General features: G+C 39.5%; 51 protein-coding genes (2 of these 51 cut by a window edge). 17 read left to right on the top strand and 34 right to left on the bottom strand.

Annotated features, from left to right (window positions below; translation table 11 throughout):
• On the top strand, positions 1 to 509 hold the 3' portion of the coding sequence (locus HJG58_RS01325) for a hypothetical protein (RefSeq protein ID WP_170247661.1). The gene continues 1 nt to the left of window position 1, outside the view; only the last 509 of its 510 coding nucleotides appear in the window; its start codon straddles the left edge of the window (only 2 of its three bases are visible, at positions 1 to 2); it ends in the stop codon at positions 507 to 509.
• A gap of 180 nt (positions 510 to 689) precedes the next feature.
• On the top strand, positions 690 to 1,085 hold the full coding sequence (locus HJG58_RS01320) for a hypothetical protein (protein WP_170247706.1): 396 nt from the start codon (positions 690 to 692) through the stop codon (positions 1,083 to 1,085).
• Between the two features lie 31 nt (positions 1,086 to 1,116).
• On the opposite strand, the gene HJG58_RS01315 is transcribed toward HJG58_RS01320, so the two are convergent.
• Positions 1,117 to 2,016, bottom strand: coding sequence for a LysR family transcriptional regulator (locus HJG58_RS01315; protein ID WP_170247660.1), 900 nt, complete (start codon positions 2,014 to 2,016; stop codon positions 1,117 to 1,119).
• 96 nt (positions 2,017 to 2,112) lie between these two features.
• Between HJG58_RS01315 and HJG58_RS01310 the strand changes: the two genes are divergently transcribed.
• Positions 2,113 to 2,235, top strand: a complete 123-nt coding sequence (locus HJG58_RS01310; RefSeq protein ID WP_086265015.1) for a hypothetical protein — start codon at positions 2,113 to 2,115, stop codon at positions 2,233 to 2,235.
• A gap of 65 nt (positions 2,236 to 2,300) precedes the next feature.
• Here HJG58_RS01310 and HJG58_RS01305 read toward each other — a convergent pair whose 3' ends face one another.
• The 7 genes from HJG58_RS01305 to HJG58_RS01275 all read right to left on the bottom strand — a co-directional run bounded on the left by HJG58_RS01305 (position 2,301) and on the right by HJG58_RS01275 (position 11,732).
• Positions 2,301 to 3,062: a tRNA threonylcarbamoyladenosine dehydratase gene (locus tag HJG58_RS01305; RefSeq protein WP_002117228.1), complete on the bottom strand. Its 762-nt coding sequence runs from the start codon at positions 3,060 to 3,062 to the stop codon at positions 2,301 to 2,303.
• A gap of 345 nt (positions 3,063 to 3,407) precedes the next feature.
• Positions 3,408 to 6,164 carry an aconitate hydratase AcnA gene (gene acnA / locus HJG58_RS01300; RefSeq protein WP_170247659.1) on the bottom strand — a complete coding sequence of 919 codons (2,757 nt, stop codon included), beginning with the start codon at positions 6,162 to 6,164 and terminating at the stop codon, positions 3,408 to 3,410.
• Positions 6,165 to 6,288: 124 nt separating this feature from the next.
• Positions 6,289 to 7,101, bottom strand: coding sequence for a TatD family hydrolase (locus tag HJG58_RS01295; protein WP_170247658.1), 813 nt, complete (start codon positions 7,099 to 7,101; stop codon positions 6,289 to 6,291).
• Complete coding sequence (locus HJG58_RS01290) at positions 7,101 to 8,042, bottom strand: RsiV family protein (protein ID WP_170247657.1); 942 nt, start codon at positions 8,040 to 8,042, stop codon at positions 7,101 to 7,103. The genes HJG58_RS01295 and HJG58_RS01290 overlap by 1 nt, the downstream gene beginning before the upstream one ends.
• Before the next feature lie 90 nt (positions 8,043 to 8,132).
• Positions 8,133 to 8,975, bottom strand: a complete 843-nt coding sequence (locus HJG58_RS01285; RefSeq protein WP_170247656.1) for a hypothetical protein — start codon at positions 8,973 to 8,975, stop codon at positions 8,133 to 8,135.
• Positions 8,976 to 9,044: 69 nt separating this feature from the next.
• Positions 9,045 to 10,637: a peptide chain release factor 3 gene (locus HJG58_RS01280; RefSeq protein ID WP_170247655.1), complete on the bottom strand. Its 1,593-nt coding sequence runs from the start codon at positions 10,635 to 10,637 to the stop codon at positions 9,045 to 9,047.
• Positions 10,638 to 10,868: 231 nt separating this feature from the next.
• Positions 10,869 to 11,732 (bottom strand): hypothetical protein, encoded by an 864-nt coding sequence (locus HJG58_RS01275; RefSeq protein ID WP_170247654.1) that lies wholly within the window; start codon positions 11,730 to 11,732, stop codon positions 10,869 to 10,871.
• 328 nt (positions 11,733 to 12,060) lie between these two features.
• Here HJG58_RS01275 and HJG58_RS01270 point away from each other — a divergent pair, with 328 nt between their 5' ends.
• Complete coding sequence (locus HJG58_RS01270; protein WP_170247653.1) at positions 12,061 to 12,633, top strand: TetR/AcrR family transcriptional regulator; 573 nt, start codon at positions 12,061 to 12,063, stop codon at positions 12,631 to 12,633.
• Positions 12,634 to 13,047: 414 nt separating this feature from the next.
• Here HJG58_RS01270 and HJG58_RS01265 read toward each other — a convergent pair whose 3' ends face one another.
• From HJG58_RS01265 to HJG58_RS01250, 4 genes are all read right to left on the bottom strand, one after another.
• Positions 13,048 to 15,102, bottom strand: a complete 2,055-nt coding sequence (locus HJG58_RS01265) for a bifunctional diguanylate cyclase/phosphodiesterase (RefSeq protein WP_170247652.1) — start codon at positions 15,100 to 15,102, stop codon at positions 13,048 to 13,050.
• Positions 15,103 to 15,597: 495 nt separating this feature from the next.
• The gene (gene ilvC / locus HJG58_RS01260) at positions 15,598 to 16,614 is read right to left on the bottom strand and encodes a ketol-acid reductoisomerase (RefSeq protein ID WP_170247651.1); all 1,017 of its coding nucleotides are present in this window, start codon (positions 16,612 to 16,614) and stop codon (positions 15,598 to 15,600) included.
• Between the two features lie 32 nt (positions 16,615 to 16,646).
• Complete coding sequence (ilvN, locus tag HJG58_RS01255; RefSeq protein ID WP_170247650.1) at positions 16,647 to 17,138, bottom strand: acetolactate synthase small subunit; 492 nt, start codon at positions 17,136 to 17,138, stop codon at positions 16,647 to 16,649.
• Positions 17,138 to 18,862 carry an acetolactate synthase 3 large subunit gene (locus HJG58_RS01250; RefSeq protein WP_005079103.1) on the bottom strand — a complete coding sequence of 575 codons (1,725 nt, stop codon included), beginning with the start codon at positions 18,860 to 18,862 and terminating at the stop codon, positions 17,138 to 17,140. The genes ilvN and HJG58_RS01250 overlap by 1 nt, the downstream gene beginning before the upstream one ends.
• A 534-nt stretch (positions 18,863 to 19,396) precedes the next feature.
• On the opposite strand from HJG58_RS01250, the gene leuS reads away from it, so the two are divergent.
• The 6 genes from leuS (at position 19,397) to HJG58_RS01220 (ending at position 28,428) form a co-directional block, all read left to right on the top strand.
• On the top strand, positions 19,397 to 22,021 hold the full coding sequence (gene leuS / locus HJG58_RS01245) for a leucine--tRNA ligase (RefSeq protein ID WP_170247649.1): 2,625 nt from the start codon (positions 19,397 to 19,399) through the stop codon (positions 22,019 to 22,021).
• Between the two features lie 27 nt (positions 22,022 to 22,048).
• Entirely contained in the window at positions 22,049 to 22,558 is a 510-nt protein-coding gene (locus HJG58_RS01240; protein ID WP_002115142.1) for an LPS-assembly lipoprotein LptE, read from the top strand.
• 18 nt (positions 22,559 to 22,576) lie between these two features.
• On the top strand, positions 22,577 to 23,566 hold the full coding sequence (gene holA / locus HJG58_RS01235; protein WP_017398822.1) for a DNA polymerase III subunit delta: 990 nt from the start codon (positions 22,577 to 22,579) through the stop codon (positions 23,564 to 23,566).
• A 107-nt stretch (positions 23,567 to 23,673) separates the two neighbouring features.
• Positions 23,674 to 25,014: a MacA family efflux pump subunit gene (locus HJG58_RS01230; protein ID WP_170247648.1), complete on the top strand. Its 1,341-nt coding sequence runs from the start codon at positions 23,674 to 23,676 to the stop codon at positions 25,012 to 25,014.
• A 2-nt stretch (positions 25,015 to 25,016) separates the two neighbouring features.
• Complete coding sequence (locus HJG58_RS01225) at positions 25,017 to 27,011, top strand: MacB family efflux pump subunit (protein WP_002114873.1); 1,995 nt, start codon at positions 25,017 to 25,019, stop codon at positions 27,009 to 27,011.
• 22 nt (positions 27,012 to 27,033) lie between these two features.
• Positions 27,034 to 28,428, top strand: coding sequence for an efflux transporter outer membrane subunit (locus HJG58_RS01220; protein WP_170247705.1), 1,395 nt, complete (start codon positions 27,034 to 27,036; stop codon positions 28,426 to 28,428).
• 68 nt (positions 28,429 to 28,496) lie between these two features.
• Here the strand turns inward: HJG58_RS01220 and HJG58_RS01215 are convergent, their stop codons facing one another.
• The 3 genes from HJG58_RS01215 to orn all read right to left on the bottom strand — a co-directional run bounded on the left by HJG58_RS01215 (position 28,497) and on the right by orn (position 30,889).
• A complete protein-coding gene (locus tag HJG58_RS01215; protein WP_031944198.1) occupies positions 28,497 to 29,300 on the bottom strand; it encodes an enoyl-ACP reductase FabI in 804 nt (267 codons plus the stop codon).
• A 137-nt stretch (positions 29,301 to 29,437) separates the two neighbouring features.
• Complete coding sequence (locus tag HJG58_RS01210; protein WP_170247647.1) at positions 29,438 to 30,169, bottom strand: Bax inhibitor-1/YccA family protein; 732 nt, start codon at positions 30,167 to 30,169, stop codon at positions 29,438 to 29,440.
• A gap of 153 nt (positions 30,170 to 30,322) precedes the next feature.
• Positions 30,323 to 30,889, bottom strand: coding sequence for an oligoribonuclease (gene orn / locus HJG58_RS01205; protein WP_000099436.1), 567 nt, complete (start codon positions 30,887 to 30,889; stop codon positions 30,323 to 30,325).
• 125 nt (positions 30,890 to 31,014) lie between these two features.
• Here orn and rsgA point away from each other — a divergent pair, with 125 nt between their 5' ends.
• From rsgA to secB, 4 genes are all read left to right on the top strand, one after another.
• A complete protein-coding gene (gene rsgA / locus HJG58_RS01200; RefSeq protein WP_033849397.1) occupies positions 31,015 to 32,076 on the top strand; it encodes a ribosome small subunit-dependent GTPase A in 1,062 nt (353 codons plus the stop codon).
• A gap of 98 nt (positions 32,077 to 32,174) precedes the next feature.
• Positions 32,175 to 32,591: a rhodanese-like domain-containing protein gene (locus HJG58_RS01195; RefSeq protein WP_000443006.1), complete on the top strand. Its 417-nt coding sequence runs from the start codon at positions 32,175 to 32,177 to the stop codon at positions 32,589 to 32,591.
• A gap of 11 nt (positions 32,592 to 32,602) precedes the next feature.
• Entirely contained in the window at positions 32,603 to 32,860 is a 258-nt protein-coding gene (grxC, locus tag HJG58_RS01190; protein ID WP_002114715.1) for a glutaredoxin 3, read from the top strand.
• Between the two features lie 27 nt (positions 32,861 to 32,887).
• Positions 32,888 to 33,346 (top strand): protein-export chaperone SecB, encoded by a 459-nt coding sequence (secB, locus tag HJG58_RS01185; RefSeq protein ID WP_002115005.1) that lies wholly within the window; start codon positions 32,888 to 32,890, stop codon positions 33,344 to 33,346.
• Positions 33,347 to 33,409: 63 nt separating this feature from the next.
• Here secB and HJG58_RS01180 read toward each other — a convergent pair whose 3' ends face one another.
• The 14 genes from HJG58_RS01180 to HJG58_RS01115 all read right to left on the bottom strand — a co-directional run bounded on the left by HJG58_RS01180 (position 33,410) and on the right by HJG58_RS01115 (position 48,064).
• Positions 33,410 to 34,063 carry a 4'-phosphopantetheinyl transferase family protein gene (locus HJG58_RS01180; RefSeq protein ID WP_170247646.1) on the bottom strand — a complete coding sequence of 218 codons (654 nt, stop codon included), beginning with the start codon at positions 34,061 to 34,063 and terminating at the stop codon, positions 33,410 to 33,412.
• Positions 34,064 to 34,179: 116 nt separating this feature from the next.
• Positions 34,180 to 35,589 carry a ribosome biogenesis GTPase Der gene (der, locus tag HJG58_RS01175; RefSeq protein WP_005066184.1) on the bottom strand — a complete coding sequence of 470 codons (1,410 nt, stop codon included), beginning with the start codon at positions 35,587 to 35,589 and terminating at the stop codon, positions 34,180 to 34,182.
• A gap of 188 nt (positions 35,590 to 35,777) precedes the next feature.
• Entirely contained in the window at positions 35,778 to 36,923 is a 1,146-nt protein-coding gene (gene bamB, locus HJG58_RS01170) for an outer membrane protein assembly factor BamB (protein ID WP_017385738.1), read from the bottom strand.
• On the bottom strand, positions 36,923 to 37,621 hold the full coding sequence (locus tag HJG58_RS01165; RefSeq protein ID WP_170247645.1) for a YfgM family protein: 699 nt from the start codon (positions 37,619 to 37,621) through the stop codon (positions 36,923 to 36,925). Before HJG58_RS01165 ends, bamB begins: the two co-directional genes overlap by 1 nt.
• 28 nt (positions 37,622 to 37,649) lie before the next feature.
• Entirely contained in the window at positions 37,650 to 38,942 is a 1,293-nt protein-coding gene (gene hisS, locus HJG58_RS01160) for a histidine--tRNA ligase (RefSeq protein ID WP_170247644.1), read from the bottom strand.
• Entirely contained in the window at positions 38,939 to 40,054 is a 1,116-nt protein-coding gene (gene ispG / locus HJG58_RS01155) for a flavodoxin-dependent (E)-4-hydroxy-3-methylbut-2-enyl-diphosphate synthase (RefSeq protein ID WP_002115078.1), read from the bottom strand. The genes hisS and ispG overlap by 4 nt, the downstream gene beginning before the upstream one ends.
• Before the next feature lie 21 nt (positions 40,055 to 40,075).
• Positions 40,076 to 40,867 (bottom strand): helix-turn-helix domain-containing protein, encoded by a 792-nt coding sequence (locus HJG58_RS01150; RefSeq protein ID WP_170247643.1) that lies wholly within the window; start codon positions 40,865 to 40,867, stop codon positions 40,076 to 40,078.
• Positions 40,858 to 41,658: a type IV pilus biogenesis/stability protein PilW gene (pilW, locus tag HJG58_RS01145; RefSeq protein ID WP_216076484.1), complete on the bottom strand. Its 801-nt coding sequence runs from the start codon at positions 41,656 to 41,658 to the stop codon at positions 40,858 to 40,860. Before pilW ends, HJG58_RS01150 begins: the two co-directional genes overlap by 10 nt.
• A 14-nt stretch (positions 41,659 to 41,672) precedes the next feature.
• Positions 41,673 to 42,908 (bottom strand): dual-specificity RNA methyltransferase RlmN, encoded by a 1,236-nt coding sequence (gene rlmN, locus HJG58_RS01140; RefSeq protein WP_002115097.1) that lies wholly within the window; start codon positions 42,906 to 42,908, stop codon positions 41,673 to 41,675.
• 123 nt (positions 42,909 to 43,031) lie between these two features.
• On the bottom strand, positions 43,032 to 43,463 hold the full coding sequence (gene ndk, locus HJG58_RS01135) for a nucleoside-diphosphate kinase (protein ID WP_000963851.1): 432 nt from the start codon (positions 43,461 to 43,463) through the stop codon (positions 43,032 to 43,034).
• A gap of 113 nt (positions 43,464 to 43,576) precedes the next feature.
• Entirely contained in the window at positions 43,577 to 43,777 is a 201-nt protein-coding gene (iscX, locus tag HJG58_RS01130) for a Fe-S cluster assembly protein IscX (protein WP_004698764.1), read from the bottom strand.
• 99 nt (positions 43,778 to 43,876) lie between these two features.
• Positions 43,877 to 44,428 carry a phosphatase PAP2 family protein gene (locus tag HJG58_RS01125; RefSeq protein ID WP_032054389.1) on the bottom strand — a complete coding sequence of 184 codons (552 nt, stop codon included), beginning with the start codon at positions 44,426 to 44,428 and terminating at the stop codon, positions 43,877 to 43,879.
• A 24-nt stretch (positions 44,429 to 44,452) separates the two neighbouring features.
• Positions 44,453 to 45,742, bottom strand: coding sequence for a glycosyltransferase family 4 protein (locus HJG58_RS01120; protein ID WP_130173286.1), 1,290 nt, complete (start codon positions 45,740 to 45,742; stop codon positions 44,453 to 44,455).
• A 138-nt stretch (positions 45,743 to 45,880) separates the two neighbouring features.
• Positions 45,881 to 48,064 (bottom strand): carboxy terminal-processing peptidase, encoded by a 2,184-nt coding sequence (locus HJG58_RS01115; protein ID WP_086265035.1) that lies wholly within the window; start codon positions 48,062 to 48,064, stop codon positions 45,881 to 45,883.
• Between the two features lie 192 nt (positions 48,065 to 48,256).
• On the opposite strand from HJG58_RS01115, the gene nagZ reads away from it, so the two are divergent.
• Positions 48,257 to 49,276, top strand: coding sequence for a beta-N-acetylhexosaminidase (nagZ, locus tag HJG58_RS01110; protein ID WP_170247642.1), 1,020 nt, complete (start codon positions 48,257 to 48,259; stop codon positions 49,274 to 49,276).
• Positions 49,277 to 49,551: 275 nt separating this feature from the next.
• Positions 49,552 to 50,394 (top strand): class I SAM-dependent methyltransferase, encoded by an 843-nt coding sequence (locus HJG58_RS01105; protein ID WP_170247641.1) that lies wholly within the window; start codon positions 49,552 to 49,554, stop codon positions 50,392 to 50,394.
• Positions 50,395 to 50,449: 55 nt separating this feature from the next.
• Here HJG58_RS01105 and HJG58_RS01100 read toward each other — a convergent pair whose 3' ends face one another.
• Complete coding sequence (locus tag HJG58_RS01100) at positions 50,450 to 51,763, bottom strand: alpha/beta fold hydrolase (protein WP_216076483.1); 1,314 nt, start codon at positions 51,761 to 51,763, stop codon at positions 50,450 to 50,452.
• Between the two features lie 299 nt (positions 51,764 to 52,062).
• On the opposite strand from HJG58_RS01100, the gene HJG58_RS01095 reads away from it, so the two are divergent.
• Complete coding sequence (locus tag HJG58_RS01095) at positions 52,063 to 53,328, top strand: glutamate-5-semialdehyde dehydrogenase (protein WP_170247640.1); 1,266 nt, start codon at positions 52,063 to 52,065, stop codon at positions 53,326 to 53,328.
• Positions 53,329 to 53,445: 117 nt separating this feature from the next.
• Here the strand turns inward: HJG58_RS01095 and HJG58_RS01090 are convergent, their stop codons facing one another.
• The 4 genes from HJG58_RS01090 to eda all read right to left on the bottom strand — a co-directional run.
• The gene (locus tag HJG58_RS01090) at positions 53,446 to 55,074 is read right to left on the bottom strand and encodes an NADP-dependent glyceraldehyde-3-phosphate dehydrogenase (protein WP_170247639.1); all 1,629 of its coding nucleotides are present in this window, start codon (positions 55,072 to 55,074) and stop codon (positions 53,446 to 53,448) included.
• 168 nt (positions 55,075 to 55,242) lie between these two features.
• Positions 55,243 to 55,755 carry a gluconokinase gene (locus tag HJG58_RS01085; RefSeq protein ID WP_170247638.1) on the bottom strand — a complete coding sequence of 171 codons (513 nt, stop codon included), beginning with the start codon at positions 55,753 to 55,755 and terminating at the stop codon, positions 55,243 to 55,245.
• A gap of 17 nt (positions 55,756 to 55,772) precedes the next feature.
• Positions 55,773 to 57,131 (bottom strand): GntT/GntP/DsdX family permease, encoded by a 1,359-nt coding sequence (locus HJG58_RS01080; RefSeq protein WP_002115035.1) that lies wholly within the window; start codon positions 57,129 to 57,131, stop codon positions 55,773 to 55,775.
• Positions 57,132 to 57,316: 185 nt separating this feature from the next.
• A protein-coding gene (gene eda / locus HJG58_RS01075) for a bifunctional 4-hydroxy-2-oxoglutarate aldolase/2-dehydro-3-deoxy-phosphogluconate aldolase (RefSeq protein ID WP_009390833.1) crosses the window boundary here: on the bottom strand, positions 57,317 to 57,671 show its 3' portion. 275 nt of this gene lie beyond the right edge of the window; only the last 355 of its 630 coding nucleotides appear in the window; its start codon lies off the right edge, out of view; its stop codon occupies positions 57,317 to 57,319.

Here is a 57,671-nt window from a genome sequence, read left to right as displayed (position 1 = left end):
TGATTATTTATGACGGACAAGTAGCTGATAATTATATGTATCAGGATTCAAATCAGGCAGCCATTGTTGTATCGCACAGCGCACCCAGCCTACCTTATCCTTTCACCATGAAACCTAATAATCATCAAACTCAAACTTCAACCAACCCACCGATCGATGTAGAAAAGTTTGTAGAAAAATTAGAAAGCGTTACTTCTAGACGCAGTAAAGCTAGATGCGCACGTAGTATCCGTCTTGCACTCGAATCTGCTGGTGCTAATGTTAAAAACCATCCAATCGCAGCTTCAGATTGGGGCGATACTCTCAAAAAGATTGGCTATAAACAAATTGATCCAGCCTTCGATGAACCTCAAGAAGGTGACATTTATATCATTCACAGAACCCGCAACCACATTTATGGACACATCGCAGGGTACACTGGAAGTGAATGGGTCTCTGACTTCAAACAAAATAGCTATGATGTCTATAAAGATGACAGCGTAACTTATACTTATTATCGACTAGGGTAATCTACCTAAAAACTAGAGATATTCAATTGCTTTAATTGTTTGAAACAACTGATCAAACGAGTATTTTAAATCCAGCTTGGCTTCTTTTTTGCTTTATTTTCATATTGTACTTATCAAAAATAATGATGGAACTTTATGAAAAGAATACTGCTGAGCTTTTACTTACTGACATCGTTTAGCATGACTTATGCCGCCTCCGATACAAACATTATAGAGGTTTTTAAAAAAGTACCCGGGAAACGGATTTATGAACCTCAATATTTATTAAAAGAAACCACACCTAAAGCTCGGATCCATGTGATACGAAAACAATATTTAAATGGACTACTAGATTGTCCTTCCGTGATTTATCACGACAAGAAGAAAATACTATCTCTTCGCTCATTTGAAGAAACAACTTTTTTTCTAGAGCCTGATCGTTACTATATTCGCTATGCGGTTAACAATAGTGGTTGTATCAATTTGGAATTTTACCAAGATAAGCGCCCCAAAATGGACATCCTATCTCAGGAACGTCAGTTAGAGGGTGATACTGAATATACATTTACTATTAGTGAACACACTGGACCACAATAATTGTTTCAGCATAGGTTAAACATATCTCCTCTCACACTTTTAGTAGATTGTAGATATGCTCAACATAAGGTTGAATCAGATCACTCTGGTTTGTTCTGTAAGCTAAAACCACTTCAGATAAAAGATTTTTATTTTCTAGAGGAATCAATTTTACTTTTTTAGGTAATATTTGTTCAAATTCTTGAGGAACAATGCTAATACCCAAATTTGCAGCGACTAACTGTAATTGGCTTAGCTTACGTGATTGGATCATCGCTGTTTTAGGCCAGAAGCCAGCTCCTATGCATAAGTTTGAAACTAAATAACTCAAACCTCCGCGCTTAGAATGTGGTGTAGAAACGAAATACTCATCTTTTAAGTCTTTGACTTGAATCTCTTGTTTATTTGCAAACTTAGCATGATCAACATGCACAGCCACCATTAAAGGTTCTTCATATAGCTTAACAATATTGATCTCATCTAAAGTGTGTCGAACTGGTGGTCTGATCAAACCAATATCAACTTCTCCACTCATTAAAGCTAGAATTTGATGCTCAGATGACAAAGTATTTATCTCAAAATTTATCTGCTTGGCTAAGCTAATTTCTTTTAATATCTGAATTTTCTTATCGTCCATAATAATGCTGCTCGAATGAGCGATTTTAATCTGGCGATTTTTTCCTTCTGCAATATTTTTAGAAAGACCAATAATTTCATTTAAATAGGCCATATTATCTTTTATCTTTTTATAAAAGACTTCACCAGCTGATGTGAGTTTTGCTCTTTTATCAACTCGATCAAATAACTGAAAATCAATTTCTTCTTCTAATAGTTTAATTTGCCGACTTAAAGCCGATTGGGCAATAAAGAGTTTCTCTGAAGCCGCGGTAAAGCTCCCTTCTTCAACAATTTTTATAAAATATTGGAATTGTTTTAATGTGAGCATAATCATCTCAAAATTAGATTATTAGGTCTATTTTATATATTAGATTAGATAGATAGCCTTCGCTAGAATTTTATCAAGACCATTCACTTGATTGAATTATTCATGAAGTATTTAAAAGGGCTCACCATCTTCACCGTTGTTGTTCTAATTTTATGGTGCTTTAAATTTTATGATCAGCAGCTACCCACACAACCCCAACAAGACAACATAGAGCTGTATGATTAGTTTCTCTCAAAAATAAAAGGCATGCACTCACATAAGCACATGCCTTTTCAATTTCAATATTTAAATTAGGCTTTCTTTAAATCAAGCTTTTTCAAAACTTCAGCCACAGCAATCATGGCAAAACTTGAAGTCACTACTACCGCTGAACCATAGCCACCACAACGTAGGCCAGCTGATGGGCAGACATCTGCACTGGAAAATGGATTATCGATTGAGTAAATACACGTAATACCAAATTTCTCTTTTGGCTTTTTACAGATGCCGCGAGCACGAAGTTGACTACGTAGCTTCGCTAACATTGGGTCTTGCTCTGTTTTTGATAGATCGGCCACGCGAATTTTAAGTGGATCGAGCTTACCACCTGCTCCACCTGAAACAATCAAAGGAATTTTATTAAAACGACAATGCAGCATTAAAGCCAGTTTAGCTTTAACGTCATCGATGCAATCCAAAACAATGTCTGGTACAGGGTTTAAAAGCTCTGTGACATTTTCAGGCGTTAAGAAGTCATCAATAATATTGACTTTAATATGTGGGTTAATTTGGCGACAACGCTCTGCCATAATCTCAACTTTTTCACAGCCTAATGTTGAGGTCATTGCAGGTAGCTGACGGTTTACATTTGATGCTGCAACCACGTCCATATCGACCAATGTAATTTCGCCAATACCCGTACGTGCTAAAGCTTCTACTGCCCAACTACCGACACCACCAATACCAATCACCATCACATGACTTTTTTCATAGTGCTGGAACGATGAATCACCATAAACTTTGGCTACACCTGCAAAACGGCGGTCATATTCATCTTGTTGGATATCGGTCATTGCTACTCTGAGGGGATATAAAACACGGGAGGTATTTTACTGCTTTTCAGAAGAAAGTGTATTTCATATCAAAGAAAACTTGGGATTGGGATATTTAAACTCACGGTAAGTCTGTCATTATAAATTACATTATTTAAGACTGAAGTCATCATTTACTAACGTGACAGGCGGCACGGATGCCGCCCAGTTGGGCTGTGGTATAAGGATATACCATCAGCCCGACAAAGGATTTTTGCCTTGCGCTGTTTTAGTCACAGCTCATTATCCTTAAAAAGTAAGGATACAGTTATATACCCAACATTAGCTTATTCACATTCATTATAAGGCTGTGCAAGCTTAGCCAATCTATGAAGCAATCAAATTTCGAAGTACATAATGCAAAATACCACCGGCCTTAAAGTATTCAACCTCATTTAACGTATCAATTCGACATAACACATTAAAATGGCTAGCGACCCCATTTGCTCCTTTTACATCAACTTCAAGAATTTGATGAGGCTCTATGCCATCCGACAAACCTCGAATTGATATTACCTCATGACCAGTTAAGTTAAGAGATTGTCGAGTTTGCCCATCAATAAACTGTAAGGGCAACACCCCCATACCTACCAAGTTTGAACGGTGAATACGCTCAAAACTTTCGGCAATGACAGCCTTCACGCCTAATAAGTTTGTTCCTTTGGCAGCCCAGTCACGCGAAGATCCTGTTCCATATTCTTTACCAGCAATTATCACAAGCGGTGTATGTTCTTGTTGATAACGCATTGCTGCATCATAAATAGCAAGCTTTTCACCACTTGGCACATGAATGGTATTACCACCCTCTTCACCACCTAGCATCTCGTTTTTAATACGAATATTGGCAAAAGTACCTCGCATCATGACTTCATGATTACCGCGTCGAGAACCATAAGAGTTAAAGTCTTTTGGTTCAACACCTTGCTCTTGCAAATATCGGCCAGCCGGACTGTCTTTTTTGATATTACCTGCCGGTGAAATATGGTCAGTTGTTACCGAATCACCAAGTACTGCCAAGATACGTGCCTGTTCAATATTCTTAATCGGTTTTGGAGGTTCGCCAATGCCCTCAAAGAATGGCGGGTGGCGGATATAAGTCGAATCATCAGCCCATTCATAGGTTTTACTTTTTGGAATCTGAATCGCTTGCCAGCTTTCATCACCATCAAAGACCGCCGCATATTCTTTATGGAACATATCTGTACTTACTTTCTGTAAGACAGCATCAATTTCAGCCTGACTTGGCCAGATATCTTTTAAGTAAACAGGTTGTCCATCTTTACCCTGCCCAATAGGTTGCGTAGTTAAATCAGTACGAATATTACCAACAAGACCATAAGCGACTACCAAAGGTGGCGAAGCAAGCCAGTTTGTCTTAACTAATGGGTGTACGCGTCCTTCAAAATTACGATTACCAGAAAGTACAGATGCAACATTTAAATCATGGCATTGGATTGCTTCTTCAACTGGTTCGGGTAGTGGACCTGAGTTACCAATACAGGTTGTACAACCATATCCCACCAAGTTATAGCCCAACTCATCTAAATACGGTGTAAGCCCAGCAGCCAGCAAATAATCCGTCACCACCTTCGAGCCTGGTGCAAGTGAACTTTTCACCCATGGTTTACGCTGCAAGCCTTTTTCAATCGCTTTTTTTGCAAGTAAACCTGCGGCTAGCATTACACTTGGGTTAGAAGTATTGGTACAAGAGGTAATCGCTGAAATAACAACATCACCATGAGTTAATGGATACTCTTTTCCTTCAATCACACATGACGGACTTTCATGCTGGATATTTGCTTTTTTTGCCTCTACGGCTGTGCCACCACCGCCTTCATTTTCTAAACGCTCTTTAGCTTCTTTAGCCGGTTTTAGCGTTAACTCCATTAAAGCATTAAAGGTTTTCGGCACATCAGATAAAAGAACTTTGTCCTGTGGACGTTTTGGACCAGCTAGACTTGCCTGAACCGTGCTCATATCTAAACTTAAAGTATCTGTAAAAACAGGTTCATCACCAGGGTTACGCCATAAGCCTTGTGCTTTGCTATACGCTTCAACCAGTTCAATACGATCACTTTGACGACCAGTTAATTTCAAATATCCCAATGTCACTTCATCAATCGGAAAGAAGCCACAAGTCGCACCATACTCTGGCGCCATGTTGGCAATGGTTGCACGGTCAGCAAGAGGTAGATCGGCTAAGCCATCTCCATAGAACTCTACAAATTTACCCACGACACCTTTTTGACGAAGCATTTGAGTAATAGTCAGCACTAAGTCAGTTGCAGTAATCCCTTCTGGTAATTTTCCTGTCAATTTAAAACCAATGACTTCAGGAATCAGCATAGAGATGGGTTGGCCCAACATAGCTGCTTCCGCCTCAATCCCGCCAACACCCCAACCTAATACACCTAAACCATTGATCATGGTGGTATGGGAGTCCGTACCAACTAAGGTGTCAGGGAAAGCAAAGGTTTGTCCATTATCTTCACCTAGCCACACCGCTTGAGCCAAATATTCTAAATTGACTTGATGACAAATCCCCGTACCCGGCGGTACAACACTAAAGTTATTAAAAGCAGATTGCCCCCAACGCAAAAATTGATATCGCTCGCCATTACGCTGCATTTCAATCTGAACGTTTTCTTCAAAAGCCTGATCATCAGCAAAATGATCCACCATCACCGAGTGATCAATCACTAAGTCTACAGGTGATAACGGATTAATTTTTTCAGGATCGCCACCCGCTTGTGCCATTGCAGCACGCATTGCAGCCAAGTCAACTACAGCGGGAACACCGGTAAAATCTTGCATTAGAACCCGTGCAGGTCGATATTGAATTTCTTGATCGGAACTACGGTTTTTTAGCCACTCAGCTAAAGCATGAATGTGTTCCGTTTTAACACTATGTTGATCTTCAAACCGTAATAAGTTTTCCAACAGTACTTTTAATGATTTCGGCAGTCTGGCAATGTCACCTAGCTTTTTCTCGGCTTGGGTTAAGCTAAAAATCTGATAATTGCTGGAACCTACTGTTAGCGTCTGTAAAGCATTAAAACTATTGATATTGCTATACTTAGCCATTGGGTTATCCTCCCATGTCTGGCAATGTTATTTTTCACGTTTTTACATGTTGTTTTCTTACTTTAAGCTTCTTTTCTAATCGCTGTGTTTTGTTTTAGTTACTATTTCTAATCTTTGATTTTTATTACGATAATTTCAAAGCAGATTGAGAGTTTTTCCACAGCAACTCAGCTAAATCTGACTCAGGCATGTTTAAATTTTCGGCCAAACTTTGTAAAACATAAGGCAAATTAACAGGGGTATTACGAGTACGCTGTTCAGTTGAGGTTTGACAACAAAGCGGTGTCATATCTGGGCAATCTGTTTCAATCACCAAGTGCTCGGCACCTATAGCATTTACCACAGTATGAAGCTTTTTCGCATTTGGGTTGGTAATTTGCCCCGTTACACCAATTTTAAAACCAAGCTTAATAAGACCCTTTGCCTCTTCTACCCCACCACTAAATGCATGAGCAATGCCTCCCAATTTAAATTTTTGAGATTTTAATATAGCAAGCACATCACCATGCGCTTTTCGAATGTGGAGTAACACTGGTTTTTGATATTGGGTTGCAAGCTCTAACTGATCTGCAAAATATTGTTTTTGCTTTGCATATACGTCTGGCTGCTTATGTTCTTTTAAGAAAGTATCTAAGCCAATTTCACCTACAGCCACGCAGTTTTCTTGCTGCAAGATTTGTTCAAGATGAGTCAAATGCTCTGGTTGATGCTGTTCAATATAAAACGGATGTAAACCTGGTGCTAAATATGAAGCAGGCACATTTTCCCAACTTTTTAACTGATGATGAGTCTGCACCAGCTCATCAAAACGTGACTGCACAAACCCAATTAAGACTAATGCATCTACACCCACCTTTTTAGCGTCGACTGCTAACTGTTGCCGGTCTTCATCAAAATCGGCAACATCAAAATGGGTATGAGTATCAAACAAATGCATTAGCCAGCACTTTTTGCAACTGGTGCCGAAGCTGGTTTAGCTTTAGGCTGTGGCAAATATTCCTCTTTCAACACATCTTGCAATTGATCATAAGGAATGACTAATCGAGGGAGTCCAACCACATATGGTCCAATTTCATACTCACCGTATTGAAGGATTAAACCTTGCTCACTCAACAAGAAGTTATTAGATAATTTAAATGGCCATGCTTGTTCATAGTCAGCAACATTATCAGCTAATTTAGAGTCCGTTACCCATGTCTTAAAGGCTTCATGAGCTAACTTCTCTAAACTTGCTTTTTGCTGAGGGCGTAATAAATCTTCAAGCTTAATTTGCTTTTGTTCTTTTAAATCAAAATTATAATAATGCTGTGCAGCAGAGCCATGAGCCCCTCCTAAATAGCTACTACTATTAAGCACTACAGTTACAACTCTACCTTGAGCCTGCAAAATCTTAGGTTTAACTAAAAGATTAATCTGATGATTACTACTTAAAGCTTTTAACTCATTATCTAGATCAATAAATGAATTTGCATAGCGTTGCACCTGTGTATCAAAGCTATTTTTTTGCTCTGCACCCGCTGCCGCTGAAGCTTCTGCTTTTTGTTCCGCTTGCGTATTCTTAACATCAGGTTCAGCAATTTCTAAAATTTGATTTAATGTATTTAAGATTTGTTGATCTATAATTTTGTCAATAAAAGGAAAATTACTCTGTAAGCGCGCTACCGTAAATTCTGGACAGGTTTTACCATCACAATCAGGTAAAACCACCTTACTAGGAATCGTTTCACCCTTCAAAGTCAACTCTACTGGCTTTTTTTCCTCGACTGCTGGTTTCTGCTGCTCTTGAGAATCCTTAGGATCAGCTTTAGGTTGGCATGCTGCCAAAAATATAGCAGAAGCAAGCAAAGTTAATCGCAGTGAAGCTTTAGAAGATAACATCATATTTTGCCTTTTATTCTAAGGAGATTACGCTATGCCTTTCTAAGAAATTAGCGCATATAAATAGAGGTTGCAAATTCTGCTACCATCTTAAAACATTTGTTCATAAACCTCGGGTTGTAATATTTTTTTGGTCTGTTCTTTAGATAAATAAATATCGAGCTGTGGAGCGTCTTTAGTAATCTGGTTTGCCTGATAATGTAAGCCAACACCTTCTCCATCAAAGAACCAATCTGCCTGCCCCCAATATAAAGTTTTTGGTGCTTCTTTTTTTATGTCAGCAGTCTGCTTTTTTAACCAATCTTGATATGCGACCTGCACCATTTGATGCACAGTCGTTTGCTGATCCTTTTTTAAAACATCTAACAAAGTTAAGCTCTTATGCAGTTTTCGGTCGGCCACAAAAAAGTAATAGCGATCTTTGATCGTGAGCTCTTCTTGCTTGGTATCAAGTCCTAATTGCAATAAAACGTATTGGTTACGCTGCGATGCAATACGGGTATGAAGATGCAATTCGTAAGCCCGATTCTTTGAATATTTATCTTGCCATTCATCAGACTTTTTAACATAAGCATTAATGGCTTGCTGCAAACTTAAGTCTTTTTTCAAATCAATTTGATCTTGAATTACCTTAGCCTGACTTTTCGCGATCCATTCATTTAGCCATACATCTTGGGTCTTTATCGTTTGAATATCGACATCAATACAATTTTTCTTCTCACAAAATGGTAAAGCATAATCAGCTTTTACTTGCTGCAAGTTTAGAAATGGTAGTACTTCAGCTTTCTCTATATTTTGATTTTGGGTAGAAGCTGATTTTATTTGAGAAGATGATGAAGGTTGAGAGCTTTTCCAGACAAAAAGGCAAATAGCCAAAAGTAATATGATTACCGCAACTAAAAGTGCAATAACTGTCTTTCTATTCAAATTCATTTCATCATCCTTTCTTATTTTTCAAAACAAAACAGCTTCTGTTCGAAGCTGTCTGTCAAATCTTAAAGATTAGTGTTCACGTGTGCTACGGAACTGAATATCAGGCCAACGCTCTTGCATAATCTGCAAGTTCACACGACTTGGCGCAAGATAAGTTAAGTGACCACCACCATCTATAGAAAGTTGATCATGTGCTTTTTTCTTAAACTCATTAAGAATCTTGTCATCATCACAATGAATCCAACGCACAGTATTTACACTTACAGGCTCGTAAACACAGTCAACTTTATATTCTTCTTTCAGACGGTAAGCAACCACATCAAACTGAAGTACACCCACAGCACCCACGATCAAATCATTGCTAATTTGTGGCATAAATACCTGAGTTGCGCCTTCTTCAGACAACTCTTTCAAACCTTTTTGCAACTGTTTTGACTTTAATGGATCTTTCAAACGTACACGGCGGAACATTTCTGGAGCAAAGTGAGGAATACCTGTGAAGTGCAAGTTTTCACCGCTAGTGAACGTATCACCAATTTGAATTGTGCCATGGTTATGTAAACCAATAATATCACCTGGCCACGCTTCTTCTAAGTGCTCACGCTCACCCGCAAGGAATGTTAATGCATCACTAATACGAACATCTTTACCAATACGTACATGATTCATTTTCAAACCTTTCTCGTATTTACCTGAGCAAATACGCATAAAGGCAATACGGTCACGGTGTTTCGGATCCATATTTGCTTGAATTTTAAATACGAAACCAGAAAAGCCTTCTTCTTTTGCATCAACAACACGCTCTTGTGTTGGATGAGCTTTAGGTTCTGGTGCCCAATTCATAAATGCATCTAATACATGGTCAACACCAAAGTTACCCAATGCTGTACCAAATAGAACTGGAGTTTGTTTACCTTGTAAAAATAATTCGCGGTCTAAAGGTTCGTTCGCCATTTGTACGAGCTCAAGTGACTCTTCAAAAGACGCCCAAGCCAGCTCACCTACTTTTTCACGGATATCTGCGTGGTCATAACCTTCACGCACTTCAATATCTGTAATCGTTGAGCCAAAGCCTGCTTTGTAGACATACAACTTATTCTCAAGAATGTTGTATACACCCGCAAAATCACGTCCCATCCCTAATGGCCATGTAATAGGTACACAACGAATATTAAGGACATTCTCAATTTCATCCAGCAACTCAAGTGGTTCACGAATCTCACGGTCCATCTTGTTTACAAATGAAATGATAGGAGTGTCACGCATACGACAAACTTCCATCAATTTGATGGTACGTTCTTCGACACCTTTTGCACCGTCAATCACCATAAGTGCCGAGTCAACAGCGGTTAGAGTCCGATAAGTATCTTCAGAGAAGTCTTCATGCCCTGGTGTATCGAGCAAGTTAATAGTATGACCTTTATATGGGAACTGCATAACCGAAGTGGTAATGGAAATTCCACGCTCTTTTTCCATTTCCATCCAGTCAGATGTAGCTGCGCGATCAGATTTACGGCTTTTTACCATCCCTGCAACCTGAATTGCTTTACCCCATAACAGTAATTTCTCTGTCATAGTCGTTTTACCGGCATCAGGGTGGGAAATGATGGCAAATGTGCGGCGTTGAGCAACCTGTGCCGCTAACTCATCTTTAAAACTCATGAAATACACCTACTGCGGAGATTGCAGTGCCAAAGACCTAAAGTCGATCAAAATAAAAATTGGCGTAATTGTAGCAGATTTATAGAAGTGTTTAATGGTTGTTGATAAGCCATGAGCCACTCACAAGCTTTTTAAATACTTTTTTTAAAATGTGGCTTAGCGTCTTAGAAATTTTATAATAAAAAAGCCCATCTGATCGTAGATGAGCTTTTTTAAGAATTAGTAGAATAGTTATGCCAGTTTTTTTTCTTCAATAAATTGGACATCCGCAATTTGTGCATCCCAGAATTCATTCCATAAAGCACAATAATCAATACATAACTTGGTTAAGCTTTCATAATCATCTTTTGTAATTGCTTGCGCTAACGCAAACCAAAGGTCATCTTCATGATCATCGTCAGCAGCCTCAGATGTTTCATCCGTAGATACACCATGTACATGGTAGTAACCACCACCTTCCACATCGATATTTACGAATTTGGTTGCTTGACGTAATGGAGGACTAAAAAGAATGACTTCCTCTTCTGCAACAGCTAACAATGCTACGACATTAATATAACTATCATACGAAGATTCTAAAAATGATCTAACCTGATTAGCGATTTTTGATGGTTTATAATTACGACGATCAAGCTCTGTTAAGCCATAATCATTAAGTAAATCTTCATACAAAGGATAGTGAGCGTATTCAGGATTACCCAGATAGTAGTTATCTTTATCTAATCCCGGACGGAAACCAAATTCATCAAGTATATTTAAACTTAATAATACTCTTGGAAACATTTTAGCTCCAGAATGGAGTTTAGGTTCCAATTGTTTGGTCTGAAATTGTGCTTGTAGTAAAGCATCAGTAAAAATCTGTACAATTGCATGACGATATTCTAAATGAATACGAATTAAACTCGTCTTATCGAGATACCCATTATTTAATACCTCAATCGCCGGATGTTTAGAAACGGGTAATTCCGCAATTTTACTTCTTAACTGTTCGAGAAATTTTAAATTTTCATCCCATTGTTTTGCAGGAATACTACTTCTCATCCCCTGCAATGCTTTTTCTCTTGGATTATTAAAGTCTTCAAATTTTTTTGACATAATCGTTCTCAGTAAAAAGTTTATTCTTATAGTTAAGTTATAGGTCTTATTTTTATTTAAATTTTGCATTCAATTGCTAAAATAAATTCCACAAACCAAAACTTAACAATTTTATATTATGTTTGTTAACTCAACAAATCAACGAATTAATTAATAATTTTTAAAAAAAGTAAAATATTGCCAAGTAGAAACATATATTTTTATTTTTAATAACAAATCAAGATATTGAATAAATATAATTTTTTAAATATGATTAGAGAAAATTTATTTAAGCTTTCATACTTTACAATAGCAGAGTTAATCAAAAATATTTGTGACGGATAAATCGATGTCAAAAAGAGAAAATATTATAACAACAGCCACCTCCCTCTTTAATCAGAAAAGCTACACCTCTATTGGAGTTGACTGTATTATCGCTGAATCAGGCGTTGCAAAAATGACTTTTTATAAGTACTTTTCTTCTAAAGAAAACTTAATTGAAGAATGTCTTCGCCAAAGGAATCAAGAAGTTCAGGCTTCTCTATTTCAAAAAATTAGCAATATTGATGATCCATTGATTAAACTTAAAAGTGTTTTTAACTGGTATATTGACTGGATCAATACAGATGATTTCAATGGTTGTTTATTTAAAAAAGCGACGATCGAAGTCATGCAATTGTATCCCTCTCTTAAAGATCAAGTGAATAAATATCGAGAGTGGATTTACAAATTGGTTTTCTCAATATTTCTAGAATTAGAAATTAAAGATACTCATACACTTACTAGTCTTTTCCTTAATATAATTGATGGAGTTATTATTGATGGTACAATAAATAAATCACAAATTAACTCCCAAAAAACATGGTCTTATATTAAAAAATTTATTAAATTCGAAGCAATTCAAGAGTTCGAAACAGCATAACCTATAAATTAGCTAGAACCCTACATTTTAACAAAAATAAACAATATTTTAATTCGGTGGAGCATAAACCAAACTCCACCACGATCTCTATCTCTTAAAATATTTAAAAATTTAAACAACTATATTTTATAAAAAATAACAATTTATTATACAAACTTAATAATAAATTATATTAATCAATTTTAAACATTGAAACTTATATCCCAAACAATAAACTTATTAGTATTACTTTATACTTGCAGTATATATTCATGAATTATTATATGTAAAATACTCAACTAACTGAAAAACTAATACTATTCACTACTACAAATATATAGGTGTGTTTTAGAAGATAAATTTATTTTAATTAATTATTCTTTAAAGAAAAAAATAAAAAGGAAATGTTATTTTTAAAAATCGATATAGAAAAGATTAAGCGAAGTGAGCGCCTTGAGATTCAATCAGTTGATCGACGTGAACTGGCATTCCCAACAAATAACCTTGGAACTGTTGACACCCTAAACGCGTTAAAATCTCAACCTGTTGCTGGGTTTCCACCCCTTCTGCTGTTACAGTTAAACCTAACTTTTTAGCTAAATGTATAATACTTTCTAGAATAACTTCTTCTTTAGAACCCGGCTTTAAATCAACAATAAAGCCACGATCAATTTTCAACTCATCTACAGGTAAATCTTTTAAATACAAAAAGCTTGAATGGCCTGTTCCAAAATCATCAATTGCGACCCGAATACCCATATCACGTAGCCGCTCACAAGCTCGAATGCTCAAGTCAATATGACGCATTGCTGTCGATTCAGTAATTTCAACAATTAAATGGTGAGGTTGAATCTGGTATTTTTTTAATAATCCTTCGAGCGTACTAAATAATTTTTTATTTTCGAACTGTAGTGCAGATAAGTTTACTGCAACTGGGTAAAATGGAATGTTACTACGTTCCCACTGTTGAATTTGCAGGCAAGCTTGCTCAAGCGCCCAATACCCCATTGGAATGATCAAACCCGTTTTTTCTGCCCCTTCTATGAACATATGTGGTGTGAGTATTCCTAAAGCAGGATGATTCCAACGGATTAATGCCTCAACACCACAGATTTCAAGATTCGTATTAAATTTTGGTTGGTAATATAGGATGAACTGCTTTTCTTCTACGGCCTTATAAAGATCATTGATCAGTTTTGACTGACTTCTTGTTTCTTGTTGATGGGTTGAATAACTAAAGATGGTGTAAGTATTTCGGCCTTGTTCTTTAGACATAAGCATCGCGGCATCAGCGTTCATGAGTAAGTCCTGAACATTTTGTCCGTGCTCAGGAAATAGTGCCACCCCTAAACTTGCAGAGATATTAATTTCTTTACCAGAAATTTGATAACTTTCCTGAATCAGCTGTAAAACTTTCTCAGCCAAAATAACTGCTTCATCGGCATTTGTATTTTCGGCAATAAGCAAAAACTCATCACCGCCAATTCTAAGCAGTTTACATTTCTCATTGAGTTGCCAGTGTAAGCGGTTTGCCATCTGAATCAGTAATTGATCACCCACATGATGTCCAAATGCATCATTCACCGATTTAAATCGGTCTAAGTCAATGTATAAGAAAGCAATTTTCTGGTCTTTGTACCGATGATCTGAGAGTAACACTTCAGCATAATCCACCAAATAAAGGCGGTTAGGCAATTTGGTTAGATTGTCTTGTATAGATAGGTTAGCTAATTCTTTGTTTGCCTTACGTAGCTCTAAATTCTGTTGAGTAAGGCGTTGCTCTAACATTGCAACAATAAAACTTGCTACGAGTACCAAACATGTAACCAGAATAATTGTGAATAATAATAAGTCATGCTCAGCCTGATATTGGCTAATAAACTTATCAGTAATATTCGTCGCAATAAGCGCTGTGTAGTGCATCCCCATAATACTTAAGGTCATCATAACCGAAAATGCGATTTTTAAAGTTAAGCGATATCGTTCAGTATCTTTTAATTTATAGGCGAGTAAAAACGCTAGCCCTGAACCGCTCATTGCAATTAATACAGAAAATAAGAGTAAAAACGAAGTGTAATCTTTTTTATAAACATTCATATTCCAACCTAGCATGCTAATGTAATATGAGGCTGAAATTCCAATTCCCATAATAATCGAGCTCAAAATGAGTCTAAACAAAGGGAGTGTAAAACGCGAAGTCAGCCACATCGCAATGCAAGATAACAACGCACTGATAGCATAAGAAATTGCAATTAAAGGAATATTAGAGTGAGCAGTATCAAACAGATGATAAGCTTGTATACCAACAATATGGACGATACTAATTGCTAATGCGAGTAGTAGTCCGTTAATAAATAAAATTAAGGACTCAAATTTCTTATAGACTTGCTTGAATATTAGCTGCTCCATGGAAATTACAATATAGCAAATGAAGCCAGCTGCAATAAAAGAGCCGACGATCAATGTGCTATCGTAATCAATATGACCCATATTGGACTTCCATGATTATTCAATACTTTTTTTTATTTTGTTCAACTCATTGCCCAAAATACAATTAAACATGTTAAAGAAATTTTAGTAAATTTGACTTATTCAGTCAGTTATAAACAATAACATTATCTATCTTTTGGTCAAGTATTTTTTACTTTATAAATCAATAAAGTAAATAAAAATTAAGCAGCCAATTATATGAAAAATATAGAATTTATTTAATCTAGTCAAGTGGGCCTAATCGCAACTTTCACATTCAAATAAAATAGTATAAATAAAGAACCCTGCTTAAAGCAGGGTTCTTTTAAAGCGTTTGATAAAGAAAATTAGTTCTTTTCTTTATCTACGATTTTATTTGCTTGAATCCTGAATAGGAATCAAGAAAGCAGCGCTTTCTTCCTACGCAAGGAGCGAGGACTAGTAGAGCATTGCTCTACCCGAGCACAAGAGCGAAGTTTTACTTCGCTAACGCACGTTTCAAGCTAAAGAGAAATCTTAGTTTTTCTCTTTATCTACGATCTTGTTTGCTTGAATCCAAGGCATCATCGCACGTAACTTATTACCAGTTACTTCAATACCATGTGCAGCATTTTGACGACGACGAGCTGTCATAGATGGGTAGTTCAACGCACCTTCTTGAATGAACATCTTAGCATATTCACCAGATTGAATACGTTTCAATGCATTACGCATTGCTTCACGAGACTGTTCGTTAATAACTTCAGGACCAGTTACGTATTCGCCGTACTCAGCGTTATTAGAAACTGAGTAGTTCATGTCAGCGATACCGCCTTCGAACATTAAGTCAACGATCAATTTAAGTTCGTGTAAGCATTCAAAGTAAGCCATTTCTGGTGCATAACCAGCTTCAACTAAAGTTTCGAAGCCCATTTTCACTAATTCAACCGCACCACCACAAAGAACTGCTTGCTCACCGAATAAGTCAGTTTCAGTTTCTTCACGGAATGAAGTTTCAATAATACCTGTACGGCCGCCGCCTACGCCAGAAGCATAAGAAAGAGCAACGTTACGTGCATTACCAGAAGCATCTTGGTGAATTGCGATTAGGTCAGGAACACCTGAACCACGTTGGAACTCTGAACGTACAGTGTGACCAGGTGCTTTTGGAGCAACCATGATTACGTCTAAATCTTTACGTGGAACAACTTGGTTGTAAAGAACAGAGAAACCATGAGCAAATGCAAGAGTCGCGCCTTCTTTGATGTTTGGCTCAATCACGTCACGGTAAAGTTGTGATTGGAATTCATCTGGAGTCAAAATCATTACGAGGTCAGCTTGCTTAACAGCAGCAGGAACTTCTGCAACTTTAAGACCTGCATTTTCAGCTTTCTTCCAAGAAGCTGAATCTGCACGTAAACCTACAGTTACGTCTACGCCTGAGTCTTTAAGGTTAAGTGCATGAGCATGACCTTGAGAACCGTAACCAATAATCGCTACTTTCTTGCCTTGGATGATTGATAAGTCACAGTCTTTATCGTAAAAAATTTGCATTTGTGTTCTCCGCTAAAATACTTTTTAAAAAATTAAATGGCTAATACTTTTTCGCCACGGGCGATACCAGATACACCTGAACGAACAACTTCTAGAATAGTGTTTTCTGCAAGCGCATCGATAAAACCATCTAATTTTTCAGTTGTCCCTGCTATTTGAATGGTATAGGTAGTTGGTGTCACGTCTACAATCTGCGCACGGAAAATATCCGCAGTACGCTTAATTTCGGCACGTGAAGCTCCTAATGCTTTTACTTTGATTAGCATAAGTTCACGTTCGATGTGTGCACCTTCTGATAAGTCAACTACTTTTACAACTTCAACAAGTTTATTGAGCTGCTTAGTAATCTGTTCAATCTTATGGTCATCACCATAAGTTGTTAATGTTAAGCGTGACAAAGTTGGATCTTCGGTTGGCGCAACATTCAGTGTTTCAATGTTATATCCACGTTGGCTAAATAAACCAACAAGGCGAGAAAGCGCACCAGCTTCGTTTTCAACGAGTACAGAAATAATATGTCTCATTATGTACGCTCCCCTTTACCTAACCACATATCCTTCATAGACTGACCTGCGATCAGCATTGGATAAACATGTTCCGTGCGATCAACCATGACATTAATGAATACACATTTATCATTAATCGCCATTGCTTCAGCAAGCTTCGACTCTAGCTCATCAGCATGATCAATCTGAATACCAACGTGACCATAAGCCTCCATCAACTTGCCAAAATCAGGCAATGATTCAACGTATGAGCTTGAGTGACGACCTTCATAGTTCATATCTTGCCACTGCTTCACCATACCTAAAGCACGGTTATTCAAGCACAAGATCTTCACATTCATGCCGTATTGCTTACATGTTGAAAGCTCTTGAATACACATTTGAATTGAAGCTTCGCCAGTAATACAAACAACTTGTTGATCAGGGAAAGCAAGCTTAGCAGCCATTGCATAAGGTAAACCTACGCCCATGGTGCCTAAACCGCCTGAGTTAATCCATTGACGTGGACGTTTGTATTTGTAATACAACGCACCAAACATTTGGTGTTGGCCAACATCCGAAGTAATAATGGCATCACCATTAGTGACTTTATATAAAGCTTCAACAACTTGCTGCGGCTTCATTGTGCCATCAGTCGGGGTTTCAAACTTTAAGCCATGAACTTTACGCCATTCATTAATTTGATCCCACCACGCAGCAATTGCTTCAGGGTTTGGCTTAGACACATTTAATTGTTTCAATTGCGTCAACATTTCCTGTAGTACAGGCTCAACTGCCCCTACAATTGGAATGTGCGCCATAATTGTTTTTGAAATGCTCGCCGGATCAATATCAATATGAATAACTTTAGCATTCACACAGAATTTTGCTGGGTTATTGGTTACCCGGTCATCAAAACGCGCACCAATTGCAAGAATGACGTCAGCATTATGCATCGCCATATTTGCTTCATAAGTACCGTGCATACCCAACATGCCCACAAACTGTGGATCATCGCCAGGGAAGCCACCAAGGCCCATAAGTGTGTTAGTCACCGGATAACCGAGTAAATGCGCGAGTTCAGTCAATAATGCTGATGCATTACCTTGAACAACGCCACCACCCGTATAAATTACAGGGCGTTTTGCACTTAAAAGCTCATCAATCGCTTTACGAATTTGGCCAGAATGACCACGTGAAGGTGGTTGGTAAGAACGCATCTTCACTTTTTCAGGATATTCGTACGCAAATTTTTCTGCAGGATTTGTCGCATCTTTAGGAATATCGACGACAACTGGACCAGGGCGACCACTTGCTGCGATATAAAATGCTTTTTTGATAATTGCAGGGATTTCGCTTGCATGACGAACTTGGAAGCTGTGTTTCACGATAGGACGTGAAATACCCACCATATCAGTTTCCTGGAAAGCGTCTTCACCAATAAGATGTGATGCAACCTGGCCAGACAAAATCACCATCGGGATTGAGTCCATATAAGCTGTTGCAATTGGAGTTACTGTATTGGTTGCGCCAGGTCCAGAAGTGACCAGTACTACGCCAGTCTTACCTGTAGCACGCGAGTAAGCATCTGCCATATGACCAGCAGCTTGTTCATGACGTACGAGGTAATGATTAATTTTGTCTTGTTGAAATAGCGCATCATAAATATGTAATACAGCGCCGCCTGGATAACCAAAAACATGTTCAACGCCTTCGTCCGCAAGAGCACGAACGAGCATTTCACCACCAGATAAAAGTTCCAACGTGATTCACCCTAAAATCTTTATCACTATTTATGGAAGGCACAAATAGTGTTTCATTCATTGAATTGTCTGCACTGTTATAGCACACATATTGTCTAGTTTTCGTTGCAATAGAAAAATTTCTGTTTTTCAGCCGTATAAGCTTTTTTAACATTAATAAAGCATGTCTGGATATACATACTTTAAGTAAAATCAATCTCTCGGCTAGAGAGAATGTCTATTACAAAACATGACGGTTATTCGAAGGGTGATCAAATAATCGCATATAAAACTAAAGGAAGCATTTTTGTTGTTTAATTCACTAAAGTCAAGATTAAAGAAACACTTTTCTATGATTATTTTTTAACTGACTATTTTTTCATCTTATTTGATTTTTCCACTTTTCTTTTTTTATGGCTACCCCGCTTTTTTCAGGTTTATTCTTGTTTAATTTTTAACGGAAAATAAATCTATCCCAAAACTGCATTTTTGTCGATTTTGCGCTATGCTGTGCAACAATCTTTAATATCAATTTTTGTTGTATAGCTTACGTCTATGACTATTTCTCACATTGACCCCGAATATCAAGCAAACACGATTGAACCATCAGTTCAACAAGATTGGGAAAATCGTAAAGTCTTTAAAGTTGCCGACACTGTCGAAGGTAAACATCGCTACATCCTGTCAATGTTTCCTTACCCAAGTGGCAAGCTGCATATGGGGCATGTGCGTAACTATACAATTGGCGATGTGATTAGCCGTTTCTACCGTTTAAAAGGTGAAACCGTACTACAACCTATGGGTTGGGATGCATTCGGTTTACCTGCGGAAAACGCAGCAATTGCCCATAAAGTTGCTCCAGCAAAATGGACATTTGAAAACATTGCTTACATGCGTGATCAATTAAAAAAATTAGGTCTATCTGTAGACTGGGATCGCGAATTTGCAACTTGTACACCAGAATATTATCACTGGGAGCAATGGTTATTTGTTCAGCTTTATAAAAAAGGCCTAATCTACCGTAAACTTTCAACAGTAAACTGGGATCCTGTTGACCAAACTGTTTTAGCAAACGAGCAAGTTGAAAATGGTCGTGGCTGGCGCTCAGGTGCATTGGTTGAAAAACGCGATATTCCAATGTACTACTTCCGTATTACGGACTATGCACAAGAATTATTAGACGACCTAGACACCCTACAAGACGGCTGGCCTCAACAAGTGTTGACCATGCAACGTAATTGGATTGGTCGCTCTACAGGCATGGAAATTACTTTCCCATCTGCCAATACCGAAATTTATGCTGATGGCTTAACTGTTTATACAACACGTGCTGACACGCTAATGGGCGTGACATATGTTGCCGTTGCAGCAGAACACCCTCTTGCGCTTAAAGCTGCTGAAAACAACCCTGAATTGGCTGAATTTATTGAAGAGTGCCGCATGGGTTCAGTTGCAGAAGCAGACTTGGCAACAGCCGAGAAAAAAGGCATGGCAACTGGCTTGTTTGTAAAGCACCCTGTAACTGGTGAAGAGCTTCCTGTCTGGATCGCAAACTACGTATTAATGTCTTATGGTTCTGGCGCAGTTATGGCTGTACCGGCGCATGACGAACGTGATTTTGAATTTGCTAACAAGTTCAATTTGCCAATTAAGCAAGTGATTGATGCTAAAGGTGCTGACGATGCAGATTATTCTGCTACCGAGTGGCAAGAATGGTACGGTTCTAAAGAAGGTAAACTTGTTAACTCTGGCGAGTTTGACGGTCTAGAATTCCAAGCTGCATTCGATGCATTCCTTGCAAAATTAGAACCACAAGGTTTAGCAAATTCTAAAGTTCAATTCCGTTTACGTGACTGGGGTGTTTCTCGTCAACGTTACTGGGGTTGTCCAATTCCAATGATTAACTGTGATACTTGTGGTCAAGTCACAGTTCCAGAAGACCAGCTTCCGGTTGTATTACCAACTGACGTTGTTCCAGATGGTTCAGGTAATCCGCTTAATAAAATGCCTGAATTCTATGAAACTAAATGTCCTTGCTGTGGCGGCGATGCACGTCGTGAAACAGATACCTTGGATACTTTCGTAGAGTCATCTTGGTACTACGCACGCTATGCATCTCCAGACTTTACTGGCGGTATGGTTAAACCTGAAGCAGCTCAAAACTGGCTTCCTGTAAACCAATATATTGGTGGTGTTGAACACGCGATTCTCCACTTACTTTATGCACGTTTCTTCCATAAATTGATGCGTGATGAAGGTGTTGTACAAGGTAATGAGCCATTTACCAACTTGTTAACTCAAGGCATGGTGCTTGCAGATACATTCTATCGTGAAGCAGAAAATGGTAAGAAAACTTGGTTTAACCCTGCTGATATCGAATTAGAACGCGATGAAAAAGGTCGTATTGTTTCTGCAAAATATTCAGGTGATGGTCAAGAAGTTGTGATCGGCGGACAAGAAAAAATGTCTAAGTCGAAAAACAATGGTATCGACCCACAAGCGATTATTGATCAATACGGCGCAGACACAGCACGTGTATTTATGATGTTCGCTGCTCCACCAGATCAATCTTTAGAATGGTCTGATGCAGGTATCGAAGGTGCAAACCGTTTCTTAAAACGTGTGTGGCGCCTTGTGGCAAGCTTCCTTGAAAAAGGCAACCAAGCTTCTACAATTGATGCTGCTAACTTGTCTAAAGATGCTCAAGATTTACGTCGTAAAACTCACGAAACTATTCAAAAAGTAAGTGATGATATCGAACGTCGTCATGCATTCAATACTGCGATTGCTGCTTTGATGGAATTGTTAAATGCAAGCAATAAGTTTGAAGCAAAAGATGACAACGATGTTGCTGTAGAACGTGAAGCGATCACCACGCTGTTAACTTTACTTGCTCCATTTGCACCGCACTTAAGTCAAACATTATTGGCTCAGTTTGGTACGGATGTAACAGCAGCAACATTCCCTGAAGTCGATGCTTCTGCATTAACTCGTAATACGCAAACGATTGTTGTACAGGTTAACGGTAAACTTCGCGGTAAACTTGAAGTTTCTGTTGATATTTCTAAAGAAGATCTATTAGCTCAAGCTAAGGCCCTTCCAGAAGTTCAACAATTCTTAACAGGACCAACAAAGAAAGAAATTGTGGTTCCAAATAAATTAGTTAACCTCGTGGTTTAATTAAAGTTATTAATGAGAGGATCAAGCATGCACTTTGCCAAACGTTTAGCCGCTGTTGTTTTAACCTTAGGCCTTAGTGCAGGCTTAGTCGGGTGTGGATTTCATTTAAAAGGAACCAACCCGACTGCAACTCCGCTTGTTTATAAAAAGTTAAGCCTTGAGTTACCAGCTAAAACTGATGATTTAGAAACCCAGTTAAAAGTTTATTTGGCTGCAAATGGTGTTCAATTCAGTAATGATAATGATGCCTATGTACTCCGTGTTTTAGAGTACACACCACGTCGTCAGCTTTTAAACGGAAAACTAACGGAAGTATTATTACGCTTAACCGTAACCTTCCAGATTGAAGACCGTCAAGGTAACAAAATTACTGAACCACGTTCATTAACTGCATCTCGTAGTTATCAATATGATCTTGCAACGGTTAACACCGAAAATCAGCAAGAATCTTATTTACAACGTATTGTAATTGATGACATTGCACAACAAATTACTCGTCAGATTTCAGCAAACCGCTTACCAAAAGCTCAACCTTAATCTCCAGTTTTATCAGCAATGAAAATTGACTATTTGCAAGCATTAAAACGCATTCCGGAAGCACGGGGTGCGTGGATTTTACATGGCCAAGAACCTTTGCTGGAACAAAATTTATTAGATGCTTTTCGTAAAAGTTGGCAACAACAAGAAGTTGAAAGACAGCGCTACGATATTAGTAGTGTAAGCGACTGGAAAAATGTTTTTAACGCTCTTAACAGCTTATCTTTATTTTCTCAGCAGCTTGCCATTGAAGTACATGGCAATATAAAGCCTGACGCAAATGGGCTAAAACAACTTAAAAGTTATATCCAACATAATGAAACTAACTTACTTTTAATTGTTTTACCTAAACAAGATAGTAGTAGTTTAAAGTCTGCTTTTTTCCAAGTTGTTGAAGCAAATGGTGTTGTCGTTGCCCTTACGGCAAACTATCCGCAAGACCGCCAAAGAATTTTATCTGCCGAAGCAGAGAAACTTGAAATTCAACTTGATAATGATGCCTGGCAATGGCTCATGCAGCATCATGAACATAATTTGCTCGCAGCTAAAAATAGCTTGATGCGTGTAAGAGATACTTTTCCAGACCAGCAACTAATTCAAATTGAACAGTTGTATGCTTGTTTACAAGATCAGTCTCGTTACACCACTTATGATTTAAGCGATGCTTTATTAGAAGGTAATCTCGCTCAGTCCATTAAGATTTTTCAATATTTAATTGCAGCTGGTGAGCCAGAAAGTCTGATCTTATGGACACTAAGTAAAGAAATGCGTTTATTGATGCAATTATTTGAGCAGCCTCATAATGCATTACAACTTGGTATCTGGAAAACAAAGGTTGGTTTATATCAACAAGCTTTAAGAAGATTAAATCCTCAACAGTTTTTAGGCTGGTCTACCCTTCTATTGCAAGTAGATGCAGCAATTAAAGGAATGTCGAATGAAAATGCCCAACATTTGATGCAGCAAGCGATTGCTGAATTATGTGGGAAAACACTATTTATACAATAATTCGGCCGAATCATTTTTCTTCATTCCTGAAATATCATAAAAATTCACGTTTTATCCTCATTTCGCTTTTATACTAAATTAAATTTTAAACTTTTCGACCTCTCACCATGCCAAAAATAAAGCCAATCAAACTTGTTATTATCATCGTCTGTATAGCCATTATTGCTGTATTAGCTTGGAAATTTTTAAAGCCTAAAGAGCAGCAGCCTCAATATATTACAGCTGAGGTAACACGCGGAGATATTGAAAATAATGTCCTTGCAACAGGTACACTTGATGCAACCAAACTGATTAGTGTGGGTGCACAGGTATCTGGTCAGGTCAAAAAGATGTATGTACAGTTGGGCGATCAAGTGAAACAAGGTCAACTTATCGCACAAATTGACTCAACCACCCAAGAAAATAGTTTAAAAACTTCTGATGCGAATATTAAAAATTTAGAAGCGCAGCGCCTTCAACAAGTTGCTTCTTTAAATGAAAAACAACTTGAATACCGCCGTCAGCAACAAATGTATGCGCAAGATGCAACACCTCGTGCAGATTTAGAATCGGCTGAGGCAAGCTATAAAACAGCTCAAGCACAAATCAAAGCATTAGATGCGCAAATCGAATCTGCAAAAGTGACAAGATCTACGGCGCAAACCAATATTGGTTACACACGTATTGTTGCTCCAACCGATGGTACGGTTGTCGCGATTGTGACCGAAGAAGGCCAAACTGTAAACGCAAACCAAAGCGCTCCAACAATTGTCAAAATTGCAAAACTACAAAACATGACGATTAAGGCGCAGGTGAGTGAAGCTGACATTATGAAAGTTGAAAAAGGACAACAGGTTTACTTTACAACTTTAGGTGATGAAACTAAGCGCTATGCAACATTACGTCAGATTGAACCAGCTCCAGACTCAATTTCTAGCGAATCAACAAGTACAACAAGCTCAACAACCAGTTCAGCTGTTTACTATAATGCGTTATTCGATGTGCCAAATACTGATGGTAAATTGCGTATTGATATGACAGCACAAGTTTATATCGTATTAGATTCAGCTAAAAATGCCCTGCTCGTTCCTTCATCAGCACTGAGTTCTAAACAATTTTCAGGCCAAAGAAAATCTGGTCAATCTACAGATAAAGCTGCTTCGACTCCAAATACAGAAAGAAAAAATTCAGGTAGTGGTGTTCGTTTAGAACGTTTAAATTTAACTGCTGAACAAAAACAACTGGTTGAGCAAGGTAAATTAACGTTAAGTGTTGTACGTGTATTACAAGCCGATGGCACAACTAAACCGACTCAGATTTTGGTAGGTATTAACAACCGTGTAAATGCGCAAGTTCTTGCGGGCTTAAAACAAGGTGATCAAGTTGTGATTGCCGATAGTGCAGATACTTCTGCTGCATCAGCAAATAGTAGTAATAACCGTCGCCGTAGTGGCCCAATGGGAATGTAAGCATGACAAAACAAGCTTTGCTTGAAGTCAGCAATCTAGTCCGGGAATTCCCTGCTGGCGAAAGCACGATACAAATTTTAAAAGGCATTGACCTGACCATTTATGAAGGTGAACTGGTTGCCATTGTCGGCCAGTCTGGTTCTGGTAAATCGACCCTCATGAATATTCTGGGTTGTTTGGACCGACCTACGAGTGGTAGTTACAAAGTTAATGGACAAGAAACAGGTAAACTTGAGCCAGATCAACTCGCTCGACTACGCCGTGAATATTTTGGTTTTATTTTCCAGCGCTACCATTTATTGGGTGATTTATCTGCTGAAGGTAACGTAGAAGTTCCAGCTGTTTATGCAGGTGTTACCCCTTCTGAACGTAAACAACGCGCAACGGCTTTACTGACCGAATTAGGTTTAGGTACTAAAACCCTCAATAGACCAAGCCAACTTTCTGGTGGTCAGCAGCAACGTGTTTCTATTGCCCGTGCGCTGATGAATGGCGGAGACGTTATTCTGGCAGATGAACCAACAGGGGCGCTTGACTCTCATAGTGGTGTTGAGGTGATGCGTATTTTGCGTGAACTCAATGCCGCAGGTCACACTATTATTTTAGTCACCCACGATATGCAAGTTGCAAAAAATGCGACTCGCATTATCGAGATTAGTGACGGAGAAATTATTAGTGACCGCCCTAATGTTCCAGATCAAGCAGCTGAACCAATCAAATCTGATCCTGATGCAGCGCCTGCTTTGCAAGGTAAACAGAAGAAAGGCAAAAGTATTTCTGCATGGCGCTCTACTTTAGATCGTTTATCTGAAGCCTTTCAAATGGCTTTACTGTCTATGAATGCCCACCGCATGCGTACTTTTTTAACCATGCTTGGGATTATCATTGGTATTGCATCGGTTGTTACAGTTGTCGCATTAGGTAAAGGCTCTCAACAGCAAATTTTAAGCAATATTAGCAGTCTGGGAACAAATACGATTACGGTATTTCAGGGCCGTGGTTTTGGTGACAACTCTAAAACTGCAAGTTTTAAAACCTTGGTGCCTGCCGATGCCGATGCGTTAATGACTCAACCGTATGTCAGTGCAGTCAGCCCAATCGTTAGTACATCCAAAACCATGCGTTACCAACAAAATGAAGCGAACGCGACCATTAATGGTGTGAGTAATGATTATTTCGATGTGAAAGGTTTGGTCTTTAAAGATGGACAAACTTTTGATCAACGTAGTGTTCGTGATCGCTCACAGGATGTGGTCATTGATACTAATACTCAAAAGCAGTTCTTTAGTGACGGTACCAACCCTATTGGTCAAGTAGTGTTACTCGGTAGTGTACCTGCTCGTATTATTGGGGTTGTAGAACCGCAAACGAGCGGCATGGGCTCAGATGACACTTTAAATGTCTATATGCCTTATACAACCGTGATGAGCCGTATGTTAGGACAATCTAATGTACGTAATATCGTGGTTCGTATTAATGACAAATATTCAACTGCTGCCGCAGAAAATGCGATTGTGAATTTATTAACCCAGCGCCATGGTGCACAAGATATTTTCACCATGAACAGTGACAGTATCCGTCAGACTATTGAGAAAACAACCAGCACGATGACCCTTCTGGTTTCAGCAATTGCCGTAATTTCATTGGTCGTTGGTGGTATCGGGGTAATGAATATTATGTTGGTTTCGGTGACTGAACGTACTCAGGAAATTGGCGTACGTATGGCCGTAGGTGCGCGTCAAAGTGATATTTTGCAGCAATTCCTAATTGAAGCAATTTTGGTGTGTTTAATTGGTGGTGTGCTTGGCGTCTTACTATCGCTTGGCCTTGGACAACTCATTAATAAATTTGCTGGCGGTAACTTTAGCGTGGCTTATTCAAGCACTTCTATTATTGCAGCATTTGTCTGTTCAACACTGATTGGGGTCGTTTTTGGTTTCTTACCAGCCAAGAATGCCGCGAAACTTGACCCTGTTGCCGCACTATCTCGAGAATAAGGAAAATTGCATGTCTTTCTCTATGACTAAACTCAGCACAGCACTTCTTCTCACAAGTTCTCTTGTAGGATGTGCAGCTGTAGTAAAAACACCTTATGAAACACCTGCAGTACAAGTTCCGGGTAGTTTTCAGTATGACACAACAAAAACAAAAACCATGTCTGCCAATCAATATTCTGACCGTTGGTGGACACTCTTTAACGACGCACAGCTCAATCAGCTTGTAAGCAATGTATTAGAGCGTAACAGTGATTTAGCAGTTGCAGGTATTGCTTTAAAGCAAGCCCGTCTACAAGCTGATTTAACCGCTAATAAGCAAGGCTTGCGAACTAGCTCTAGTGTTTCTACTGGACATTCTTTCGATTTAAATTCGGGAGATGACAGCGCTAATGGTCTTTCCATGAGTGCGGGAGTAAGCTATGAGCTTGATTTGTTTGGCAAGCTTGCACGCCAAACCGAAGCAAGTAAATGGGAAGCTTTAGCGACAGAACAAGATTTACAAGCTACTGGGCAAAGTTTAATTGCAACTACTGCCAAACTTTATTGGCAACTGGGTTATTTAAATGAGCGTTATACAACCGCACAGCAAAGTCTAGCAACCTCTCAAAAGCTTTATGACTTGGTACAGATTCAATATAAAGCTGGTGCCGTTTCCGGTGTAGATCTGACTCAAGCAGAACAGTCGGTACAGAGTCAAAAAGCGAGTTTAAGTCAGATTGAACAACAACTGGTTGAAACACGCACAGCCATTGCAGTGTTATTGCATGAACCATTGCAGCAATTAAACATTCAAGAGCCAAAGCGTTTACCATGCACTGCTCTACCTGCAATTGGTGCTGGTTTACCTGCCGATATTTTATCGCGCCGTCCTGATTTGCAAGCAAGTGAGCTACGCTTAAGAAAAGCATTAGCGACTAAAGATGCTACTAAGGCGAGCTACTACCCGTCGATTAGCTTAACCAGCAGTCTAGGCTCAAGCAGCACATCGTTAACAGAGTTATTACGAAACCCTGCTCTCACGCTTGGTGCAAGTTTAAGCTTACCGTTTTTGCAATATAACGATATGAAGAAAGATATCGCGATTAGCAATCTGGATTATGAAAAAGCGATTATTCAATATCGTCAAACGCTTTATCAGGCTTTTGCTGATGTAGAAAATGCTTTATCGAGTCGTACAGAACTCGACAAACAAGTAGTGTTACAGGAGCGTAATGTTGAACTTGCAGAAAAAACTGAACGTTTAACCGAAGTCCGTTACCGTTATGGTGCTGTCGCATTAAAAACACTTCTTGATGCTCAGCAAACCACACGTACTGCACGGTTAAGCCTCGTTGAAACCAAGCAAAGCCAATACAACGCGTATGTCACCCTCATGCAAGCTTTAGGTGGTTCACCTGTAAAAGAACTTCCTCAGTAACTTGCGCCCATAAAAAAGCCGTAGTCCTTCAACTACGGCTTTTTTTATGCCTGAATAAATTTCGAAACTTATTCATCATCCATCATAGATTGGCTCATACCTACAGTATTGAAACCAGCATCCACATATAGAATTTCACCAGTAATACCTGAAGCCCAAGGTGAGCATAGGAATAATGCTGCGTTACCTACTTCTTCAATGGTTACGTTACGTTTTAATGGCGCAACTTTTTCATTAGCATCTAACATTTTACGGAAAGATTTAATACCAGAAGCAGCCAAAGTACGGATTGGACCCGCAGAAATCGCGTTTACACGGATACCATCAACGCCAAGGCTTGATGCTAAATAGCGAACACCAGCTTCTAAAGACGCTTTTGCCATACCCATAACGTTATAGTTAGGCATAACACGCTCAGAACCTTGGTAAGTCAAAGTCAATAAACAACCTTGACGAGCTTGTAATAGAGGTTTTGCAGCACGTGCCATTGCAACAAAGCTGTATGCACTGATGTCATGAGCAACTTTAAAACCTTCACGGTCAGTCACGTCAGTAAAATCACCATCAAGTGTATGTGCAGGTGCGAAGCCAATTGAGTGTACAACACCGTCTACACCATCCCAATGTTTTGCAAGTTCTGCAAATGCATTATCAATTTCAGCATCAACAGCAACATCACATGGAAACACAAGCTTAGAACCGAATTGCTCAGCAAATTCATCCACACGTTTTTTTAATTTTTCGTTTGGATAAGTAAACGCAAGCTCTGCACCTTCACGATGTAATGCTTGGGCAATACCAAAAGCAATTGATAATTTACTAGCAACGCCTGCAATCAAAAAGCGCTTACCTGCTAAAAGTCCTTGTGTCATGCCGATCTCACTCAAAACAATTTCAAGCATAATGCCAATATTCGGCGGTTTTCGAAATTGCATAATGCATCTTTTTTCAAAAATCGCACGAAAAAAAATCGCTCCTGATAAGGAGCGACTTCTAGATGAATTCAATCTTAGTCGTCAGACAGTAAGCCTAGTAAACGTAAGAAAGAAATATACATCCACACTAAAGTTGCAAGTAATGCGATACCACACAACCATTCCATGAATTTTGGTGCACGATAAGCTGCATTAGTTTCAATTAAATCAAAATCTAAAATCAGGTTAAGTGAAGCAATGACAGCGACAAATGCAGCAAAACCAATACCTAACCAGTTACTTTCAAAAATATAAGGAACGCTTGAACCAAAAGCTAAACGCATGACCATCTGCACGATAAATACAATAAAGATTGCCAAAGATGCAGAGATTACAACTGACTTAAACTTTTCAGTTGCGCGGATAATTTGGAATTTATATAAACCAAACATCACCAAAGTGGTGACAAAGGTCGCTAATAAAGCCTGAAGTGGAACACCTGGGTATTTCAACTGGAAAGTAAACGAAATACCACCTAAAAAAGCCCCTTCAAATAAGGCATACGGAATTGCCAATGTTGGCGCAGTCGTTGGTTTAAAGGTTGTAATTAAAGCTAAAACCAAGCCACCGATTGCACCCACAATTGAAGCTGCGTAAGCAATACCAACATTTACAGTAAAGGCTGCATAGAAAAATAAAGCGACACCCACCGCAGCTGCAATGACCGTCAACATAACAGATTTTTGAATCGCACCTTGCACAGTCATCGGTTGACTATAGTCACTGACCGTTTCAACGCGAGTCAGTATCGGGTTATTACTTTGCATAAATGCTCTCTTTTTATAATAAAAATTTAAAACATCATTTTAAGCAAAATGAATATGAAAGCCAAATCAGGCGATCGGCATTATTGTAACAATGTCCTTTATACAATAAAAAAGGAGGCATAAGCCTCCTTTCATATCACGTCTACAATGTAATCAATCTTTACCATCAGTATTCATAATAAAGAAATATTCGCGGTAATATTTCAACTCTGAAATTGAGTCACGAATATCATCCATTGCCAAATGAGATGCATTCTTTTTCAGGCCACTCATAATTTCAGGGCGCCAGCGTTTTGAAAGCTCTTTTACCGTAGATACATCAAGATTACGATAGTGGAAATACTGCTCAAGTTCAGGCATAAGACGGTGTAAGAAACGGCGATCCTGACAGATTGAATTGCCGCACATTGGTGAAACTTTTGGATTCACCCATTTTTTTAGGAATTCTAAAGTTTGTAACTCAGCATCACGGGCTGTTAACTTACTGCGACGAACTCGTTCAATCAGACCAGACTGCCCATGTTGACGAGTGTTCCATTCATCCATTGCATTTAAAATACGATCAGGTTGATGAATAGCCAAAACTGGACCTTCGGCAAGTACATTTAAATGATCATCTGTAATAATTGTTGCGATTTCAATAATTTGATCATTATCGGTATCTAATCCGGTCATTTCCAGATCAATCCAAATTAATCGTGTATTTAAAGTACTGCTCATGAATGTACGTTCTAAAATGCCGTAAAAACATCAATAGTAGCAAATTTCTTGCTTCCGCGCTGTAATTCTATAGCTGCTTCATGCTATTTTTGCGGTCTTCAAACAATGGTTTTTTTGGGATATGAATGGCTTTAATTCGTAAGCGTCGTTTAACTGAACAACAGCAACGTCGTATTGAAAAACAGCATAAAACTCGCCAAGAAGAGATCGATACTTCACAGGATCTAGACGGACTCGTTGTACAACATTATGGCCGTCAACTTGAAGTACAAGCCCTCTCTGTGCCTGAACATCACCCAGAAAAACCACAAGTTGCCGAAGGAGAACCAGAACCATTCTGGAAGCCGATCGAGCTCGATAGTGTTTGGCGTTGCCATACTCGAACTAATCTTGAGTTACTTGTAACTGGTGATCGTGTTAAATGGCAGGCAGACCCAAATACGGGTTTAGGCATTATTACAGCCATTCACCCACGTACATCTTTACTTACCCGCCCTGACCGCTATCACAAAGTTAAACCAGTGGCCGCAAATATCAGTTTGATTGTGATTGTATTTTCACCGCTTCCTGAACCCGCTCCAACGCTCATCGATCGATATTTAGTTGCTTGTGCAGATGCAAACATTCCCGCTCTTTTGGTCCTCAATAAGTCTGATTTACTCACTGAAAATGACCCAATTCTTACCCTATTAGAAGAATATAAAACGTTGGGTTATGAGGTGATGATTTGTCAGTCCAAGAAGGGAGATATCTCTGCTTTATCTGAGCGTTTAGATGGTGAAACCGTAGCATTTGTAGGGCAATCAGGTGTAGGAAAAAGCTCTTTAATTAATGTGCTCATTCCAGATGCAGAGCAAAAAACTAATGTTATTTCTGAAAACTCTGCACTTGGACAACATACGACAACCTCTACGCGCTTAATCAACTTCGGTAAAAATGGTGCCTTAATTGATTCTCCGGGAATTCGTGAGTTTGGGCTTTGGCATCTCGATTTAGAAAAAATTCGTATGGGCTTTCCTGACATTGCAGCACATCTAGGATCTTGCCAATTCCGTAATTGCACACATACTCATGAAAAGAATTGTGGGCTTAAACAGGCCGTTGAAGCGGGTGAAATTTTGCCACGACGACTAGATAGCTTTTTGCGTTTAATCGATGAGATTCAAGAAGCGCAGCAAAAAAACTGATTTTCTGCCCTATTTGCCCTTGAAGTGGTGATTTTGATCACCATCTATATACGCTATACTCTAGGTCAATTTTGTTTTTTAATTTTTTTAGGTGACTTGTGGAACGCTGGTTAGAGTTTATGGGGAATCACCCCATTTTGTTTGGTACGCTCGGAGTCTTGATCGTGTTGTTCTTCATTTTTGAAGGTCAACGTAATGGTCGTAAAATTTCTCCACAGTCGCTTGGTATTTTAGTGAAAGCGAAAAATGCTCTTTTGATTGACTTACGCGATAGCAAAGATTTCCGCGAAGGTCACATTAGTGGCAGTCGCAATATTCCATATAGCCAAATCGCAAGTCATGCTGACGAATTAAAAGCAAGTGACCGTCCATTGGTATTTATTTGCAACTTGGGGCAAGTTGCTGGAAGTGCTTTGCAAAAAGTTGCTCACCACGATAGCTATCGTCTTGATGGTGGTATCAGTAACTGGAAAGCACAAGGCTTACCTCTTGTTAAAAGCAAACCAAAAGCTTAAGGAGAATTATCATGGCTGCAAATGTCATTGTTTACTCAACTTCTGTATGCCCGTATTGTGTTCGTGCTAAACAGTTACTTGAGCGTAAAGGTGTTGCTTATAAAGAAGTAAATCTTTCTGTTGAAGCACCAGAAGTACGTGTTGAATTAATGCAACGCACAAATCATCGTACTGTCCCACAAATTTTCATTAACGATCAGTTTATCGGTGGTTTTGACCAACTTTATGCTTTAGAGCGTGAAGGTAAACTCGACGAATTATTGGCTTAACATCGCATCCATATTAAGGAAAAAACAATGAGCGAAGAACAACAAGTTCAACCACAATTAGCTTTAGAGCGTATTTATACAAAAGATATTTCTTTTGAGGTTCCAGGGGCGCAGGTTTTTACTAAACAATGGCAACCCGAACTTAATATCAATCTTTCTTCTGCTGCAGAAAAGATTGACCCAACTCACTTTGAAGTTTCTTTAAAAGTTGTGGTACAAGCCGATAACGACAACGAAACAGCGTTCATTGTAGATGTAACTCAATCAGGTATTTTCTTGATCGACAACATTGAAGAAGAGCGTTTACCTTATATTTTAGGCGCATACTGCCCAAATATTTTGTTCCCGTTCTTACGTGAAGCTGTAAATGATTTAGTAACTAAAGGTAGCTTCCCACAGTTACTTCTTACTCCAATCAACTTTGATGCAGAGTTTGAAGCTAATATGCAACGTGCTCAAGCTGCTGCTGTTGAAGGTCAAGCTTAATTTTTTTAGCTTCTCCTTTTAATAAAAAAACCGCGTATTACGCGGTTTTTTTATGTGTGCTATTTAGATTAGTGAGTGAAGCTGAATAGACGGAAACTGGAAGCCACGGCAAGATAACTCTGAACGCCATGCTACGGTTAATATCATATTGCCAGCAATAAAATTTTGATAAGCAAATGTACCATTCAGTGGATGAGAACAGACTCCTCCCTGATCTGTAGGATGTGCCTGAGTATTTAACGTATTTAAATCTAAACGTATACCTAGTCCTGAGGCTTTTAAAACAGCTTCTTTAATGGTCCAGACTTTGAACCAATATTCTCTATCTTGTTCTAAGCTTAGCCATGTTTCATATTCATCGGGATGAAAGGCATGTTTTGCTAGAGCATCTAGGCGTACATTCCGATCAAGTTCCTCAACATCCACACCAATATCTTTAACATGTTCGCTCATGGCTAAAGCGTAGTATTGTTGGCTATGTGAGTGATTAAAATGCAAAGTGTGATTCAATAAATAAGGTTTACCATGTTCATGCTTGGCAAACTCTAACTCCGTTGAAGTGAGTTGTAGTTTCTCTGCAATCAGTTTATTTTTAACATTCTGTATTTGTTGTTTTTTATAATGATTAAATGTACGGAAGTCGGGAAAATCTTGTTGTTCTTTATTTAAAAACTTATTAAGTTTTACTATATAAACATCTATATATTTACTATTCATCCTATTAATCCGAACCCTTCATAACTCAAAGCTAAAATTAACAACGTGCCTATAAATTATTAGCTAATAAAATAAAAAACCCAAAGAAAACTTTGGGTTTTTGGACATTAAAAAACTTAACGGTTAAATTTTTTCTCTGCTTTCTTAAATTTCTGAATATAACGACGACGACGTGCAGCAGTACGTTCATCAACCTGACTCTTACGACCTTCAAATGGGTTTTCAGAAGTTTTAAAGTCAATACGAACTGGCGTACCTTCAAGTTTATATACTTTACGGAACACGTTTTCTAAGTAACGGCGATAATCGGCAGGTGTCTTATCAACCTTATTACCATGGATGACGATAGTCGGTGGGTTCTGTCCACCCATATGCGCATAACGCATTTTAATACGACGACCGCTAATCATTGGCGGTTGATGAGCTTCTGTCGCATCACTCAAAATTTGAGTCAATTTAGCTGGTGATACTTTTAAGTTCGCAGACTCGTAAGCACGGTGGATAGAAGGATATAAATCACCTACCCCAGTTCCATGTAAAGCAGAAATTAAATGGATTTTTGCCCATGGAATAAAGTCAAAACGACGCTCAACATCAAGCTTACATTGCTTGCGGTCGTATTCAGACATGTTATCCCATTTGTTGATGGCAATAACCATGGCACGACCAGCTTCAAGTGCATAGCCAATTAAATGTAAGTCTTGCTCAACAATACCTTCACGCGCATCGACTACAACCACTACAACATGTGCATCTTTCATGGCTTGCAAAGTTTTAACAATTGAGAACTTCTCAATCATTTCATCAACTTTACCTTTACGACGCACACCTGCTGTATCAATTAAAGTGTATTTACGTCCTTCACGCTCAAAAGGAATGTAAATAGAGTCACGAGTTGTTCCTGGTTGGTCAAATGCCACCACACGGTCTTCACCAAGCAAACGGTTGACCAGTGTTGACTTACCAACGTTAGGACGACCAATAATTGCTAAACGTAAACCAGTATCTTTGTCATGCTCTTCTGGATTTTCATCTTCTGGAACTTCTGCAAGTACATCTTCCAGCATTTGCTGTACACCACGACCATGGCTAGCGGCAACTTGTAATGGTTCACCCATACCAAGTTTGTAGAACTCAACCAAAGCTGCTTCAGCATGAACACCATCTACCTTGTTCGCAACAAGATAAATTTTCTTGCCTAAAGTACGTAGTTCACGAGCAATTTGCTCATCAGAAGCTAACAATCCAGCACGAGCATCAACCACAAAAATAATAATATCTGCTTCGTTGATCGCTGTTTTTGACTGCTCGGCCATGTAGTTATCGATACCGCCTTCGCTCTCACCGATACCACCAGTATCAACAACAATGAAAGACTTATTTTGATAAGTCGCATCACCATATTTACGGTCACGAGTCAGACCCGCGAAGTCGGCTACAAGTGCATCACGACTCTTGGTAATCTGGTTAAATAACGTTGATTTTCCGACATTCGGACGACCAATGAGCGCAATAACGGGTTTCATACAATAACCTTAATTCAAGACCAGCCATATCTCATGGCATGAGCATTAGAAACAATACAGGAGATATATTTTAAGGTCAGATATGACCATAATAAAAGACGGGGCTTTGAACTGATTTAATTCAAACACCCCGATATTTTTTAACAGCGTAATTTGTTAAGCGGCTATTTTAGCACAAGCAAACGAAATTAACGATTCTGCCAAATACTTAAATCGCCTTTTCTGGTCGAAACGTAAAGTTGGTTCTCAATAACACGTAATGTATTGACCTCACCACTTGTTTTTGAACGACCAATCAGCTTACCTGTTGCAGGATCAACAAGATGTAATACGCCATCTAAATCACCAACAATAAGGTCCGATCCCAACACAACAGGGTTACTTAAATGACGGTTTAATAAACTATCATTTTGCCAAACTTGTTCGCCTGTCGTTAAATCATAAGCAGTTAACTTACCATCAGTTGATGAAACAAATACTTTATTGTCATAAACTTCCGGACGCTTTGTGCTGCTTGAATCTTCACTCCAAACTACACGTTGAGAAGCTAGATCCGTTACAGTCACTTGTCCTTGGAAACTAGTAGTTACCATAAACTGTCCAGCAACAGTAGGATCGCCATCGATATCAATCAAACGTTGAATATCAGAACGACCTTCACTTACCGCAACACGACGTTGGAAACGTGGAATACCACTAATTGTATCAATTGCATAAACATAAGCATTCGCAGATGCGATTAATACGGTACGTGGGTCAAGGCTCACAGGTGATGCTTGACCACGTAAACTAAATTGGACATTTGGTAATTTATAAGCCCAAACTTGCTGGCCTGAAGCAGCATCATGCGCAAATACAGTACCGTCGTTTGCAATCGTAATCACGCGTCCAGACTGAACTAAAGAAGGACTTAATAGTGCACCAGATAACTGCGCAGTCCACTTTTGTTCACCTGTTGCCTGATCTAAAGCAAAAAGTTGGCCTTTACTATTACCAACAACAACAATTCCCTCAGCAGCTTCCACTCCAGAGCTCAAGCCTAATTTGCTGACTTTTTTCTCCCAAATGCGTTGCTTGCCACGATATGCAGCGACCTCACCTTTTGGGTCAAGCGTAAAGACCACGCCCTCACTTGCATCAAGCTGCAAACGTAACGGATCTGCCTTATCTGTAGAAGAAACACTGCGCGAAAACACGGGTACTAGAGTCTTTTTCGACTCAGTCAATTTCGGTAGTGGATTTGGTTTTGCTTCTTTTACTTTGTTGCTAGAACATCCCACCAGTACAGCTGATGCGATTGCAATTGCCAAAGGCAGTTTGAATTTCTGATTCATTAAGACTCTTCCACCTGTGTTTCCAAAATTGGGCGCTCAATCTGTGGATCTTCAACTAAAACGCCAACACTTTCGAGTTTAATTTGTAAAATTTGTCGTTCTTGTTTACGTTCCAGTAACGAATCCCATGCAGCTTGATACGCTTTTTTAGCAGAATCAATATCTTTCTTAGCAACAAAGATATCGCCACGTAACTCTTCTACTGTTGCTTTAAACGCAGGATCGACGTTACCAGACAAAGTTTTCAGTGCTTCATCATATTTGTTTTGCGCCAATTGTGCATCTGCTAAACGCAATTTTACAACCTGAATCAAACCTTCATCTTTTACTTTTGAATTTTCGACTTTCTTCAATGCTTTTTCAGCAGCAGCATAGTCTTGTTTTTCATAAGCTAATTTTGCTAATACAAACTGAGTCTGTATCGCCTGAACAGAATCGATATCATCTTTTACGATTTTATCTGCCGATGCTGTTACCGAACTTAAGGCATTAGGATTATCAGCACTTGCATTTGCTTCATCCATTAACTGCTGTACTTTTGCAGTTTCTGTCTGGCTGCTCGCAAGATTTCTTTTTTGCCAGTATTCCCACCCAAAAAAGGCAATCAATGCAATGAGAATCCCGCTAATCATGGCAGAACCATATTTTTTGGCGAACGACTTTAAGCTGTCGAATTGTTCTTCATCACTTAAGCTCATGTGATTGTCCTTTTCCAGATGTTTCAGTTTATTTTGTAAATTTTTCGATTAAGAATGGTACAAGCTCAGCCAGCGCAACTTGAGATTGCTCAGCTGTTGCTAACTCTTTGATAGCAAGCTGCTGTGCTTCCCATTCACGCTCACCTAAAATCATGGCGTAAACAGCCCCAGCCTGATCAGCTTTTTTCATCTGACTCTTCATGCTGCCTTGTGAACCTGTTTTGATTCGAATACTGCTATTTGCAGCTTCTAACTGGTCACGTAATTGCTCCGCTAAAATCAAAGCTTTAGTTTGATAAGCAGGTTCTGCAACCAAGAAGACTTCACAATCACGAATAACTTGAGCCTGTTCAACCTGCTCAACCAGAAGCAATAAGCGCTCCATCCCCATCCCAAAGCCAACAGCAGGTACAGATTGATCCGGCTTACCTTTTAGCTGACCAACTAAACCGTCGTAGCGACCACCGCCACACACAGTACCTTGCGAACCAAGTGCAGTTGTTGTCCATTCAAAAACGGTTTTGTTGTAATAGTCCAGACCACGCACCAATTTTTGATTAATGACAAATTTAACACCCGCAGCAGTCAAACAATCTTGTAATTGTTGGAAGTGACTTAAACTATCTTCTTTCAAGAAGTCATATAATTTCGGCGCATTTTCTAGAATTTTCTGAGTCGATTCAATTTTAGAATCTAAAATACGTAATGGATTTGTTGTTAAACGACGCTGTGAGTCTTCATCCAACGCATCTTTATGCTCGTTTAAAAACGCAACTAAAGCATTACGATACTCTGTACGCTCATCTTTTTCACCCAAAGTATTCAACTCAAGTTGAACCATGTGATCAACGCCCATACGTTTCCATAAGCGAGCTGTCATCAAGATAACTTCAGCTTCAATATCAGGAGTCGCAACACCGAAAGTTTCTACACCAAATTGGTGGAACTGACGGTAACGTCCTTTTTGTGGCTTCTCATAACGGAACATAGGTCCCATATACCACACGCGTGGCGTAGCACCGCGCAACAAATTATGTTCTACCAAAGCACGAACACAACCTGCTGTACCCTCCGGACGTAAGGTTAATGACTCTGGTGGATTGCCTTTATCGAAAAAGGTATACATTTCTTTTTCAACAATATCGGTAGCATCACCAATAGCACGTTTAAACAAGCCCGTTTGTTCAACGATCGGCAAACGAATTTGTTGATATCCATAAGCATCCATTAAAGATGCTAAATGTTGCTCGAGACGTCTCCACGCTACTGTTTGCGTTGGCAAGATGTCATTAAAACCTTTGATTGCGACGATTGAACTCATGATGAACTACGAATAATTTCTTTAGATTTAGCTTCTTCAAGCTCTTGGACACGTTGACGAACCATTGTTTCGATTTCATCAACCAATTGATCGGTATCGATTAAATGGCTTTTTTCACCATTACGATAAACCAATGAGCGAGGCGCAGCCCCAACAACCCCGATGTCAGCTTCTTTTGCTTCACCCGGACCATTTACTTTACAGCCAATTACCGACACATCCATTGGAGTACGAATATCTTCTAAACGCTCTTCCAATGCTTGCATTACCTGAATAACATTAAATTCTTGGCGAGAGCAACTTGGGCAAGCAATAAAGTTAATCCCGTTAGAGCGAAGCCCTAGCGACTTTAAAATATCAAAACCAATCTTGATTTCATCTTCCGGTTCGGCTGCAAGCGAAATACGCATCGTATCGCCAATACCCTCCATCAACAATCCGCCAAGGGCAATCGCTGACTTCACAGTACCTGTACGGTAAATACCAGCTTCAGTCACACCTAAATGTAAGGGGTTATCAATTTGTTTTGAGAGTAAACGATAAGCATCCATGGTTAAAAACACATTTGATGCTTTTACGCTGACTTTAAATTCATGGAAGTTGAGACGATCTAAAATATCAATATGACGTAGTGCTGATTCGAGCAGCGCCTCACCAGTAGGTTCGCCATATTTCTTTTGTAAATCTTTTTCTAGAGAACCCGCATTGACCCCAATACGCATAGAAATGCCATGATGACGCGCCGCAGCAACGACTTCACGCACTTTCTGATCTGAGCCGATATTACCTGGGTTAATACGTAAACAGTCTGCACCATAATCTGCAACAGCTAGAGCAATTCTATGGTCAAAGTGAATATCAGCCACTAATGGAACTGAAACACGTTTACGGATCGCGCCAAATGCCTCAGCAGCCTCCATAGATGGGACCGAAACACGCATAATATCAGCACCTGCATCAACGCAACGCTCAATTTGAGCAACGGTTGCATCGACATCGCAAGTTTCGGTATTTGTCATACTTTGCACACTAATAGGTGCATCGCCACCGACATACACCGAACCAACACGGATTTTGCGTGTTGGTCGACGTTTAATTGGGTTCTCTATCATTGTATCGCTCAACTCATGGTATTAGCGGGATAAACGGAATTCTGCTTTACCGTTTACCGTATATGGAGACAATGAAATCTGTTCTTGGTTTAGACTTAATGACACAGCTGTTGCATCATCAAGACGAATCTGAAATGGAGACTCACCATTTAAACTTAAAGTTGATGACTGACGACCTGTCGCCAAAACTTTACCTGTTGCATCAACAATATGAACAGAAGTTGGTCGGTTAAAGTTTAACACCAATTGGTCACCCACTGTTGAGATGGTAGCCCCTTGCACAGGTAAAACTTCAACATTCGATTGATTTACTTTAGGTAAATCAGCATCTTCTTTGTTTGAAGTCCATTTTTGGACACCCATAACAAGCAATGACACAACAGCAAGAATTACAACAGCAAGAAGTGCGCGCTTTAACCATTTCTTATTACGATCACTATTAGAACCCGGGAGTTTACCCATGATTTTAATTGGCGAATTATTTAAGGCATGATTTGGTAACAGCCCAGTATCATTTGCATAAATCTCATCGAAACGCTGAATAATTGCCGTCGCGTCCGTATTTAAATATTTTGCATATGAACGGTAATAACCCTTAATGAAAGTCGCTTCCGGCAATGATTTATAGTCATCTTGCTCTAAAGCGGTCAAGGTCTTAACCGGCATATTTAAATCTGAAGAAACTTGCCCTAACTCTTTATTCTGAGCAACTCGAATTTGACGTAAATACTCACCAGGACGTTGAATATTTCCTAAAGCAGAAGTCGGTAAGCTTGAGCCAGTTGGCTGCTGTGAATTAGGATTTATTTCCATACGGCCTCAGTACTATACTGTAATTGCAAATAACGTTGATATTCTGGACTTTCCGGGAACAAAGCACGTAACTGGTTTACTAACACTTGCATTCCCATTTTATCCGCATTGGCTCGAGCCACTCTTACACCAATCCAAAGTGCTCTTGCACCCTGATTTTTCTGCCCCACTGTACGAACATATTGCTCATACATTTGTGTAGCAGCCGGAATCTGCTGCTGCAAATAAAAAATTTCCGCTAACTCTAACATTGAAATATAAGAGTCACGGTTAGCAAGGAGTGCTTGTTTGAATGTTTTTTCAGCATTCGCAACATCACCCAATTTTAAATAAATACGCCCCAGATTTTCTAATGCCTGATAGCGTTGGTCATAACCTAATGTTGCACCAGCAATACGAAATTGCTCAACCGCATCATTATAACGCTCCATTTGATATAAATAAGTACCATAATTATTATGTGCTTGAGCATTATCCGGTTCAGATGAAATTGCTCGTTTGAAATAATGTTCTGCTTTTTCTAAATTGGGTTTGCTACCTTCTTGCTGTAGCAAAATACCCATCATCATATTTGCAGTAGCATCGCGGCTATCTACACTTAAAGCTTGATCAAGAGCTCGCTTTGCTGAGTCCAAGTCACCCGAACGGATATGTTCAGCAGCAAGTTGTGCACGCACCTTTACCGCTTTCTCTGGGTCTTTTTTTTGCGTATGCGTTGTCTGACAACCACTTGCCAGAAATGCAACTGCCATCCCCATACATAAGACCGTTTTTAACTTTGGAATACTCAAAGCCTGCCCTCAATTTATCCTTGTGTACGCAAAATCTCTTGTCGCTGTGTGACTTTTTTCTGCCACTGTTCAGCACGACGGGTTCTGTCAGCCACTTGACCCACTAACTGCCCACATGCAGCGTCAATATCATCACCACGTGTTTGACGAATCGTACACACAAATCCCGCATCAGACAAAGTTTTTTGGAACGAGATAATACGATTTCGGCTTGAGCGACCATATGGCGCATGAGGGAACGGGTTAAATGGAATCAAGTTAATTTTACTTGGTAAATTTTTTAATAATTTAATCATTTGCTGTGCATGTTCAGGCTGATCATTTACGCCTTCTAACATCACATATTCAATCGTTACATGTTTACGCGTACTTTCATTACCATCTTTGGCAATATAACGCTGACATGCTGCAATTAACTGAGCCAATGGATATTTTTTATTAATTGGCACAAGCTCATTACGTAATTCATCGTTTGGCGCATGTAAAGAAATGGCTAAAGCGACATCAATGTCTTTTGCAAGCTGGTCAATTTTCGGTACAACACCCGACGTTGATAAAGTCACACGACGTTTTGACATGCCATAAGCAAAGTCATCAAGCATAATCTGCATTGAGCTTAATACGGCATCATAGTTGAGTAATGGCTCACCCATACCCATCATCACGACATTGGTCACTGAACGCTCACGCTCGGCAACAGGCACTTCTTCCATATAAGAATAGTTTGCCATCCAGAGTTGCCCAATAATTTCATCTGGCGTTAAATCACGTTGGAAACCTTGCTTACCTGTTGAACAAAATGAGCAATCTAATGCACAGCCCACTTGAGAGGAAATACAAAGTGTTTTACGTAATCCAGTTTTATCTTCGGCAGGAATTAATACAGTTTCAACTAAAGAACCTGCACCCTCACCTACGCGAAACACCCACTTACGTGTACCATCTTTTGAATAATGACGGTGAACCACTTCAGGTGCTTTAATTTCACAAATCTGCTCAAGCTTCGCACGTAGTTTGCCTGAAATATTGGTCATTTCAGCAAAGTCAGTAACAAAGTATTGATGTATCCATTTCATGACCTGTCCGGCACGAAACTTCTTCTCACCAATATCTTCAAAGAATTTTTCTAACTCAGGACGAGACATGCCGAGTAAATTCACTTTATTTTCGGCAGCAGGGATTACCGGCGTGGACGAAGATTGCTGCTGTCCATCAAGATTTTCAGATGAAACGACCACTGCAGAACTCATGTGTATTTACCTAAACCATGTCAAAAAACTGAAGATATTGTTCAAGAATCAAACAATATTCTCTTAAGAGAATAAAAAAACCAGATAAGTAGTATACCACTTATCTGGTTTGAATGCTTTCGATTAACGAGTGCGTGGGCAGATCTCGTTGTCAGCAAAGAAGTAAGCAATTTCACGCTCTGCAGAAGCAACTGAGTCAGAACCGTGAGCAGCGTTTTCGTCGATGCTTACAGCGAAGTCAGCACGGATAGTACCAGGAGCAGCTTCTTTAGGGTTTGTAGCACCTAAGATTTCACGGTGTGCAAGAACTGCGTTTTCACCTTCAAGAACAGATACTACAACTGGACCAGAAGTCATGAATGCAACTAAGTCACCAAAGAAACCACGTTCTTTATGCTCAGCATAGAAACCTTCAGCATCAGCTTGAGAAAGGTGTTTCATTTTAGTCGCAACAATTTTTAAACCCGCTTTTTCAAAACGAGCAAAAATTTCACCGATGTGGTTTTTAGACACTGCATCAGGTTTTACGATAGACAAAGTACGTTCAATAGCCATGAGTGGCTCCTTTATTTTAAGATTTAAACTTTAAAAAATTTGCCGCATTATACCGATGTCATAGGCAATAATCAGCTTTGAATGTGTAAAAGTTGCGATTTTTTCTACTGTTTTTAGCGAACTTCGTCTATCCAGGCCATCTGAATGCCTTCTAGCAATCCTTCTGTCGATTTATTTGGGTCATCGCTGAAGTCTGGCAATGCGCACACCCATGCATGTAAATCGGTAAAACGGATCCATTGCGGATCAACTTCTGGATGTGCTTCTGACAATTCAATGGCAATATCAATCGTATCTGTCCAACGTAAGCCCATAGCGGCTCCTATCTGTTTAATCTGCTAAATCACGAACTGTGTACTTTAGCAAATCCACAAACCTAATCGATAGCTTAAGCTGATAAAAATTACCGATGCTTATAAAGCAATGTTCAATAATGGCGCCACAAAAATAATCATAGCCGCGACCGCTGCACCAATTAGCGCACCAACAATCACATCACTTGGGTAATGAAGACCCAGTACCATACGAGACAAAGCGACAAGCACCATAAATGGGAACATGGCTGCAAGCAGAACTGGCTGGATGTAACCCAATACAATTGTCACCATGACCGCATGAAGTGTGTGGCCTGATGGAAAACTAAAATGATCAAGCGGTCTTTCACCGAGCACAATCACCTGATGCACCTGATAAGGACGTGGCCGCGTGGTTTTATGTTTTAAGAATTTATAAATTGCTGTGCCGACAGAACCACCTAATAACAAGTAGATGATTTGCAAACTATAGGTAATGCCTTGCATACCCCACACGATTGCCAACATTAGATACCAAAACGGACCATCACCAACACGACTGATAATTTTGAAAAAAAGGGCAACACGCTGTGAGTGAGAGAAATTGTTCAGATATAAACAGCCTCTCAAGTCTAAATCGAGTATTTTTATTTTTGCATTCTTAAATTTCATGGTCATTCTCCTATCTTAGGATACTTAGGTGAAGTCCAACGAGGGCTCCTTCACTACCTGATAAAATGCCTGCTCCAATTGCTGAACCGGAAGTTGCCAACCGCTTTGCTGTACTTTATGACAGGCTTGTACGCCCATTTCTCTAAGTTGTTGTACCGAAGGAAGCTGATAAATTTGTTGTATAAAGTGGTTTTTTTGTCCAAGTGGGCTTAACCAGCCATTCACACCATGTGTTAAGTATTGATGTGCACATGCATAATCATACGCTATAACTGGTAAACCGCTTGCCATTGCCTCTAAAACTACGTTACCAAACGTTTCAACTTGACTCGCAAATACAAATACATCTGCACTCGCATAGGCCACCGCCAAATCTTGACCTCTCAGACTTCCGGTAAAGATAACACCCTTCGCTTCAGGTAGTGACTTTAAACGAGCAAAATCTGGGCCATCTCCCACAATAACTAATTTAGTTTTATGTGGCTGAATGCTTTGCAGGTTCGCGTAACTTTCAATAAGTACTTGCACTTCTTTTTCAGGAGACAAACGCCCCACATAAAGCATAACGCGAGTATTCTCATCAGCATCCCATTGTTTTCGCAAATTTTCAGAGCGATGCTTCGGTGAAAATCTTGTTGTATCTACGCCACGCCCAACGACAACCAGTGGACAAGTAATACCGAAACCTCGTAATGCTTCTTGAGTATCTTTACTCGGCACACAAGTTACTTGAGTGTTATTGTGAAACCAGCAAAGATATTTTTGAATCGGTTTGACTAAAAAAGCCAAATCGAAGAATCGACTAAAGTCTTGAAATGGTGAATGAAAGCCACTAGAAACTGGAATAGCTTTTGCCTTAGCAGCTTGCATGGCAGTTAAACCTAATGGCCCTTCAGTCACAATGTGCACGACATCTGGGACAAACTTTTCAAAAGCTTTCGATACTTTTAAATATTGTGGCCAACCAAACTGTAAAGTTGGATACTTGGGAATCGCCTGTGACATAACCAAGCATTCTTGCTCTGGTGTAAAGTCATGGCATTTTGCTTTTTGCTCTGGGCGAATCAGTAAAATCTTATGCCCCTGTTTTTGTAAACCTTGGCATAACTGTAATAATGATAGTGCCACACCATTGATTTCGGGTGGCCAAGTTTCCGTCACAATCGCAATTTTTAAACGTGGGCGCACCAAATCATGCAATGAATGTGCATTAGATAGCTGCTGCTTTTGTTTAAAAAAGAATTGGAAGCTTTCAGGAAGTTGCTGTTGTTTTAATAGTGCTGTCGCGTATGAACTTTGCATAGCGCCATCCATCAATGTATTTATTTTCATGCTTAAAGATTAAGCAGTTTTTTTGACATTTTGATGATAAATGCATGACAGTTTACTGACATGAAAAATAAAAAAAGCATGCTGATGACAGCATGCTTTTTTCTTAAATCCTAGTAACTCTTAGCGATTTTGCAATTTTGCATAATCCATGAGCACATTAGCAGCTTCAGTAACAAAAGTTTCTTCTTCTGGTAACGCTGGACGTTGCGATGCTTTCATTTTAGCGCGAGATTCAGCTAGAGCATCTAATGAAGCTTGATAGCTTTCCCAGTTTGCAAAAGGCTTTTGACCCGTTGCAGCACGGCGTTCATTCTCTGCATCTAAAGTTTGTTTCTCTAAACCAAGCAATTCAGCACGGCGCTTATCAATATCAAGTACAACTTGTTTTTGATCACTCGTTACCTTAGCAATCGCAGTACGTTTATTTAGATATTTAAACTGAGCGTCATTGGCAACACGTTGTTCAGAGAATTGAGACAGCTTCGTAACATATGGTTGAACAGAACCTTCGCGCTTAAATGGTGCAGTAGGAATTGTGTCCCACTTCAATGCATTCTTCGATTTACGCTCACCAAACTCTTCGTTATAGATATCGACGAGTTTAATGTCTGGCACTACACCTTTATTTTGTGTACTACCACCAGTAATACGATAAAACTTACGCTGAGTTAAAGTCGCTTGACCATATGCAAGAGTATCAAGTTGTACCTGAGCTGTACCCTTACCAGTTGTTGTACTACCAATAATAATACCGCGCTCATAATCTTGAATTGCAGCAGAGTAAATCTCACTTGCTGATGCCGATGCCAAGTTCACCAATACCGCGAGTGGACCTGTATAAATTTGCTGACCACCATCGTTATCTTCAAACACGCTTACGTTGCCATTGCCATCACGAATTTGTACAACCGGACCAGACTTAATCACCTGCCCCAACATACGTGCAACTTCTTCTAATGAGCCACCTGGGTCATTACGTAAGTCAATAATAATACCTTCTACTTTCTTCGCTTTTAGCGCTTCAAAAGCATTTGCAGTATCTTCAGAGACTGAACGGTATTGTTTACCCGCACGACGTGAACGATAGTCAAAATAGAATGATGGAATTTCGATTACGCCCAATACATGCTTTTTACCATCACGTGTTACTTCAACTGTGCGTGAACGAACACCAGCATCTTCTTCCTGGATAACATCACGTACTAAAGTCACATTACGAGCCTGACTCATTGACGCACCAGCACCAAGAAGTTTTAGCGTGACTTTCGTTCCACGTTTACCACGAATGAGTCCAACAATTTCAGAACTAGTCCAGCCAATCACATCAACCATTTTCTCGCCTTCTTGGGCGACACCAATGATTCGATCTCCTGATTTCACTTGACCAGACTTACTTGCAGGACCACCTTCTACAATGGTTTCAATCTTTGTGTAATCTTCGTTGCCACGTTCTGGACGAATCGACACCCCAATACCTTCTAGTTGCAAAGTCGTTTGGCGATTAAGTTCGATCGCATCAATTGGCGGGTAATAGTTACTATGTGGATCATAGGTCGCCAACATTGCATTTAATGTTTTGTCCAAGACGTCATCGCTTTTTACACGACTAATTCTTTCAAGCTGACGTGTATAGCGTTTAGTTAACGTTTGAGCTGGCGTTAAATCTTCTGGGCCAGTTAAGTCTTGCCCATTTGCAAGTGAAGGATTCTCTTTAAGCGCTTTTTGTTTCGCCTGCTCTTCTTCACGGCTAATGGTTAAGTTGATTAACTGTGAAACCAACATTTTGCGCCAATGATTTTGTTGCTCAGCAGTCGTTTTAAAATACGGTGCTTTTTCACGATCAACTTCAATATAGCTATTTGGCTGCTTTAAATTTTGCTGTTGTTTTAACTCAGCTAACATGAACTCATAAAATTGTTTTAAGCGTTCCCGATATTGCTGATGAATTGCAAACGGTCCAGTTAAATTCCCCGCTTTTAATGAAGCACCAAAATTTGAACCATATAGTTTTTTATAATTTTGAACTTCAGAATCTAAAAATAGTGAGTGATCTGGATCAAGACTATCTAAATACATATCCAGAATACGATTTGATGTGGTCGCATCCAGACGCATATTTAAATAATGTTGACGATCAACTAAAGTTGCCAGTTGGCGAGCCACCAAAGCCTGTTCTTGCGTTGGCTGAATTGATTGAGAAACCGCAGCAGTATTGGTTGCCGCTCTCGCTTCATTCATCGTATGAGAGAAGAATAAACCGCCAGTCGCGATCGCTACTGCACAAGCTATAGTTTGAAGTTTCATAAATTTTTAATACTTCCTTGGGTGTTCCTATCTTACACGCTCTGTTTTCGATATGAACTAAGCAGATTCAAAATCTTAACCAACTAAATTGTTTATACCGTGTAGTTTTATCATATTCTGTACTGACAAAATGTAGCAAAACATTGCAAAATTCGCTTATTGTTTTTCAATCAAAATTCAAATGGAACCAATATGATTGGCGCATTGATGCTGGACATCGCCGGCACAGAACTTACTCAAGAAGATATTGAACTATTACGCGCTCCGCAAGTCGGTGGCATGATTTTATTTGCACGAAATATTGAATCTCCACAACAAGTGCGTGCTTTAACCGACCATATGCGTCAAATTCGCCCAGATATTTTGATTGCTGTTGACCAAGAAGGTGGCCGAGTTCAGCGCCTAAGATCAGGTTTCACCCTATTACCAGCCATGGGTCGTTTCGGAGAGTTATATTTAACTCAACCCCAAAAGGCTCTTCAATTAGCTGATCAATGCGGTTGGTTAATGGCAACTGAAGTTCTTGCTGTCGGCATCGATTTCAGTTTTGCGCCAGTTCTAGACCTGAATGCTATTAGTGATGTAATTGGTGACCGTGGCTTCTCTAAAAATATTGATGATATTGCCCCGCTTGCAGGCGCATTTATGCAAGGTATGAAAAAAGCCGGCATGGCAAATACAGGCAAGCACTTCCCGGGTCATGGTTCAGTAAAAGCTGACTCTCATGTTGCGGCCGCAATCGACAGTCGTAGCTATGACGAAATTTACAACCATGATATGCAAAGCTTCATTAAGCTTATGCCTCAGCTAGATGCGCTCATGCCTGCACATGTGATTTATGATCAAGTTGATCCAAATCCAGCAGGTTTTTCACCTTTCTGGATTCAAGAAGTTCTACGCAAACGTTTGAATTTTAATGGTGTACTTTTCTCTGATGACTTAAGCATGCAGGCTGCATGTGTCGCAGGTGGTGCAGATGCTCGTATTCAGGCTGCTCTAGCGGCTGGGTGTGACATGGGGCTGGTGTGTAATGATCGAAGTGCAGCCTGTATAGCGCTCGAAGGTATTACAAACTTAGCACTGCCAAATCAACAGCGTTTAGAACGCATGCGTGGCCAAATTCCACAAATTCAGATTGGTGAAACTTTATCGCTTGGAAATGAGTGGCAAGCTGTCAAAACAGCCATTGAAGAGTTTAAAAATTCATTCTAAATTACGGATACGTGGAAGCGTCATCTGCAACCTGCGTAGTTCTTAAATAAGTATTGTATTTGCAATATATAAGACAAATGGATGCATCTAACAGGTTTTGCAGATGACAATGGTTTTGGTTACTTTTCCCGAAAGAAAAGTAACTCCAACTGAAAGTTCATCTCAGAATGCTAACCTAATTGACAGGACTCCGTCATGCAGGTTCATTCAACATACCTCTTCATTGTTATGAATAATGAAGATCACAGAAAAACAATAAACCGAGTTCAGGACGAATGACACAACAACTTTCAAAACACCGCCATATTTCTTTTACTGCACACTATACCGGCTATATCTGGTACCAAATGGGGATTTCTCACGAAGCACTTGCTACAGCTAAAGGAAAATCACTGGCGTATTTGGTTCACCCGCTAGAATCATGGGCAGAAAAATATGTGGGTGGCAGCATGCGCACCACACTAAAACAACGCCACACCATGCTTGATCATCATTTAGAAAAATTAATTCAAGAAAATCCTGATTTACAAGTTCTAGAAATAGCATGTGGCCTGTCGCCACGTGGCTGGTGGTTTAGACAGCACTACCCTTCTATTACCTATCGGGAGCTTGATTTACCCGATATGGCACAAACCAAACAAAATGCACTTCAGCAAATTGAAAAAAATGCGCCTGAAGTTTTATCAGTTGATTTATTTACAGACGCTTTTGCACAAGCATTTGAAGTATTTGACCCGAACCGCCCATTGGTTGTAATTAGTGAAGGTTTAATTAATTATTTTGATAAAGATTTACTAAAACAATTGATCCAATCGATTGCTCACTATGGCGCTTCTTTTAAAAATTTTCATTATTTAACTGACCTCTACCCTGAACCTATTAAAAACAAACTCGCCAGTATTATTTGGAATAGTAGTAAGTTACTTAAAATAATGTCTCGCAGTTCTTTTAGTTTTCATTTCAAAAGTCCACAAGAGGTTAAAGACTTTTTTAAAGATACAGAGTTTGGGCAAGTTACTATTGAACAGCCACAAATATTCTTTGGGCAAGTTTCTCAAGATAACCATGAAGAGCATTTAGGGGATTTAGTCTGGATTATTCATTCTCAAATAAAATAATAAATATAAAAAATGGAAGCTCGAAATAAACGAGCTCCCATCTATAAATATATTATTAAGCTGCTTGTTTTTGACGAGCAATAAAACGGCTTAACCGATCAGCAAGCTCAAAACTACCATGTTTAAATAAAGCTCGAATACCCTGCGCTGTACTTTCAAAAATTAAGCACTCAATCGCAAAACTACCTTCTTCATCTTCTAAATGAAGTGCCAAATCGCGTGGATGGTCATTCACAAAATCAAGCTGCGAAACATCATTCATTTTTAAATACATACCGAAGAAAGTCACATCAACAATTGATACAGGGACCTGTACATCAAACTCTCTATGGGTAAGTTGAGTATGCGGTTGTAAAACTGGGACTCGCTCCTCACCACGACGTTCCATTTTTTGCATTTGGTAACGCGTCATTGGAATAATACCATCCAGATTTTGGATAGATTCACCTTTTAAAAATGAAGTGAACAAACTCATAGTTTCTTTACGACGCTGTAGCTGCGGTACATGATCTGCGTTTGCAATAAGGGCAAATTCCATATCAGGACATTGCAACGCAAAATTGGCATTTTCATGAGGCAGAGTAAAACTATCGTATTGCCCTGCTGCAACTAGCGTTTTGCACTCTGGAATAGGTACATCTGTTAAACGCAAAAGGCGATTACAGTTAATTTCATAACGCTCCCGCTCAGTCCCTGTAAATTCAGCCATTTGTCTAAAAAACAACTTCTTAGCAGTTGGTGACATACGAGTTTTATCTAATTTTGCATGATTCACCAAATACAAAATGACAGCTTGTCCAAACTCTTCCATACGGTTTTCTTGCATGAGTTTGAGCGATTCTTCCAAAATCATTCGCCAACTTTTACGAGTCTTTTGCATAACCCCCATCAAGATCATACGATCCATCAGGTCGGGACGATGATGAGCAAAACAAGAGGCAATCACAGACCCTAAAGACATTCCCATCACAGAAACTTTTTGTATTCCAACGATATCTAACCAACGTCCTAACATTTCAGATAAATCAGGTAGTTCTAAAGTTCCCGCAGATACTCCTGTATCGCGATTAGTAATTTGCTGATTTGCACCCATCGAAGGTAAATCGATTAAAATAACAGGACCACTTTCAAACAACTGTTCAACACAATATTTATAAGAATTAAAATTCTGGAAAGCACCACCAACAATCACAATCGGTGTTTTGTGAATCGTTTTTGGATCGGCAATTGCCATATATTCAATTTTCCAACCGTCAATCCATGTTGTACGAGCAGGTTGCTTAAAACTATCTCTATGGTAGATATCGAAAAAGCCAAAACCGGCATAAGCTTGGTTGATCTCCGAATCCATTTGAATAATGGAATTCATATCCTTGCTTCCTCCTTGCTGTAATTTTTTTATGCTGCAAGAGTTCCTTCTTGAACACGTAATCTTTTATGCACAAATCTTTAAAATTTGTATTAGTTTGTATTGCACAATAACATTCTAAACAATTGTCTGAAATATACGCAATCGCTGAAATGACCGCTCATCTTGTTTAAGCCGCTAATAGTTTGCAAAATATTTAAATGTTTTTTTATGGCGGTCACATTTTTCAAAAAAAGCCATTCATTGTTCCGCATTTGACTGCTACTATCTTACTCATTGGTAAATGATTAAAAAATGCTATGCAAGATTCAATTGAACAATATATGCAAAAAGTTGGGCAACAAGCACGCGAGGCCTCACGCGTCTTAACAAGTGCTTCTACCTCACTAAAAAATCATGCACTCTCTGCTATTTATACTGCTTTGGAAAATAATCAGGCAGCAATCTTGGCGGCGAATCAAATCGACATGGATAAAGGTCGTAGCAACCAGCTCGACAGTGCCTTACTTGATCGTCTTGAGCTTACGCCCGCACGCTTTAAAGGGATGTTGCAAGGTTTAAAAGATGTGATCGCGCTTGTCGATCCAATTGGGGAAATTACTGATCTTGCATATCGCCCCACAGGCATTCAAATTGGAAAAATGCGTGTACCTTTAGGTGTGGTTGGTATGATTTACGAATCACGTCCAAACGTAACACTTGAAGCTGCATCTTTAGCGATTAAATCAGGCAATGCCATTATTTTACGCGGTGGTTCAGAAGCACTCGAGTCAAATAAAGCAATCGCAGAAGCTATTAAGCATGGCTTAAAAGTTACTGGTTTACCTGAACATTCCGTGCAAGTCATTGAAACCACTGACCGTGCAGCTGTTGGTCATCTTATTACAATGGCTGAATATGTTGATGTTATTGTTCCACGTGGTGGTAAAAGCTTAATTGAGCGCGTAACCAATGAAGCGCGTATTCCTGTCATTAAACATCTTGATGGTAACTGCCATGTATTTGTTGAAGCACAGGCAGACTTGCAAAAAGCATTACCAATTACTTTAAATGCCAAAACACATCGTTATGGCGTTTGTAATGCGATGGAAACTTTGCTCGTTGATGAAAAAATTGCCGATGTTTTCTTACCGCACATTGCTGAACTGTATGCTGAAAAACAAGTTGAATTACGCGGTTGTCCAGAGACACGCCGTATTTTGGGTGCCTCTGTAAAACCTGCGACAGAAGAAGATTGGTATACCGAATATTTAGGGCCAATTCTTGCTATTAAAGTGGTTAGCGGTATTGATGAAGCAATTGACCATATCAACAAATATGGTTCACATCACACCGATGCAATTGTGACTGAAAACTACACTTTAGCTCGTCAGTTCTTGGCTCGTGTAGATTCAAGCTCAGTTGTAATCAATGCTTCAACTCGTTTTGCTGACGGTTTCGAATATGGCTTAGGAGCAGAAATTGGTATCTCTACAGATAAAATTCATGCCCGTGGTCCAGTTGGTTTAGAAGGCTTAACTTCTCAAAAATGGATTGTGTTAGGTGACGGTCAAATTCGTCAATAATTAATCTATTGGTTCAAACAAAAACGCCTGATCTTGATCAGGCGTTTTTTATTATTCAAGTTATGAGTCACTATAAAAAACCAACCCGAAGGCTGGTTTTTCTTAATCGTATATTTATTAGAAAATAAAGTCGGTATTCACAAATTTAGAGTAGTGTTCAGACACCATAGAGGCCAACATGCCTTTGCTATCATCTGTCTGTTTAGCAGCAATCATTGAACGGATCGAGAATGCACGAAGCGCATCATGCACAGACAATGTACCTTCCGCAGAATCTTTACGACCACCAAATGGGAACACATCAGGGCCACGCTGACATTGACAGTTGATGTTTACACGGCAGACCTGATGGACCAACGGATCAACTAAATGACCAATTTGCTCAGGGTCGCTACCAAAAATACTCACCTGCTGCCCATGATCAGAAGTCGTGACATATTCCAGTACAGTTTCAATGTCATCATAAACAGAGACTGGTATCACTGGACCAAACTGTTCTTCACGATACAGTCTCATCCCCTCAGTCACTGGATAAACCACGGCTGGATAGAACATTGTTTTGCAGAATTCACCACCTTCCGGATTAACTACTTGAGCCCCTTTAGCCACGGCATCTTCAATGACGTCAGTCATGTAGGCTGTACGGTGCATACCAGGTAGCGGCGTAATAAATACACCCTTTTCCCATGGCATACCAACTTTCAGTTTAGCTAGTTCAGTCGTTAAGCGGTTAACAAATTCATCGGCTATCGAGCGATGTACCATCAGCATTTTGAGCGCGGTACAACGCTGACCATTAAACGACAATGCACCCAGCAGACACTCTTTCACTGTCAGATCCAAGTCGGCATCCGGCAAAATAATAGCTGCATTCTTCGCATCCAACCCCAAAATTGCGCGCAGACGGTGAGATTTAGGGTGTTGCTTCTTCAAGTGATCAGCTACTTTACTAGAACCAATCAGTGCCAGCACATTAATTTGCCCAGATGCCAGCAAATGCGGCACCACTAAAGAACCTGGTGCATAAATGGTATTGATCACACCTTTTGGAAATGAGTCACGAAACGCTTCTAGTAATGGTTCGAACAACAAGGTCCCAAATTGAGGTGGTTTAAAAATGATGGTATTACCCATCAGCATGGCTGGGATCAGAGTCGCAAAAGTTTCATTCAGTGGGTAGTTGTATGGCCCCATACACAACACTACGCCTAGTGGAGTACGACGAATTTGACCAATCGTACCTTCAGCCATGACAAAGCGAGAGTTGGCATTATCCAGATCTTTCAGAGCATCTATCGTTTGACGCATGTAGGTAATCGTACGGTCAAACTCTTTCTCTGAATCAGCCAAGCTTTTGCCAATTTCCCACATGATCAGCTTAATGATCAGATCTCGCTGCTCCACCATGCGCTGAATAAAATTTTGCATACAGGCAATGCGCTCACCAACCTTCATCATTGGCCATTCGCCACGACCATTGTTGTAAGCTCGTACCGCTGCCTCTAACGCTTCATCACTTTCTTTTTCACCCATGACTGGATAACTACCAAGTTCAACTTGCTGTAGGCTACCGTCAGGCTGCTGAATCCAGATTGGAGATAATGTTTTCTTGGTTGCACCAGCCCACAACCTCAACTCACCATCCACTAGTGAGACACGCTGATGAATTTGAGATGGCAGACGCACACTTTCAGGAATACTGTCCTCTACTGGGAATTTATGCTGTAAATTATTTAACTGATTCATTCTTCTTAATACCTTAATTATTCGTATGTCTTTTATATATCCCCGAACTGTCCACTGTAATCAGGTCTTTTTCGGGTCAATATCACTATTATTATCCGTATTCACCTTGCTTGAACCGTAAATCACAAGGTGAATAACTTAAAGCGTTGATAATCTTTCTAGATGAATTTACCCCCGACACACATTATCAGTCATTCCTAGCTTCTGAATGACTTGCTCAATGATTTGTTCTGGTGTGAGAGCAATATCAATAGCAATTGCTTCATTCATATCAGGTTCTTCCAACGTATCTAGCTGTGTTTGTAGCAACGCTGGGTCAAAAAAATGACCAGATCTTTCTGCCAGTCTTTGCTGTAATAACTCATAAGAGCCTTTTAGGTACACAAACTTAATATTCTGATCCTGCCCTCTTAAAATATCGCGATACATTCGCTTTAAAGATGAGCATGTAAATACAGCTGTTTCACCGTCTCTTTGTTTGGTTTCAATGACCTGACGAATTGCCTGTAACCATGGCAAGCGGTCTTCATCAGTTAAAGGAATGCCTTGGCTCATCTTACTTTTATTTGCAGCTGAATGAAGCGTATCTCCATCAAGAAACTCACAAGCCAAACGCTCTGATAACAATTCACCAATTAGGGTTTTACCTGTTCCACAGACACCCATTGCAATCACAATCATGGATTACTCACCTTTAATTATAAAATAGTGCTAAGCAGTAGCGTAAAAGATAAACCCAACACTGAAATGATCGTTTCCAATACCGACCAAGTCTTGAGCGTCTGTCCCACTGTCATACCGAAATATTCTTTGATTAACCAGAATCCTGCGTCATTTACATGTGAGAAAACTAATGAACCTGAACCCGTCGCAAGCACTAAAAGTTCTGGTCTAACTGCAACACCAGCCGTAGCTGCAATTGGAGCAACAATGCTACACGCTGTAGCCATAGCCACCGTTGCAGAACCTGTTGCCAAACGAATTAATGCTGCAACAAACCAACCCAACAATAACGGCGACAGGTTTGCTTTCAACGCTGTAGAGACAATCTCATTAGAAATACCAGTATCACGCAAAATGCCGCCAAAACCACCACCTGCACCTACAATCAACATAATCCCTGCAATAGAAGCTAAACATCCACCGCAGAATTTTTCAATTTGTTCACGGTTAAAGCCCTGCATCGTACCAAAGGTAATAAAGCTGACCAGTACGGCAATGAGTAATGCGATATCAGAAGTACCAATAAAACGTAGCAAATCATTTGCGAAAGTCTGTGGTGCAAAGAACAGATCAGCCCAGCTTCCAACCAGCATTAATACTACAGGCAGCATAATTGTGAATAAGGTAATCCCAAAGCTTGGTAGCTCACGAGTTCTATTCGTATCTGCTTCAATAAACTGCTTCGCTAACGGATTATTTTCGGGCAATTTAACGTATTTATTAATCCAAAGTGCATACAATGGTCCAGCAACAATAGCTGTTGGCACACCAACGATCAGACTATAAGCAATCGTTTTACCAATATCAGCATGATAAGCCTGTACTGCCAACAATGCTGCTGGATGTGGTGGAATTAAGCCATGCACAACCGATAAACCTGCAACCATTGGCAGGCCAACAACTAATAAAGATTTGCCTGTCCGTTTAGCAATGTTGAACGCAATTGGAATGAGTAGAACGAAACCTACTTCGAAAAATACGGGAAGGCCAACAATAAGGGCAATAAACATCATAGCCCAGTGAATATTTTTCTCACCAAACCACTTAATTAAAGTAATTGCTATTCGCTCTGCACCACCAGACTCGGCCATCATTTTACCGAGCATCGTTCCGAGTGCGATTACAATCGCAAGGTGACCTAAGGTTTTACCTGTACCGGCTTCATAAGACTTAACAATATCACCCATTGGCATGCCAACAGCCAAGGCTAAACCGAGTGAAACAATAATAAGAACTAAAAATGGATAAATTCTAAACTTCGCGATCATGACCACTAAAGCAATAATCGCGATTACAGTGTAGATCAGTAACATGCCACCCTGAACCGTCTCCATGGGACACTTCTCCTTGGAATAATTATTTAGGCACACTGCCTAAACAAGGGTCTTCAACCACAGTAATTCCTACTGTTAAGACATTAAATTTTTATATTTAGGTGTGACCAGCACAAACTGGTCACATCAATACAGCCTTTAAAGCACATAGAATGCACTTCATTTTTTATAAATATTGTCTACATTTACAAAGCTCTCAACTGACTCGCAATTTGTGCCAAGCGAGTAATTTCAGCCCAGTCTTGGGCAGCTACAGTAGCTTTAGGTGTTAACCATGAACCACCTACACAAACCACGTTAGGTTGTTTTAAGAAATCTGGCGCTGACTCTGCCGTAATTCCACCAGTCGGACAAAAGCGCAAGTTTGGAAATGGACCATAAAATGCTTTTAGCATCTCAACGCCACCTGCTTGTTGAGCTGGGAAGAACTTCACAATGTCATAACCCAATTCAATCGCTTGAATCAGGTCACTTGGTGTCATCACACCAGGCAATAGAGGTAAACCAGCATCTTGCGCAGCCAAATGCAGATCTTTAGTC

This window comes from Acinetobacter geminorum, assembly GCF_013009345.1.
Classification (GTDB): Bacteria; Pseudomonadota; Gammaproteobacteria; order Pseudomonadales; family Moraxellaceae; genus Acinetobacter; species Acinetobacter geminorum.
This window is presented reverse-complemented; position numbering and strand designations above follow the sequence as displayed.

Excerpts from the sequence above, each read along its gene's own strand:
- HJG58_RS01320 (WP_170247706.1), top strand. The coding sequence starts at position 690 with ATGACTTATGCCGCCTCCGATACAAACATTATAGAGGTTTTTAAAAAA.
- HJG58_RS01315 (WP_170247660.1), bottom strand. The coding sequence starts at position 2,016 with ATGATTATGCTCACATTAAAACAATTCCAATATTTTATAAAAATTGTT.
- HJG58_RS01310 (WP_086265015.1), top strand. The coding sequence starts at position 2,113 with ATGAAGTATTTAAAAGGGCTCACCATCTTCACCGTTGTTGTTCTAATT.
- HJG58_RS01305 (WP_002117228.1), bottom strand. The coding sequence starts at position 3,062 with ATGACCGATATCCAACAAGATGAATATGACCGCCGTTTTGCAGGTGTA.
- acnA (WP_170247659.1), bottom strand. The coding sequence starts at position 6,164 with ATGGCTAAGTATAGCAATATCAATAGTTTTAATGCTTTACAGACGCTA.
- HJG58_RS01295 (WP_170247658.1), bottom strand. The coding sequence starts at position 7,101 with ATGCATTTGTTTGATACTCATACCCATTTTGATGTTGCCGATTTTGAT.
- HJG58_RS01290 (WP_170247657.1), bottom strand. The coding sequence starts at position 8,042 with ATGTTATCTTCTAAAGCTTCACTGCGATTAACTTTGCTTGCTTCTGCT.
- HJG58_RS01285 (WP_170247656.1), bottom strand. The coding sequence starts at position 8,975 with ATGAATTTGAATAGAAAGACAGTTATTGCACTTTTAGTTGCGGTAATC.
- HJG58_RS01280 (WP_170247655.1), bottom strand. The coding sequence starts at position 10,637 with ATGAGTTTTAAAGATGAGTTAGCGGCACAGGTTGCTCAACGCCGCACA.
- HJG58_RS01275 (WP_170247654.1), bottom strand. The coding sequence starts at position 11,732 with ATGTCAAAAAAATTTGAAGACTTTAATAATCCAAGAGAAAAAGCATTG.
- HJG58_RS01270 (WP_170247653.1), top strand. The coding sequence starts at position 12,061 with ATGTCAAAAAGAGAAAATATTATAACAACAGCCACCTCCCTCTTTAAT.
- HJG58_RS01265 (WP_170247652.1), bottom strand. The coding sequence starts at position 15,102 with ATGGGTCATATTGATTACGATAGCACATTGATCGTCGGCTCTTTTATT.
- ilvC (WP_170247651.1), bottom strand. The coding sequence starts at position 16,614 with ATGCAAATTTTTTACGATAAAGACTGTGACTTATCAATCATCCAAGGC.
- ilvN (WP_170247650.1), bottom strand. The coding sequence starts at position 17,138 with ATGAGACATATTATTTCTGTACTCGTTGAAAACGAAGCTGGTGCGCTT.
- leuS (WP_170247649.1), top strand. The coding sequence starts at position 19,397 with ATGACTATTTCTCACATTGACCCCGAATATCAAGCAAACACGATTGAA.
- HJG58_RS01240 (WP_002115142.1), top strand. The coding sequence starts at position 22,049 with ATGCACTTTGCCAAACGTTTAGCCGCTGTTGTTTTAACCTTAGGCCTT.
- holA (WP_017398822.1), top strand. The coding sequence starts at position 22,577 with ATGAAAATTGACTATTTGCAAGCATTAAAACGCATTCCGGAAGCACGG.
- HJG58_RS01230 (WP_170247648.1), top strand. The coding sequence starts at position 23,674 with ATGCCAAAAATAAAGCCAATCAAACTTGTTATTATCATCGTCTGTATA.
- HJG58_RS01225 (WP_002114873.1), top strand. The coding sequence starts at position 25,017 with ATGACAAAACAAGCTTTGCTTGAAGTCAGCAATCTAGTCCGGGAATTC.
- HJG58_RS01220 (WP_170247705.1), top strand. The coding sequence starts at position 27,034 with ATGACTAAACTCAGCACAGCACTTCTTCTCACAAGTTCTCTTGTAGGA.
- HJG58_RS01215 (WP_031944198.1), bottom strand. The coding sequence starts at position 29,300 with ATGACACAAGGACTTTTAGCAGGTAAGCGCTTTTTGATTGCAGGCGTT.
- HJG58_RS01210 (WP_170247647.1), bottom strand. The coding sequence starts at position 30,169 with ATGCAAAGTAATAACCCGATACTGACTCGCGTTGAAACGGTCAGTGAC.
- orn (WP_000099436.1), bottom strand. The coding sequence starts at position 30,889 with ATGAGCAGTACTTTAAATACACGATTAATTTGGATTGATCTGGAAATG.
- rsgA (WP_033849397.1), top strand. The coding sequence starts at position 31,015 with ATGGCTTTAATTCGTAAGCGTCGTTTAACTGAACAACAGCAACGTCGT.
- grxC (WP_002114715.1), top strand. The coding sequence starts at position 32,603 with ATGGCTGCAAATGTCATTGTTTACTCAACTTCTGTATGCCCGTATTGT.
- secB (WP_002115005.1), top strand. The coding sequence starts at position 32,888 with ATGAGCGAAGAACAACAAGTTCAACCACAATTAGCTTTAGAGCGTATT.
- HJG58_RS01180 (WP_170247646.1), bottom strand. The coding sequence starts at position 34,063 with ATGAATAGTAAATATATAGATGTTTATATAGTAAAACTTAATAAGTTT.
- der (WP_005066184.1), bottom strand. The coding sequence starts at position 35,589 with ATGAAACCCGTTATTGCGCTCATTGGTCGTCCGAATGTCGGAAAATCA.
- bamB (WP_017385738.1), bottom strand. The coding sequence starts at position 36,923 with ATGAATCAGAAATTCAAACTGCCTTTGGCAATTGCAATCGCATCAGCT.
- HJG58_RS01165 (WP_170247645.1), bottom strand. The coding sequence starts at position 37,621 with ATGAGCTTAAGTGATGAAGAACAATTCGACAGCTTAAAGTCGTTCGCC.
- hisS (WP_170247644.1), bottom strand. The coding sequence starts at position 38,942 with ATGAGTTCAATCGTCGCAATCAAAGGTTTTAATGACATCTTGCCAACG.
- ispG (WP_002115078.1), bottom strand. The coding sequence starts at position 40,054 with ATGATAGAGAACCCAATTAAACGTCGACCAACACGCAAAATCCGTGTT.
- HJG58_RS01150 (WP_170247643.1), bottom strand. The coding sequence starts at position 40,867 with ATGGAAATAAATCCTAATTCACAGCAGCCAACTGGCTCAAGCTTACCG.
- rlmN (WP_002115097.1), bottom strand. The coding sequence starts at position 42,908 with ATGAGTTCTGCAGTGGTCGTTTCATCTGAAAATCTTGATGGACAGCAG.
- ndk (WP_000963851.1), bottom strand. The coding sequence starts at position 43,463 with ATGGCTATTGAACGTACTTTGTCTATCGTAAAACCTGATGCAGTGTCT.
- iscX (WP_004698764.1), bottom strand. The coding sequence starts at position 43,777 with ATGGGCTTACGTTGGACAGATACGATTGATATTGCCATTGAATTGTCA.
- HJG58_RS01125 (WP_032054389.1), bottom strand. The coding sequence starts at position 44,428 with ATGAAATTTAAGAATGCAAAAATAAAAATACTCGATTTAGACTTGAGA.
- HJG58_RS01120 (WP_130173286.1), bottom strand. The coding sequence starts at position 45,742 with ATGGATGGCGCTATGCAAAGTTCATACGCGACAGCACTATTAAAACAA.
- HJG58_RS01115 (WP_086265035.1), bottom strand. The coding sequence starts at position 48,064 with ATGAAACTTCAAACTATAGCTTGTGCAGTAGCGATCGCGACTGGCGGT.
- nagZ (WP_170247642.1), top strand. The coding sequence starts at position 48,257 with ATGATTGGCGCATTGATGCTGGACATCGCCGGCACAGAACTTACTCAA.
- HJG58_RS01105 (WP_170247641.1), top strand. The coding sequence starts at position 49,552 with ATGACACAACAACTTTCAAAACACCGCCATATTTCTTTTACTGCACAC.
- HJG58_RS01100 (WP_216076483.1), bottom strand. The coding sequence starts at position 51,763 with ATGAATTCCATTATTCAAATGGATTCGGAGATCAACCAAGCTTATGCC.
- HJG58_RS01095 (WP_170247640.1), top strand. The coding sequence starts at position 52,063 with ATGCAAGATTCAATTGAACAATATATGCAAAAAGTTGGGCAACAAGCA.
- HJG58_RS01090 (WP_170247639.1), bottom strand. The coding sequence starts at position 55,074 with ATGAATCAGTTAAATAATTTACAGCATAAATTCCCAGTAGAGGACAGT.
- HJG58_RS01085 (WP_170247638.1), bottom strand. The coding sequence starts at position 55,755 with ATGATTGTGATTGCAATGGGTGTCTGTGGAACAGGTAAAACCCTAATT.
- HJG58_RS01080 (WP_002115035.1), bottom strand. The coding sequence starts at position 57,131 with ATGGAGACGGTTCAGGGTGGCATGTTACTGATCTACACTGTAATCGCG.